Genomic DNA, 55,485 nt, shown 5'->3' on the forward strand with positions numbered 1-55,485 from the left:
TGGCCTTCTCCCGCTCCGCCGGAGCGACAGTGCTGACCTGCGTCGTCAACATGAGCGGCGCCCCGGTCCTGATCGACGGGTACGGTCAGCCGCTCGTCGCCAGCGACGAGCTCACCGAACAGGGCTCCGGCCGGCTGCTGCCAATTGACGCGGCAGCCTGGTTGGAACGGCGCTGAACGGGTAACCCGTTCTCGACCTGGTCGTTCGTCGTGCCCCGCGCCGGCGGGCGACTGGGCTACCGGCCCCTTGTGGTGGGGGGTGAGGTGCCACCGGCGCCGCGCGGAGTCCGCTCCGCGTGGCGCCGGTGTCCGTGCACGTCAACCCAGGTCGTCGTCACTTCGCGGTGAGCAACGCGGCGATCCGGGTGAAGCCGGCACGTACCTCGGCCTCGTCCGGCGCTTCGACGGGCTCACCGTGGCCGGCCTCGTCGGCTGCCGCGTCCAACTCCTCGTCGATCACGTCCTCGAAGTCGCCGTACAGGTCGGCCCCCTCCACCTGCCGGGCCTCGTCCTCGGCGGCGACCTGCGCGGCGGCGATCTCGCTGCGGATCTCGTCGGCGGACAGCGCCGGCAGCAGCGGCTCCACCACGGCCATCAACTGCTCCTCGGCCACCACCGCCTCGGCCAGGGCCAACGCGTGCGGTCGCTCGTACGGCCCGCAGACCACCGGCTCCCACTCGTCGATATCACCGAGCGGACCGAAGGTGATGATCCACGGCAGGCCGAGGAGTGGCGAGTCCGCCGGCAGGTCCAGTGTCATGAGTGCGCCCACCGGCTCATCATGGTCCGCGAACGCGAGCGGCGGCGCAGTTCTGCTCAGTTATCGCCCGTCCGACGGTCGATCGGCAGCCGGTCAGCCGGGGCGGACCGCGTCCAGGGCGGCGCGGACCAGAGCGAGCGCGGTAGCCGGTGGCACGCCGAGCCGGGCCGCCTCCGCCGCATAACCGGCCGCCGCCCGCTGCAACCGGTCGACGGCGTCGTCCCGCCCGGGGGCGACGAAGGTGCCGTTGCGGCCCCGGGTCTCCAACAGCCCGGCCGCCTCCAGCTCCCGGTAGGCGCGGGCCACCGTGTTCGCGGCCAACCGCAGGTCGGCCGCGAGCTGCCGGACGGTGGGCAGGCGGCTGCCCACCGGCAACCGGCCGTCGCCGATCAGCTCGGCGAGCTGCACGCGCACCTGCTCGTACGGGGGCACCGACGAGTCCGGGTCGACCGAGATCAGCACCTGCACGCCTTCCGTCATCAGCCCGCACCGCCCGGCGTACCGGGGTCGATGCCCTCGTCGACATCCTTCGGTGGGGCGGGGGTCTCCGCCAGGTCCACCACTCGGCCGGTGGTGCTGGTCGCCAGGAGCGCCGCGCCGAACAGCACCAACTGGTTGAGAAGGTAGAGGTACAGCAGCAGACCGACGGCGCCGGCCACCACGGTGTACGCCGGGTTCCGCTCGGTCCGCACCACGTAGTACCGGCCGACGGTGTTCAGCAGCGTGATGCCGACAGCGACGAGCAACACCACCGGGCGCAGCCGGGACCGGCTCATCCGCAGCCGGGGCACGGCGAGCAGCAACGCGGTGGCGAGCACGGTGTTGACCAGCACGCTGAGCACCGCGCTGATGGTGGTCAGGCCCACCGAGCCGGTGCTGCGCAGCAGGAAACGCAGCAGCGACTCCAACGCGTCCACCGCCGCGACCGAGACGCCGAGCAGCACGAAGACGCCGATCATCACGCCCAGGTCGACGAGCCGCCGCACCACCAGATTGCCCGGCTGCTGGTTGAGCTGGTACATCAGCCGCTGCGAGGACCGGATGGCCTCGACCCAACCGATCCCGGTGAAGACCAGGATGACCAGGCCGACCACACCGACGGTGCCGCTGGAGTTGGCGATCTGCTCGGCGTCCAGGAACGGCAGATTCTCCTTGAGGAAGTCGGCCGCCGCCGCGCTGACCTCGTCGTTGTCCTCCAGGATCGCGCCGAAGACGGAGAACGCGACCAGGGCGAGGGCGAACACGGCGAAGAAGCCGTAGTAGGCGATCGCGGCGGCCAACCGGCCGGCCAGCACCTCGCCGTACAGCACCCCGGCCCGCCACACATGATCGAAGAGCCCCGACCGGTGGCGCGCGGCGCTCACCCAGCGGTCGATGCCCGTCTCGATCCGGCCGATCACGTTCACGCGGTCATCCTCGCCGATCTCCCACCGCTGTAGGGGCAACCGGCTCCCGATGCTCGCCGGCCGGCGCGTCGCTGCTTCAGGTGCTGACGGCTCGAATGCCGGCCTTTCAGGTGCCGAGGCAGAAGTCCCGACGCGGCTGCCACCTGGCCTGCCCGCTGTGCGAGAAGAGGGTGAACCCGTCGACCTCGAACATCGCGGAGAAGTCGGCCAGATCCTCGTACACCCGGTCCAGGGCCTCCGGCGCCACGTCCTGAGCCACTGTGACGTGCGGATGGTACGGGAAGCGGAGTTCGCGGTGCAGGCCCGGCGCCGCGGCGATGGCCGCGGCCAGCAGCTCGCACTCGCTGATCCCGGCGGCCACCGCGACGAACACCACCTGGGTGACCGGACGGAACGTGCCGGTGCCCCGCAGGTGCAGGGTGAACGGCAGGTGTGCGGCGGCGACGGTGGCCAGGTGCCGCTCGACCGCCGGCAGGTTGGCCGTGCGGATCTCGGTGGGCCCGAGCAACGTCACGTGCGCGGGCACCGCCAGCGGATCACCGGCCTCGACCCGCCGCCGGGTGAGCAGGGCACCCCACGGCTCGGGGATGTCCACGGCGATGCCGATCTGGATGGTGTCGCCGGTCGGCGGCACCCCGCCACTGCGATCCACGCTTCGCGCCGCCCCTCCGAGCACCGAGCCGTCCACCTGTACCGCGGAGCTACTCGCCGCGCACGGGCGGGAAGAACCCGACCCGCTCGTACGCGGACCGCAGGGTCGTCGCGGCCACCGCGCGGGCCTTCTCCGCGCCGGCCGCGAGCAGCTTGTCCAACTGCGCCGGATCGTCGAGGTAGGCGCGGGTGCGCTCCTGGATCGGCCGGACGAAGTCCGTCACGACCTCGGCCAGCTCCTTCTTCAGATCGCCGTAGCCACGACCCGCGTAGGCGGCCACCAGCTCGTCGATGCTGCGGCCGCTGAGCGCCGAGTAGATGGTCAACAGGTTGGACACACCCGGCTTGGTCTCGGTGTCGAAGACGATTTCCCGACCGGTGTCGGTCACCGCCGAACGGATCTTCTTCGCGGACCGGGCCGGATCGTCGAGCAGGTCGATGATGCCGGCCGGCGAGGACGACGACTTCGACATCTTCGCGGTCGGGTCCTGCAAATCGGTGATCTTGGCAGTGTCCTTGACGATGTGCGGCGCGGGCACCGTGAAGGTCGCGCCGAACAGCGAGTTGAAGCGCTGGGCCAGATCCCGGGAGAGTTCCAGGTGCTGGCGCTGGTCCTCGCCGACCGGGACCGCGTTGGCCTGGTAGAGCAGGATGTCGGCGGCCTGGAGGACCGGATAGGTGAACAGCCCGACGCTGGCCCGCTCGTTGCCCTGCTTCTGCGACTTGTCCTTGAACTGGGTCATCCGGCTGGCCTCGCCGAAGCCGGTGATGCAGCCGAGCACCCAGGCCAACTGCGGGTGCTCGGGCACCTGCGACTGGACGAACAGGGTGCTGCGTTCCGGGTCGAGCCCGACCGCGAAGAGCTGGGCCGCGGCCACCCGGGTCCGCTGGCGCAGCAGCGCCGGATCGTGCCCCGCCGTGATGGCGTGCAGGTCCACCACGCAGTAGAACGCGTCGTGGGTGTCCTGGAGCGCCACCCAGTGCCGCACCGCGCCGAGATAGTTGCCGAGGTGGAACGAGTCGGCTGTCGGCTGGATGCCGGAGAAGACGCGGGGCCGGGCGGGAACGTCGGACATGGCGATAATTCTGTCAGCAAGCAACCCGGTCCGTCATGACGGGCCGGCGGGTCGGCTCCGGCCCGCCGGTGCCGGGGTGCTGACCTCGCGTGGTTCGCCAGCGTCGACCCGGCGCGTCGGCCCGACCGACACCCGGCGGTGCTGCCCCGTCACCGCCTCCCGAGCCGGCTCGGGGCCGCCTCCCGAGGCCGGCGCGGCGTCGTACTCAGGCCGCTTGCCGGCGCCCTGCTCTCGGCGCTGGGCGGCGGAGACGGCGAGTTGGGCCACCCGGCGGCCGTCCAACGTGAGCACCCGCAGCAGCCAGCCGGCCGGAAGCTCGGCCGGATCGGGTGCGCCGACCTCGGCGGGCTCACCCGGCACCGGCACCTCGTCGCCGGTCACCGGGAGCCGGCCCAGCGCGGCCATGACGAACCCGCCCACCGTCTCGTACGGTCCGGCGGGGAGGGCCACCCCGGTCCGCTCGGCGAAGTCAGCGAGGTTGAGGCGGCCGTCCACCACGGCGGGCAGGCCGGCACACTCCGGGTCCGCGGTGGCGTCGTCCTCGTCGTGGATCTCACCGAAGAACTCCTCGACGAGGTCCTCCAGCGTGACGATCCCGGCCGTGCCGCCGTACTCGTCGACCACCACAGCGAGGTGCTGGCCCTCCCGGCGCATCTCGGTCAGCGCGGCGAGCACCCGTTTGCTGCCCGGGAGCCGCTTCACCTCCCGGGCCAACTCGCCGACGGTGACGCACGGGTCGGCGTCCGGGCGCAGCAGGACGTCACGGAGGTGCACGAAGCCGACCACGTCGTCGTGCGTGCCGTCGGTGACCGGATAACGGGTGTGCGTTTCGGCGCGGACCAGTCGGGAGGCTTCGACGATGGTCATCCGTGCCGGGAGGAAGACCACCTCGGTGCGCGGCATCATCACCTCGCGGATCAGACTGGCACCGGCCACCAGGACCTCGTCGATGATCCGTCGCTCGTCCGGGTCGAGCACCGTGTTCGCCGCGACAAGGTCCCGCAGATCGGCCTCGGAGATGTGTTCCCGACCGGCCGTCGGACCGGTCCCGAGCAGATCGGTGACGAGTCTGGTGGCGCCATCCGCGGCGCGAACCAGCACCCGGGCTACGCCCCGGGCGAGCGGGCCAGGGTCGCGGCGGGGGTGTGCCCGCGCGTTTCGCCGGAGCCCGGTACGGGCCGCTTCCCGCATGACAGAGATGGTAGACACCGTGGGCCCGCCGCACCGGGGATCAGGCGGAGCGGCGGAGAGATGTTCGGCTCTGTTTAATCATGAGAGATTATGATGGAATGGGGTTGGCGGTGGCGACGGCGAGAGCGACGGCCACCGCCCTAGTGTGATCACCGAAGGGCCACGTCCCGGGCGGGCCAGGCAGGAGGCAACGACGTGAAACTGCTCGTCACCGGGGGCGCCGGCTTCATCGGGAGCGTGGTGACCCGGATGCTGCTCGACGCCGGTCACCAGGTGGTCATCCTGGACGACCTGCGTACCGGCCACCGCGAGGCCCTCGCGCCGGACGCCACCCACGTGGAGGCGTCCATCCACGACGCTGCCCAGGTCATCACCGCGGACGCCGGTTTCGACGGGGTGCTGCACTTCGCCGCCCTGATCGCCGCCGGCGAGTCGATGGTCAAGCCGGAGCTGTACTGGCATAACAACACCATCGGCACGCTCGCCCTGATCGACGCCGTCCGGGCCGCCGGGGTGCCCCGGATGGTCTTCTCCTCCACCGCCGCCGTCTACGGCAACCCCACCGAGCTGCCCATCACCGAAAGCGCGGTCAAGGCACCCACCAACACGTACGGCGCCACCAAGCTCGCCGTCGACATGGCACTCACCTCCGAGGCGATCGCGCACGGGCTGGCCGCCGTGTCGCTGCGCTACTTCAACGTGGCCGGCGCCCACCTCGACGGTGACATCACCCTCGGCGAGCGGCACGATCCGGAGACGCACCTGATCCCGATCGCACTGGACGTCGCCGCCGGCCGGCGGGACAAGCTCCAGCTCTTCGGTGACGACTACCCCACGGTGGACGGCACCTGCGTCCGCGACTACATCCACGTCGCCGACCTGGCCCGCGCGCATCTGCTGGCGCTGGACGCGGCCACCGGCGGTCAGCACCGGATCTACAACCTGGGCAACGGCAACGGCTTCACCAACCGCCAGGTCGTCGACGTGGTCCGCGAGGTCACCGGGCACCAACTGCCCGTCGAGGTCGCGCCGCGCCGCGAGGGCGACCCGGCCGAGTTGGTCGCATCCTCCGCACTGGCCCGCGACGAGCTGGGCTGGGTGCCGCAGAAGCCGACCCTGCACGACATGGTCGGGGATGCCTGGGCGTTCTACCGCACGCACATCCTGGGCCAGCCATGACCCACCCGAGCAGTGATGTCGCCGAGCGGGCCGCGGCCGGCTTCTCCGCGCAGTTCGGTGCCGAGGCGACCGGCCGCTGGGCCGCTCCTGGGCGGGTCAACCTGATCGGTGAGCACACCGACTACAACGAAGGTTTCGTGCTGCCCTTCGCCCTGCCGATGCGCACCGTCGTCGCCGCCGACCGACAGGACGGCGAGCACTGGACGGCCTGGTCCGAGCTCTCCGGCGAGTCGATCACCTTCGACGCGGACGACGTCGCCGAGCCGGGTCGCGTCTCCGGCTGGGGCGCGTACGTCGCGGGTGTGGTCTGGGCGCTACGCGAGGCCGGTCACCCGGTGCCCGGCGCCCGGCTGGCGATCGCCTCCGACGTGCCGCTGGGCGCCGGGCTCTCCTCCTCGGCCGCGCTGGAGTCGGCAGTGCTGGCCGCCCTGCTCGACCTCGGCGAGCTGGAGCTCGCCCCGGAACTGCAACCCCGGCTGGCGCAACGGGCGGAGAACGTCTACGTGGGCGCGCCCACCGGCATCATGGACCAGTCCGCGGCGATCCGCTGCCGCGCCGGCCACGCCCTCTTCCTGGACTGTCGGGACGAATCCGTCGAGCACATCCCGTTCGACCTCGACGCCGACGGGCTGGCTGTGCTGGTCATCGACAGCCGCGCGCCGCACCGCCACGCCGACGGGGAGTACGCGGCCCGCCGACGCTCCTGCGAGGCCGGGGCCAACGCGCTCGGTGTCACCGCGCTGCGGGACGTGAGCATCGACCAGCTCGACGCCGCACTGGCACGGCTCGACGACGAGGAGACCCGGCGACGGGTCCGGCACGTGGTGACCGAGGACCAGCGCGTACTGGACACGGTGGCGTTGCTCCGCGCCGCCCGGGTCCGCGACATCGGCCCGCTGCTGACCGCCTCCCACGTCTCGATGCGCGACGACTTCGAGATCACCGTCCCGGAGATCGACACCGCGGTCGAGGCAGCGTTGGCAGCCGGCGCGCTGGGTGCCCGGATGACCGGCGGCGGCTTCGGCGGCTGCGTGCTCGCGCTGATCGAGGCTGACAGTGCCGACGCGGTAGCCGCTGCCGTGTCCGACGCGTACGCGCAACGAGGTTTCACCGCCCCCGGCACCGTGACGGTCCTCCCCTCCCCCGGCGCCACCCGCCTGCCCTAACCCCCCACCGCCCCAGCCCCGCCCGGGGCCGGCGGGCGGAGGGAGGGGCGGCTTTGGAGATCGCTGGTTCATGGATGTAGTGGCCTCGCCCAATGGGCGAGGCCACTTCATCCTGGATCGAGCGCGATCTTGCGCGCGGGCACGGGCCGGCGCGGGTTGGGGTTAGCTCGCTTCGACGATCATGGCGGCGCCTACCGTGCGGTTGGTCGCCTCGTCGATGATGACGAAGCCGCCGGTGGTGCGGTTACGGCGGTACTCGTCGGCCAGCAGCGGCACCGTCGTGCGCAGTCGCACCCGACCGATCTCGTTGAGCCGCAGTTCGTCGGCGGACTCGTCGCGGTGCAGGGAGTTGATGTCCAGCCGGTAGTGCAGCCCGCGCACGATCGCCCGTGCCGACCGGGTGGTGTGCTTGATCGCGTACCGGCCGCCGACCCGTAGCGGGGCCGTCTCGTCCATCCAGCAGACCATCGCCTCGATGTCCTGGGCCACCGCCGGCGCGTTGTTCGGCCGGCAGATCAGGTCACCCCGCGAGATGTCGATCTCGTCGGCCAGTCGTACCGTCACCGACATCGGCGGGAACGCCTCCGCGACCGGCCCGTCGGCGGTCTCCACGGCGGCGATCCGGCTGGTGAAGCCGGAGGGCAACACCATCACCTCGTCGCCCGGCTTCAGCACGCCGGAGGCGACCTGGCCGGCGTAGCCGCGGTAGTCGGTGACAGTGGTGGACTGCGGACGGATCACGTACTGCACCGGGAACCGGACGTCGACCAGGTTGCGGTCGCTGGCGATGTGCACCCGCTCCAGGTGGTGCAGCAGCGACGGGCCCTCGTACCAGGGCATGTTGTCCGACCGGGTGACGATGTTGTCGCCGCGCAACGCGGAGACCGGCACCACTGTCAGGTCCGGTACGTCGAGCTTCGCCGCGAACGCGGTGAACTCGTCGGCGATCCGCTCGTAGACCTCCTGCGACCAGTCGACGAGGTCCATCTTGTTGACACAGAGGACCAGGTGCGGCACCCGCAGCAGCGAGCAGAGGAACGCGTGCCGGCGGGACTGCTCGACGAGGCCCTTGCGCGCGTCCACCAGGATCAACGCCAGGTCCGCCGTCGAAGCGCCGGTGACCATGTTGCGGGTGTACTGGATGTGGCCCGGGGTGTCGGCGATGATGAACTTGCGCCGGGGGGTGGCGAAGTACCGGTACGCCACGTCGATGGTGATGCCCTGCTCCCGCTCGGCACGCAGACCGTCGGTGAGTAACGCCAGGTTGGTGTATTCGTCACCGCGAGCCGCGCTGACCGCCTCCACGGCGGCCAGTTGGTCGGTGAAGAGCGACTTGGTGTCGTAGAGCAGCCGCCCGATCAGGGTCGACTTCCCGTCGTCCACGCTGCCGGCGGTGGCGAACCGCAGCAGGTCCATCGGCCGGGCCTCCGGCCCGGCGCCGGCACCAGCCCGCGCGTCCGCGCTCGCGGCGGCCACGATCTCGGTACTCATCAGAAGTAGCCCTCCCGCTTGCGGTCCTCCATGGCGGCCTCGCTGACCCGGTCGTCACCACGGGTGGCGCCACGCTCGGTGATCCGGGTGGCCGCCACCTCCTCGATGACCTTCTCCACGGTGTCCGCGTCGGAGCGAACCGCGGCGGTGCAGGAGGCGTCGCCGACGGTGCGGTAGCGCACCTGTGCCTTGAACCGCTCCTCACCCGCGCGGGGGCGGAAGAACTCGTTGACGGCGTAGAACATGCCGTCCCGTTCGATCACCTCGCGCTCGTGCGCGTAGTAGATCGACGGCAGCGGGATGCGTTCCCGGGCGATGCAGTGCCACACGTCCAGCTCGGTCCAGTTGGACAGCGGGAAGACCCGGATCGACTCGCCCGGATGGTGCCGGCCGTTGTACAGCGACCACAGCTCCGGCCGCTGGTTCTTCGGGTCCCACTGACCGAACTCGTCGCGGAAGCTGAACACCCGCTCCTTCGCCCGGGCCTTCTCCTCGTCCCGGCGGGCGCCACCGAACAGCGCGTCGAAGCGGTGCTTCTCCACCGCGTCCAGCAGCACCGGCGTCTGGATCCGGTTGCGCATGCCGTCACCGGACTCCCGGACCATGCCACTGGCCAGGGCCTCCGGCACGCTCGCCACCACGAGTTGCAACCCCAGCTCGGCGACCCGTTGGTCGCGGTATTCCAGGACCTCGGGGAAGTTGTGCCCGGTGTCGACGTGCATCACCGGGAAGGGGATGTTGGCGGGGGCGAACGCCTTCTGCGCGAGCCGCAGCATGACGATCGAGTCCTTGCCACCGGAGAAGAGCATCACCGGGCGTTCCATCTCGGCGACCACCTCGCGCATCACGAAGATGCTCTCCGCTTCCAAGGCGTCCAGGTGGGAGACCTGGTACGCCGCGGGGGTGGTCATGACACCGGCTCGATTCGCTCGCTCATCCGATTTCCAGACCTTTCCGGTCGGACATGTCAAGAAAGTGCGCTCAGGCTACCCGGAATGTTTCTGCAGCGCTGCAAGCAACCGGGTGGCGAGATCCTTGCGGCAGACCAGGAGGTCGGGCAGCCGCGGATCCGCCTCGTTGTATTTCAGCGCAGAACCGTCGATCCGGGAAGCGTGCAGTCCGGTGGCCGTCGCCACAGCGATCGGGGCCGCCGAGTCCCACTCGTACTGCCCACCTGCGTGGATGTACGCGTCCACCTCGCCGGTGACCACTGCGGCGATTTTCGCGCCGGCCGAGCCCATCGGCACCAGGTGCGCCCCGACGTCCTCGGCCAGATCGGTCAGGAAGACCGGCGGACGGCTCCGGCTCGCGGCCAGGCGGATCTTCCGCTCGCCGGCCGTCGCCGCCTCCACGGTCATCGGCGGGTACGCCGGCGGGTAGTCGGTGCCCAGCACCCGGTGCTGCGCCGGCAACCCCACCGCCCCGGCGACGAGCCCGTGCGGGCTCGGCGCGTTACGCGCCCAGAGCGCCACGTGGACCGCCCAGTCCGAGCGGCCCTCCTCGGAGAACTCCCGGGTGCCGTCCAACGGGTCGATGATCCACACCCGGTCCGCGTTCAGCCGGGACACCGCTCCGGTGTTGACCTCGGCGGCCCAGGCCAACCGCGACCCCTCGTCCTCCTCGGAGAGCACCGCGTCACCCGGACGCCACTTCGCCAACTCCGTGCGGATCAGGTCGTGCGACACCTTGTCCCCGGCCGACTTCAGCGCGCCGGCGTCGGCGAAACCCATCTCCGTGCGCAGGTCGAGCAGCGCCTGGCCGGCCCGGGACGCCAACCATCGGGCGAACGCGCCATCGATCATCGGAGGACTGCTCATCTGCCCGCTCCCGTCGCCTCGCCGCGCTGCCCGCACGGGCCGATCCGCCGCGACTCGCGTCGCCGGTCGCGGCACGCTGAAAGGCGCAGACTACCGGCCCGCCGTTTCCGATTCGGGTACGCCCCGCCCGGCTCAGCCGCCGTGGTAGAGGTTCTGGGTCGGCTCCACGCCCTTGACGATCACCGACTCCACCATGTCGGCGGCCCGGTCCACCAGGAAATCCAACTCCTTGCGCTCGGCCGCGCCAAAATCCGACAGCACGTAATCCGCCGGATCCTGCCGCCCCGGCGGTCGGCCGACGCCGAACCGCACCCGGGCGTAGTCCTTGGTCCCCAACGACTTCGACATCGAGCGCAGGCCGTTGTGCCCGCCCTCGCCGCCGCCGAACTTGACCCGCACCTGACCGAAGTCGATGTCCAGCTCGTCATGCACCGCGATCACCTGCGCGGCCGGCACCTTGTAGAACTGTGCCAGGGCGGCGACCGGCCCGCCGGACAGGTTCATGTACGTCAGTGGCTTGACCAGCACCAGCTTCGGCCCACCGAACCCCAGCCGCGCCTCGGCCACCTCGGCCACCGCCCGCTTGTGCCGGCCGAAACGCGCACCCACCCGCCCGGCCAGCAGTTCCGCCACCATGAACCCGACGTTGTGCCGGTTGCCGGCGTACTCCCGGCCCGGGTTGCCCAGGCCGACCACCAGCCACGGCCCCGCCTCGTCTGTCACGACCCGACCCTTTCGACGCCCAACGCAGTGACTCCCGATATGCCGACAGGCGCCCCCGAACATCCGGGGACGCCTGTCGCACAGTACGAACCGATCAGGCCTCGGTGCGCGCCTCGGTCGTCTCGGCGCCCTCGGCCGGGGCCTCGTCCGCGCCCTCGGAACCCTCGGTGGTCTCGCCGACCTCGGCCTCGGCCTCGTCGGTGGCAACCTCGACGTCGGGCAGCGTCGCCTCGAGCTGCTCGGCGGTCGGGGCGGCGGTCACCGACGCGACGGTCAGCTCCGAGTCGGCGGCCAGCTCGACGCCGGCCGGCAGCGTGACATCGCCGGCGGTCACCTGGGTGCCCGCCTCCATGCCCTCGATCGACGCCTCGAGGTGGTCCGGAACCTTGGTGGCGTCCGCGGTCACCGACAGGGTGTCGTGGTCGTGGACGATCAGGGTGTCGCGGGCGGCCTCGCCGGTCAGCTGGACCGGGACCTCGACGGTGACCTTCTCGCCCCGGCGGACCAGGATCAGGTCGACGTGATCGAAGGTGTCACGGATCGGGTCACGCTGGATCGCCTTCGGCAGCGCCAGCACCTGGGTGCCGTCGGTGATGTCGATCGCGAAGAGCTGGTTGGCACCGCCCTTGCGGATCGCGGCGGCGAACTCCCGCGACGGCAGCGCGATGTGCTTTGGCTTCTCGCCGTGGCCGTACAGCACGGCGGGCACCTTGCCGGCCCGGCGGGTACGGCGGGCACCACCCTTGCCGAACTCGGTACGGGGCTCGGCGCTGATCTTTACCTCGGACACGGGGAAACTCCTGATGCTTTTCGCTGCGGCGGCTTGTCGTCTAACGGTGCTGGGCGAGGGGCTCGCTGGGGCTCATGCGTCATGAACGACTGCCCGGAGCACCGCGTCGATGACGGTGCCTCCGTGCGGCGCTTTTCAGCGGCCCGCCGGGCACCCTCGCCGTGGCAACCGCACCAGTCTACCCGAGCTGTTTCCAGGGTTTCCGGCAGTCCCCGATCACGGCTCAGGACCGGCGCGTCGGTGGCGCTCCCACCAACGTGCCGGCCCCGTTTCCACCAGTTTGCCCCAGCCCCGCCCCCACCGGCACGCCGAGTGGGGAAACAGGGCTCAGGCTCAGCTCAGGCCACCGAAGAGGGTCGTCACCGAGCCGTCGTCGAAGACCTCGCGGATCGCCCGCGCCAGCAGCGGCGCGATCGACAGCACGGTGAGCTTGTCCAGTTGCTTCTCCGGCGGGAGCGGCAGGGTGTTCGTCACCACGATCTCGCTGATCGAGCTGTTCTTCAGCCGCTCGGTGGCCGGGTCGGACAGCAGCGCGTGGGTGGACGCGACAACGATCTCCGCCGCGCCCGACTCCTTGAGGATGTCCGCGGCCTTGGCGATGGTGCCACCGGTGTCGATCATGTCGTCGACGATCAGGCAGACCCGGCCCTCCACCTCGCCGACGACCCGGTTCGCCACGACCTGGTTCGGCTTCATCGGGTCACGGGTCTTGTGGATGAACGCCAGCGGGCACCCGCCCAACCGGTCGGTCCACCGCTCGGCCACCCGCACCCGGCCCGAATCCGGTGCCACCACCGTCATCGGCCGGCCGGCGTACTTGTGCTCCACGTACTCGGCGAGGATGTCCATCGCGAAGAGGTGGTCCACCGGGCCGTCGAAGAAGCCCTGGATCTGCGCGGTGTGCAGGTCGACGGTGAGGATGCGGTTCGCGCCGGCGGTCTTCAGCAGGTCCGCCACCAGGCGGGCCGAGATCGGCTCCCGACCACGGTGCTTCTTGTCCTGGCGGGCGTACGGGTAGAACGGCAGCACCACGGTGATCCGCTTGGCCGACCCCCGCTTCAGCGCGTCCACCATGATCAGGGTCTCCATGACCCAGGTGTTCACCCCGTGCGTGACGGACTGCACCACGAAGGCGTCCGAACCACGTACCGAGTCCTTGAACCGTACGAAGATCTCGCCGTTGGCGAACTCGTACGCGTCGGCGGGCGTCGGCGCGACGCCGAGCACCTCGCCGATCTCCTTGGCCAACTCCGGAAAGCCACGTCCGGAAAAGAGCATCAGGCTTTTGCGGTTTTCGGCGACGATGCTGCCCATGGGCCCGTCTGCTCCCGTTATGTCGGCGGTACCCGACCCGGTGGTGGTGGGTCGGGGACTATTCGGTTGCAGTATCTCCCGCGCCGGATGCGCCGCCCACCGTCTCGGTCGCCCCGTGGATTGCCTCACTGTGGCTTGCGGCACCAGTCGTACCGGCCACACCCTTCGCGTCGCGGGCGCGCTGCGCCGCCTCCGCCGCGGCAGTGCCGGCGCGCCGCTTGACGACCCAGCCCTCGATGTTGCGTTGGCGCGCCCGGGCGACGCCCATCGCCCCGGCCGGCACGTCGTCGACGATCACCGAACCAGCCGCCGTGTACGCCCCGTCGCCCACCTCGACCGGTGCCACGAACATGTTGTCCGCACCGGTCCGCGCGTGGCTGCCGATCACCGTGCGGTGCTTGTTGACCCCGTCGTAGTTCACGAAGACGGACGCGGCGCCGATGTTGGTCTGCTCGCCGATCGTCGCGTCGCCGACGTACGTCAGGTGCGGCACCTTCGCGCCGGCACCGATCTGCGAGTTCTTCACCTCGACGAACGTGCCGATCTTTGCCTTCTCGGCCAGCTGGGCGGCCGGGCGCAGGTACGCGTACGGCCCGACGGTCGCGCCCGCGCCCACCTCGGCGCCGACGGCGTGGCTGCGGATCACCGACGCGGCGGGGCCGACGATCGTGTCGATCAGGGTGACGTCCGGCCCGATCAGCGCACCCGCGCCGATCACCGTGCCGCCGCGCAACTGGGTGTTCTGGTCGATCACCGCGTCCCGGTCCAGCGCGACCGTCACGTCGATCCAGGTGGTGGCGGGGTCGAGCAGGCTCACCCCGGTGCGCATCCACGCCTCGTTGATCCGGTCGCGTAGCAGCCGACGCAGCGTGGCCAGCTCCACCCGGTCGTTGCAGCCCAACGTCTCGACGTGGTCCACGGCGACGTGCACCGCCACCGGCTCGCCGGCGGAACGAAGCAGACCGAAGACGTCGGTCAGGTACTCCTCGCCCTGGTCGTTGTCGGTGGAGAGCTTGCCCAGCGCCTCGCGCAGCCGCACCGCGTCGAACGCGTAGATGCCGGCGTTGATCTCCCGGATCGCGCGCTGCGTCGTGTCGGCGTCGCGCTCCTCGACGATCTGTTCCAGGCGCCCGTCGGCGTCCCTGACGATCCGCCCGAGGCCGGTCGGGTCGGGCACCTCGGCGGCCAGCACCGTTGCCGCCGCGGCGGCCTCCTCGTGCGCGGTCACCAGCGCGCCCACCGTCTCCGGCCGCAGCAGGGGTACGTCACCGTTGATCACCACGACGGTGCCGGCACCTTCCGGTACGGCCTCCAGTGCGATCCGTACGGCATGCCCGGTGCCGAGCTGCTCGGCCTGGAGCACCGGAGTGGCGTCCGGGGCGATCTCGGACAGGTGCGCCCGCACCTGGTCGGCGCCGTGCCCCACCACGACGACGGTGCGGTCCGCGTCCAACGGGGCGGCGGCGCTCAGCACGTGACCGACAAGCGTCCGGCCGAGCAGGGGGTGCAGCACCTTGGGCAGTGTCGACTTCATCCGCTTGCCCTCACCGGCGGCAAGCACGACGACGGTACGGAGGTGGGGCTGGGGCACGACGTGGCTCCCGTCGGGACGGCGGACACTCTCGCGGCCATGCTAGCCGCGAGGCCCGGCACGTTCCCCTCTTACCCCCACCGGGCCCCAAAACGGACGCAGGTGGGCAGCTCGGCCGCCAGGGTTCGAACCTGAAATACGGGTACCAAAGACCCGGGTGTTGCCAATTACACCACGGCCGATCACCGACGCGAGCACGTCGCACGGGGGATGGACACCCCGCCGCTACACCTTAGCGCCCCGGCCGTCGGGCGCCAGCGCTCATCCCACCGCACGGCGAGCGGTCGATGCCGTGAACCGTCCACTGGTGGTCGACCCGCACTCCGGCCACCCCCTCCCCGGGATCGACCGGATCCCCGCCACCGGGCCGTCTGACCTGCGACTTCAAGCGGTTACGCGAAGGCGATTCCAAACTTCCCCGTGCGATCTACGATGCCGTAAGTTACGGTGACGTAGGCGTAACTTAGTGATCGTCTCCATCCCCCTGCGAGGTCGCATGTCCACTGCTGTACTCGATCCCAACACCGCCGCCCCCGGCCCCAAACCACTCACCGACGGCAGCCAGTCCCCCGGCATCCTGGCCGCCCTCTGGGCTTTCGTGGTGATCCCCTTCGTCGCTCTGCTGGTCGCCGTTCCGGTGGCGTGGGGCGGCTGGCTCGGCTGGACCGACGTGATCATCGGCCTCGTCTGGTACGTCGTCTCGGGGCTCGGCATCACCGTCGGCTTCCACCGCTACTTCACGCACGGCTCGTTCAAGGCCAAGCGGTGGCTGCGGGTGACTCTGGCGGTCGCGGGTTCGCTGGCGGTACAGGGCGAGATCATCCAGTGGGTCGCCGACCACCGGCGCCACCACGCGTTCTCCGACCTGGAGGGTGACCCGCACTCGCCGTGGCGCTTCGGCACCAGCTTCTGGGCGTTGACCCGGGGCCTGTTCCACGCACACGTGGGCTGGCTCTTCCGCCGGGAGCTGTCCAACCGAGGGCGTTTCGCACCGGACCTCATCGCCGACCGGGACATCAGCCGGGTCGACCGACTCTTCCCCGCGCTGGTGGCCATCTCGCTGCTCGGCCCGGCGCTGATCGGTGGCCTGGTGACCTGGTCCTGGCAGGGCGCGCTGACCGCGTTCTTCTGGGCCGGGCTGGTCCGCATCGGCCTCCTGCACCACGTCACCTGGGCGATCAACTCGGTGTGCCACGTCTACGGTGAGCGTCCGTTCGCCATGCGCCAGGGCGACCGCGCGTCGAACTTCTGGCCGCTGGCGATCCTGTCGTTCGGCGAGAGCTGGCACAACCTGCACCACGCCGACCCGACCAGCGCCCGGCACGGCGTGTTGCGCGGTCAGGTGGACATCTCCGCCCGGGTGATCTGGTTGTTCGAGAAGACCGGCGCGGCAACGCAGGTGCGCTGGCCAAAGCCCGAGCGCCTCGCCGCCAAGCTGGTGAAGCCGGTCGCACCCCGCTGAAACCGGGCGGTGCACGAGGATGCCGCCTGGCAGGATGGCCGGGTGACCGAGCCATGCGGGGGACCAGGCGGCTCGGCCGGCGGGGAGCCGAGCCCGATCCGGGTACGGTCGAACGGCGCGTCAGGGCGGTCGAACCGCCCGACAGTTAGGCGACGACGTGAACGGGCACAGCGGAGGAACCATTCCACGGCAGGGCGTCACCGAGCGCCAGCAAGGCGGCGACATGCCTGAGGTCAGCGACGACCCGGCGACGGCTGTCGGCGGCCGACGGGCGACGCCGACGGCCGCACCGAAAGCCAAAGCTCCCTCCCGGGTCCGCATGTCGGCGGCCCAACGCCGGGAGCAGTTGATCGCGACCGGCCGGCAACTCTTCGCAGAGCGCGGTTTCGACGCCACCTCCATCGAGGAGGTGGCGGCCCGCGCCAAGGTCTCCAAGCCGGTGGTGTACGAGCACTTCGGTGGCAAGGAAGGGCTCTACGCGGTGGTGGTGGACCGGGAGGTCCGCGCCCTGCTGGACCGGATCACCACGGCGTTGACCGCCGGGCATCCGCGGGAGCTCCTGGAACAGGCGGCGCTCGCTCTGCTGACCTACATCGAGGAGGAGACCAGCGGTTTCCGGGTGCTGGTCCGCGAGTCGCCGCTGATGTCCGGCACGGCCACCTTCAGCAGCGTCATGAACGACGTGGCGCACCAGGTCGAGCACATCCTGGGCGCCGAGTACAAGAGCCGCGGGTACGACCCGAAGCTCGCCGAGCTGTACTCGCAGGCGCTTGTCGGCATGGTGGCGTTGACCGGTCGCTGGTGGTTGGAGGTGCGTAAGCCGCGCAAGGAGACGGTGGCGGCGCACCTCGTCAACCTGGCCTGGAACGGGTTGTCGCACCTGGAGGCCAAGCCGACGCTGATCACCGCGCGGCGCAACTGACCCCGATCAGCGGCGGTGGACGTCGGCCACCGGGTGCTTGCGGTGCTCCAACTCCGCCTCGGCGGACTCCGGTGGGCCGACCTTGTCGTAGAGGCCGGTGCCGAGCAGGATCAGGCCGAACAGCATCGACACGATCACTGTCGACATCGAGAAGTTGAGAAAGTTCCCCCCGGTCTGCAGCACCGACATCATCAGAATGCTGGTCACCAGGAACACCACGCCCGCCGTGAGGTTCATGTAGTGGCCGAGGTTGGAGCGCCGCGAGGCCCCGATGATCAGAACGACCCCGAAGACCACCGAGGCCAGCGAGAAGGCCAGGTTGGTCCGGAGCCCGAGGGCCCAGGTGCTGTTACGGGCGAAGAGCGGGTCCCCGATCGTCTCGGCGACGCCCCACACGCCGAAGACCAGGATGTAGACGCCGATCAGCCCGGAGAGGACCCGGTAGAGCGGCCGTGCCGGATGGTTGACCGGAAAATGCGGCATACCCAGACCCCCTGAAATGACCGTTTCAGGGGAATTGTCGCCCAGGGCAGACCCAACTGTCCGAAGAACCCCGATGCCGGAAGGGTCCGCCGAAAGGCTGGACCGGGTCAGGTTTTCGCCGGAGCCCGAGCTGCGCAGGGATCAAGCCTGACCGCCCGGAGCAGCTCGGGCTCCAGCGAGAACCCACGGCCGCAACCAATGATCAGAGAACGAGACGAGCCTTGTGGAACGCCTCCGCCTCATCATCCGTGCCGACCTTGCCGTACATGCCGACCATGAGCAGCACCAGGGCTGCCGTCATCACCACGACCACGGTGGTGATGCTGAAGTTGAAGAAGTTGGCGTCGGTCCGGATGAACGCGAGACCGGCCAGGCTGACCACCATGAGGCCGTACGCCAGCCACTGGTTGATCGCCACGTCGATGTTGCGGCCGAGCGCGGTGCCGACCAGCACGACGACCCCGACCAGCACGCTGAACAGCGAGAAGCCGAGGTTGGTGCCCTGACCGAGGACCCGGGTGTCGTCCTGGGCGAGGATCTCGTTGCCGGTGCTGGCGATGATGCCGAGCACCCCGAAGACGACCAGGTACAGACCGGTCAGCCCGCCGATCGCCCGGTAGATCGGCCGCGCGGGGTGGTTGACGGGGGTGTGTGCCATGTCTGTGTCTCCAACGCCGTGGGGTAGGTGTCGCCGACGATTGTCTCGCATGTGGTGGTGTGACGCCGCACACGGGGGCCGGGCCGGCGCGCCCGGCCGGTCAGCTCTCGGGCAGGTCCTCGGCGAGGGTCATCCAGCTCTCCTCGATCCGCTCCCGTTCGGCGCGCAGATCCTTCAGCTGGGTGTCCAACTCGGCGACCCGGGCGTAGTCGGTGGCGTCCGCCGCGAGCTGATCGAGCAGCGTGGTCTCGCGCTGGTCGAGCTTGCTGAGCTGCCGCTCCAGCCGGGTCAGTTCCTTGCGGGCCTGACGGACCTCGGCGGCGGTCATGCCGCCTCCCGAGGGCGCACCGGGCGCGGAGGTCGAGGTCACGCCCGCCCGGGGAGAGCCGGCCCGCTCGGCGGTCCGCGCGAGGTACTCGTCCACACCGCCCGGCAGGTGCACCAGTCGACCGTCGCCGAACATCCCGTACGCCGTGTCGGTGACCCGCTCGATCAGGTAGCGGTCGTGGCTGGCCACGATGATCGTGCCGGGCCACGAGTCGAGCAGGTCCTCCAGCGAGGCGAGGGTGTCCGTGTCCAGGTCGTTGGTGGGCTCGTCGAAGAGCAGCACGTTGGGCTCGCCGGCCAGCAGCCGCAGCATCTGCAACCGGCGGCGCTCCCCACCGGAGAGATCACTGACCGGGGTCCAGAGCCGGCGGTCGTCGAAGCCGAACACCTCGGCGAGCTGCGAAGCGGAGACCTCACGGTCGCCGAGCTGGACCCGGCGGGCGACATCCTCCACCGCCTCCAGCACCCGCAGGTGCCCGGGCAGCTCGGTGAGCTCCTGGGAAAGGAAAGCGGGCCGCACCGTGGAGCCGGTGCCGAGGCGACCGCCATCGGGGCGGGTGATGCCGGCGAGCATCCGCAGCAGCGTGGTCTTGCCGGCGCCGTTGGCACCGAGGATGGCGATCCGGTCGCCGGGGCCGACGAGCCAGGAGGTGTCGCGCAGGATCTCCTTCGGGCCGGCGTGCAGCTCGACGTTCTCCAGCTCGTACACCTGCTTGCCCAGGCGGGAAACCGCCATCCGCTGCAACGACATGGTGTCGCGCGCCGGCGGCACGTCGGCGATCAACGCGTTGGCGGCGTCGATGCGGAACTGCGGCTTGGAGGTCCGCGCAGGCGGGCCACGGCGCAGCCAGGCGATCTCCTTGCGGAGCAGGTTCTGCCGGCGGGCCTCGGTGGCGGCGGCGACCCGCTCGCGCTCCGCGCGGGCGAGGGTCCAGGCGGCGAAGCCGCCCTCGTAGGCGCGGACGGTCTGGTCGGCGACCTCCCAGGTGGTGGTGCAGACCGCGTCCAGGAACCACCGGTCGTGGGTGACCACGACGAGGGCGCCCTTGCGGCCGACCAGGTGCCGGGCCAGCCAGTCGACCCCGCCGACGTCAAGGTGGTTGGTGGGCTCGTCGAGGATGAGCAGGTCGGAGTCGCGCACGAGCAGCGCGGCGAGCGCCACCCGGCGGCGTTCGCCACCGGACATCGGGCCGACCGGCTGGTCGAGGCCGAGGTGCGGCATGCCGAGGCCGTCGAGGATGGCCCGCACCCCGGAGTCGCCGGCCCACTCGTGCTCGGCGCCCATGCCCTCGGCGAGCCAGGCGGTGCCGAGCACCACGTCCCGGACGGTCGCCTCGGGAGCGAGGGTGAGCTGCTGCGGCAGCCAGAGCACACGCAGGTCACGGCGGTGGGTCACCCGACCGTCGTCGGGGTCCTCCTGCTTGGTGAGCAGCCGCAGCAGGGTGGACTTCCCGGCGCCGTTGAGGCCGACCACGCCGATCCGGTCGGCGTCGTCCAGGCCGAGCGAGACGTCCGTGAGCAGCCGCCCGGCGGCGCCGTACCCCTTGGACACCCGGTCCAGATTGACGATGTTCGCCACGTTCCACCCTTCATGATCAAGGCGTCCCGGTGCCGGCGGGCACCTGGACGCCTGTCCCAAGGGTACGCGGAAGCCCCGAACGCCCGCGCCGCGCGCCGGCAGCTCCGGTGGAACGGGTCGTCAGCCGACGCGAGCGCCGGCTACCGGACCGTGCGCGACCCGCGCCTCCCGGCAGACGCCCGCGGTGGTCAGCTCGGCGGCGATCCGCTCCGCGTCGGCCGCGGTGGCGGCGAGAAACACGCAGGTCGGACCGGAGCCGGAGACGATGCCGGTGAGCGCGCCGGCCGCCTCGCCGGCCTTCAGAGTGTCGGCCAGCGCGGGGCGCATGGCCAGCGCGGCGTCCTGGAGGTCGTTGCCGAGCGTACGGGCGAGCACGCGGGGGTCACGCTGGCGCAGCGCGCCCAGCAGCGCGTCGGTGCTGCCCAGCGGAGTACCGGCGGCACCGGAGTCGCGGAGCCGATCCAGCTCCCGATATGCGGCCGGCGTGGAGAGGCCGACGTCGGCGATCGCCACCACCCAGTGCCAGGAGGTGGCGCGGGCCAGCACGGGGCTGACCGCCTCGCCCCGGCCGGTGCCCAGCGCGGTGCCACCGTAGATCAGGAACGGCACGTCCGAGCCGAGGTCGGCGGCGATGCCGGCCAGCTCGTCGCGGGACAGCCCGGTGCCCCAGAGCGCGTCGCAGGCCACCAGCGCGGCGGCCGCGTCGGCGCTGCCGCCGGCCAACCCACCGGCGAGCGGGATCTGCTTGCGCAGGTGCAGTCGGGCGTGCGGCAGCACCCCCGCGTACCCGGCGAGGGCGTGCGCGGCACGGATCACCAGGTTGGTGTCGTCCAGGGCCAGCTCGCCGGTGCCCTCACCCTCCATGGTCAGGGCGAGGGTGTCGCCCCGGCGGGCCGTCAGCTCGTCGTAGATCGAGATGGCGTGGTAGACGGTGTTCAGCTCGTGGTAGCCATCCCGGCGCAGCGGGCCCACCCCGAGGTGCAGGTTGATCTTCGCGGGCACCCGTACCCGCACCGGGCCGATGGCTCCGCGTCGCTCGTCGTCGTCCGGTCGCCAGGCCTCGGTCACGGGGTGATGTCCCGCACGGGCAGGCGGATGTCGAACGGCTTGGCCACGATCAGCTCCTCAGCTTCCTCGGCGGGCACGGCGTCAGCCTACTTCCCGGCCGGCGTACCGACCGGGGCCGACGCGGCGATGGCGGCGAACTGCTCGACGGTCAGTGACTCCCCACGGGCGCCGGGGTCGACGCCGGCGGCGGTGAGCGCCGCGGCGGCCCGATCCGCGCCACCGGCCCAGCCCGCCAACGCGGCGCGCAGGGTCTTGCGCCGCTGCGCGAACGCCGCGTCCACCACGGCGAAGACCCGCTCCCTCGGTACGTCGATGCGGGGCGGCTCGTGGCAGGTGAAGGCGACCAGGCCGGAGTCGACGTTGGGCACCGGCCAGAACACGTTCGGCGGCACCTTGCCGGCGCTCCGGGCCTGGGCGTACCAGGCGAGCTTCACCGACGGGATGCCGTACACCTTGGAGCCGGGACCGGCGACGAGCCGGTCGGCGACCTCCTTCTGCACCATCACCAGGCCGTGGCGCAGGGTGGGCAGCACGGCGAGCAGGTGCAGCACAACGGGCACGGCGACGTTGTAGGGCAGGTTCGCCACAAGCGCCGTCGGTGCCGGGTCGCCCAGTTCGGCGGCGGCGATGCGCAGCGCGTCCGCACGGTGCACGGTGAGCCGGGCGGCATCGCCCTCGGCGTGCCGGGCGACGGTCTCCGGCAGCGCCCCGGCGAGCACCGGGTCGATCTCCACGGCGTGCACGTGCCCGGCGACCGGCAGCAGCCCCAGGGTCAGAGAGCCGAGCCCGGGCCCCACCTCCAGGGCCACGTCGTCGGGGGTGAGGCCGGCGGCGGTCACGATCCGGCGCACCGTGTTCGGGTCGTGCACGAAGTTCTGGCCCAGCTTCTTGGTGGGCGCGACGCCCAACCGGGCGGCGAGTTCCCGGATCTCCGCCGGGCCGAGCAGGCTCACCACGGGCCGAAGGCCCGCTCGCCGGTGGCGGAGATGGCCGCGCACAGCTCGTCCAGGTCGCTGCCGGTGGTCGCGGCGAGCGCGCGGACGGTGAGCGGAATCAGGTACGACGCGTTCGGCCGGCCCCGGTACGGCATCGGGGTGAGGTACGGGGCGTCGGTCTCCACCAGCATCTGATCCAGGGGGGTGAGCGCGGCGGCCTCGCGTAGCGCCGTCGCGCTGCCGAAGGTGACGGTGCCGGCGAAGCTCAGCAGGTAGCCGCGGCGGACGCACTCTCCGGCGAAGTCGGCGTCGCCGGAGAAACAGTGCAGCACCACCCGGTCGGGAGCGCCCTCGTCGTCGAGGATGCGCAGCACGTCGGCGTGCGCGTCACGGTCGTGGATGACAAGCGTCTTGTCGTACCGCTTGGCGATGGCGATGTGCGCCCGGAAACTGTGCTCCTGCGCGGCGCGCCCCTCGTCGCCGGTCCGGAAGAAGTCCATTCCGGTCTCGCCGATCCCCCGGACCCGGTCGCGGGCAGCGAGTGACTCGATCTCCCGCAGCGCCTCGTCGAGGTCGCCGAGCCGGGGTGCCTCGTTGGGGTGCAGCGCCACGGTGGCCAGCACCGCGGGGTACTCGTCGGCGGTGTCCGCGCCCCAGCGGGACGACGCGACGTCCACGCCCACCTGGACCAGCCGGTCCACGCCGACCTTGGCGGCCAACGCGATGGCCACGGCGACCGGGTCGTCGGCCGGCCCGCCGCCGGGCACACCGGCCTCGCTGACCGTGATGTCCAGGTGGGTGTGGCTGTCCAGCACCGCCCGGGGCAACGACTCGGGGGCAGGCGGAAACTCTCCGGCCCGCCGGGCGGCACGCTCGCGGCGGGATTCAGTGGGCTCGCTCATCAGCGACAGCATCACACACCGGGCCTGTCCATCTGCCCGCCACCCGACGTTCACCCCGACTACGCCGCGCGACTCTACGGTCGCTCACGACCGGACGCGACAGCGTGCGGACCTCATCCCACCGAGCAGCGAGGCGACGGCATGAGCGTCACTCCCCAGGCCGGTGGCAGCGCCGGCGAACGGACCGGACTGAACGTGGCGTTCGGTGGCGGCGTGTACCCGGCGGAGGAGATCGCCCGGGGCGCCGCGTACGAGTTGTTCAGCGCCGACGAGGTGACCGGCTTCGAGTGGGCACCGCGCCCGGGTAGCGCCCTGCCGTGGCACCGGTTCGTGCACGTCACCGAGGTGACCGCTGTGCACGGGGTGACGGAGCCGGCCGACGAGCCGGAGACGCCGCTGCTGATACCCGCTCACCGCGAGCGGGGTTGGGCGTACCTGCACCAGCTCAGCCAGCAGCCGGCGGCAGCGGGCGACCCGATGCTGGTGGCCGCGCGCGCGTCGGCGGTGGTCCGGCGGGGCACCCGGATGATGAAGGTGCTCTCGGCCCAGCAGCTCGCCGGCTACGTACGGGGCTGGCTGCCGCACGGCTTCTGCTACCGCGAGCACGATGTGGCGCACCTGCGTACGCCGGCGACGACGACGGTGCTGCGTACGGACGGTGACGCTGGCCGGGACGGCACGGACGTGACGTACGCGCTGCGCTGGCGCGCGTCCGACCCGGGCGACTACGAGGTGCCGGTGGGCCCGGCACACCGTGGCCTGACCGCGCTGGCCGCCCGGGACCGGCTCGGCGCCCCGGTGCTCGGCACCGGCTTCGTGCCCAGCAACGGTCAGCTCATCCCGGAGTTCATCACCCGGGACTTCGCCGACCTGCCGATGCCGGCGAACGCCGCCCTCATCGCGTACCCGGCGGAGGGGCAGGAGGTGGTGCTCTACACCTACCAGGCCGAGCAGCGCGGGTGGCTGCGGATGGTGGGCCCGCAGTGGCGTCACCTGCTGGCCACGGTGCCGGGGCTCTCCCCGGACCAGGAGTACGTGCCGAACGCCGACGTCCCCCGCTCCACCCAACTGGTCGGCATGTACGGCGACAGCGAGTACGAGGCGGTAGCCGACCTGCCCGGTGGGTTCCGGGTGCTGGCGATGACCCGGGCGGCCCGTTACCCGGTCGACGCGGTGGCCCGCCGGCTCCGGTTCGCCCAGTGGCGGGGGGTGCCGTGCCTGGTGCTGCGGGAGGAGGCCGGCTGGCTGCGGGTGCGCCTGCGCTACCCGAACCCGGACACCGTGGTCACGACCGGCGCGCAGTGCCAGGAACGCGGCGTCTACGAGGCCTGGGCGCCGGGCGCCGAGGTGACCGACGACCAGGTGATGGACACCCGCTACATGATGTGACGGCGCGCGGCGGCGGGGCACCCGCCGCCGCGCGTCGTGCGGTCAGTCGGCGAGCCGGGCCAGTTCCTCGTCGACGATCGACGGGTCGAGCTTGCGGAACACCGGCTTCGGCGCGGCCAGCGGGCGGCCCGCCTCGATCGACACCGACTCCCAGCGCGCGCCGACGGTGTAGTCCCCGGTCAGCACCGGGTACGCCGGGCCGCCGTCCAGGTCGTCGACCTGCTCGATAACCGGCATCGGCGCGTGCACGCCGGTGCCCCCGAGCAGCTCGTGCACCTGCTGCGCGGAGTGCGGCAGGAACGGGGTGAGCAACGTGTTGGCATCGCTGATCACCTGAAGGGCGACGTGCAGGATGGTGCCCATCCGGGGCTTGTCCGCCTCGTCCTTGAGCTTCCAGGGCGCCTGCTCGGAGAGGTACCTGTTGGCCTCGGCGACCACCTTCATGGCCTCACCGATCGCCTGCTTCTGCCGGTGCCGGCCGATCAGGTCGCCGACGGTGGTGAACCCGGTCCGGGCGACGGCGAGCAGCGCCTCGTCGGCCTCGGTGAGCCCGGCCGGGTCGACCGGCGGGATCGTCCCGAAGTTCTTCGCGGCCATCGAGACGCACCGGTTGACCAGGTTGCCCCAACCGGCGACCAACTCGTCGTTGTTGCGGCGCAGGAACTCGGCCCAGGTGAAGTCGGTGTCGTTGCTCTCCGGGCCGGCGGCGGCGATGAAGTAGCGCAGCGCGTCGGCGTCGTAGCGCTCCAGGAAGTCGCGAACGTAGATGACCACCTTGCGGGACGAGGATAACTTGCGCCCCTCCATGGTCAGGTACTCGCTCGAAACCACCTCGGTGGGCAGGTTGAGCCGACCCAGCTCGCCCGGCTCACCGTCGCGGGAGCCCTCACCGGAGTAGCCGGAGAGCAGCGCCGGCCAGATCACCGAGTGGAAGACGATGTTGTCCTTGCCCATGAAGTAGTAGGACTGGGCGTCCTTGCCCGCGCCGTCGGCGGACCAGTACTTCCGCCACGCGTCCGGATCGCCGGAGCGACGGGCCCATTCGATCGAGGCGGACAGGTAGCCGATCACCGCGTCGAACCACACGTAGATCCGCTTGTCCGACCGATCGCGCCAGCCGTCGAGCGGGATCGGTACGCCCCACTCCAGGTCACGGGTGATCGCCCGGGGCTGGAGGTCGTCGAGCAGGTTGCGGGAGAACCGCAGCACGTTGGGCCGCCACCCCTCCCGGGTGTCCAGCCACTGCCGCAGCACCTCGGCCAGGGCCGGCAGGTCCAGGAAGAAGTGCTCGGTCTCGACGAACTTCGGAGTCTCTCCGTTGATCCGCGACTTCGGGTTGATCAGGTCGATCGGGTCGAGCTGGTTGCCGCAGTTGTCGCACTGGTCACCGCGGGCGCTGTCGTACCCGCAGATCGGGCAGGTGCCCTCGATGTAACGGTCGGGCAGGGTGCGCCCGGTGGACGGGGAGATCGCGCCCATGGTGGTCTTCGGCACGATGTAGCCGTTGCGGTACATCCCCTCGAACAACTCCTGCACCACCGCGTAGTGGTTGCGGGTGGTGGTGCGGGTGAACAGGTCGTACGAGAGACCGAGGCCGTGCAGGTCCTCGACGATCACCCTGTTGTACCGGTCGGCCAGCTCGCGCGGGGTCACCCCGTCGGCGTCGGCCTGCACCTGGATCGGGGTGCCGTGCTCGTCGGTGCCGGAGACCATGAGCACGTCGTGGCCGGCCATCCGCATGTACCGGGCGAAGACGTCGGAGGGAACGCCGAAACCGGAGACGTGGCCGATGTGGCGGGGGCCGTTGGCGTACGGCCAGGCCACTGCCGCGAGAACGTGACTCATGAGCAGTGAGCCTAGTGACCCGTCCGGGGCGTTCGCGAACCAATAGGGGGTGCCCGACCGGCGGACTGGGCCGACCACCTCGCCCGTTGGTCCGATTTGTCGTCGACACGCGGTTCACCTGCCCGTTTCACCTCCTGGTGCGGTGTGCAATGAACGTCGTGACGGGCAGAGGAGCGGCGCGGGACCACGAGGACGGTCCCACCGGGTCGGCGGTCGGCGACGACCCGGGGCCCGCCGCGTCCCGGGTCGCCGGGGTCGCGCCGCAGCCCCGGCTCGTGTCCAGCGCCGACCCGGGTGCGCTGCGGCCCACCCCGGCGGGGAGGTCCACCGCAGCGGCCCGCCCCGCGCCGGCGGCGCCGTCACCCACACCGACTCGTCCGACCCCGGGGGCACCCGTACCCAGCCCGGCCCGGCCCGGCTCGTCAGGCCCGCCGGCCGGCGCGGCGCCGGCCGGCGCGGAGCCCGTCGAGGTGGAGCCGACCACCGGCGCTCCGGTGGACGCGGTGCCGCGTCGGGTGCCGGTCCGGCAGCAGGGCCGCCGGCAGCGCGGCCATGGCTCCGACGGCGACCCGTCGGAGGACGACGGTGGCGCTTTCTGGGCGCCGATCGAGCAGGTGCACTGGGACGGCACCCCGATTCGCAAGGACGCGGCACCGGCGCGGTTCCGCGGCTTCCGGCTGGCGCGGCGTCGGGCACCTCACCGCACGCCACTGCCGCCGGACCCGCTGCCCGGGCTCGCCGCGCTGGTGGTGCTGAGCCTGGTCGCGGCCTTCTTCGCCTGGGTCAGTGCCGGTCCGTTCTGGCTCGCGGTCGGGCACGCCCGGACCGGCACGGTGGTGATCGACGGCTGCTCCGGCGACGGTCTCACCCTGCGCTGCCGGGGGATCTTCACGGCCGAGGACGGGCGGTTCATCACCCACGGCGTCCGGGTCAGTGGCGTGCCCGCCGAGGGGAGCACGGCCGGCACCGCGCTGCCGGCACGGGTGACCGGCCCGGACAGCGGTACCGCGTACGCGGACGTCGGCGTGGGCCGGCACCTGCGGTGGCTGCCCGGTCTGCTGGTGGTGCTGGCCTGCGCCGCCGGCATCGTCCGGTTGACCGGGTCCGCCCGGCTGCCCGGTCGCCGGCACCGCCGCTGGGCCGTGGCCGCCGCCGTCGCCGGCCCCACGCTGATCACCGTCGGCTTCCTGATCGCCGCGTGGTGACCCGGTCGTCCGGCGAGCCGGACCACCTCGATCAGCTGTGCACGATCGTGTAGACGTCCCGGCGACGCAGCGCGTACTCGGTGGCGACGTCGGTGATGGCGTCCCGGCGGGACCGGCCGGCGGCCTCCCGCTCGGCGACGGCGGCGCGAAGGGTGTCGTCGTCGGGGCGTTCGGCCGCAGTCACCGGGGCTCCGGCCACCACCAGGGTGATCTCTCCACGCGGGTCCCCCTCGGTGGCCCACCGGGCCAGCTCGCCGAGGGGACGGCGGAGCACCTCCTCGTAGGTCTTGGTGAGTTCGCGGCAGAGCGCGGCCGGCCGGTCCGCCCCGAACGTGTCGGCCAGGTCGGTGAGCGTTGCCCCGATCCGGTGCGGGGCCTCGAAGAAGACCAGGGTGCGCTCCTCGGCGGCGAGGGCGCGCAACCGGGACCGACGGCCACCGGGGGTGCGCGGCAGGAAGCCCTCGAAGCAGAACCTGTCGCAGGGCAGCCCGGAGACGGCCAGCGCGGTAGTGACCGCGCTGGGCCCGGGGGCGACGGTGACCGGCGCACCGACATCCAACGTGGCACGGACCAGCCGGTAGCCGGGGTCGGAGACGCTGGGCATCCCGCCGTCGGTGACCAGCGCCACCACGTACCCGCCGAGGATGACCTCGACCAGTTCGGGGGTGCGCCGCTCCTCGTTGCCCTCGAAGTAGGAGACGATTCGACCGCCGACGGTGAGGTCGAGATCGCGGGCCAGCCGGGTGAGCCGTCGGGTGTCCTCGGCGGCGACCACGTCGGCGCTGATCAGCACCTCCCGAAGTCGGGCCGAGGCGTCGGCGGGGTTGCCGAGCGGGGCACCGAGCAGAATCAGGCGCCCGACTTCGGACATTTCACCCACGAATTCGTCTCCTTCATTGCAGGGAATACCGGTATCAGGGACGACGGACGCCACCGGACACCTTGGCAGCCTACGATCGCCGGGTGACGAGTGCGTCGACAGCGCAGACCCCGAGCGCAGATCCGGACAAGATGATCCAGGCGACGGGCGAGCCCAGTGCCACCCAGGAGCCGACGGCACCGAACGCCGAGGGCGGCGGGGTGGTCGCCGTGGTCCGGCGACGGTTCGCCACCGTCGACACCCAGGTGGACAGGTTCTCCTGGCTGGCCACAGCAGTGGTGGTGGCCATCGCGGCGATCGTGCGCTTCGTCGGGCTGTCCAGCCCGAAGGGCAAGATCTTCGACGAGACGTACTACGCCAAGGACGCCTACGGCCTGATCTCCCGGGGCGTGGAGTGGAACTACAAGGACAACGTCCCGTCGTACGTGGTGCACCCCCCGCTGGGCAAGTGGTTGATCGGCGTCGGCGAGTGGGCCTTCGGCTACCAGGACGCGGATTCGAAGGTCTCCGTTCCCGGTCACCTGATGACCACCGCACCGGAGTTCGGCTGGCGATTCTCGGCGGCGGTGATCGGCACGCTGTCGGTGCTGCTGCTGGTCCGCATCGGTCGGCGGATGTTCCACTCGACGGTGCTCGGCTGCGCGGCCGGCCTGCTGCTCGCCCTGGACGGCTTCCACCTGGTGCTGTCCCGGGCGGCCCTGCTCGACATCTTCCTGCTGTTCTTCGTGCTGGCGGCGTTCGGCGCACTGGTGCTCGATCGGGACGCCCGCCGTCGACGCTGGGCACGGGCCCTGGACGACGGGCTCGATCCGAGCCAGCCGGGACGGGCCGGGCGCCCGCCGACCGGTTGGCGCACCTGGCCGTGGTGGCGGCTGGCGGCCGGGGTGCTGATCGGCTGCGCCTGCGCGGTGAAGTGGAGCGCCCTGTACTTCGTGCCGGCCTTCGCGCTGCTGGTGCTCTTCTGGGAGGTCGGCGTCCGCCGCTCGGCGGGCGTCCGCCGGCCCTGGCGGGACACGCTCGTCGACGAGCTGCCCTGGCTGGTGCTCGCCGGCGTGCTGATGGTCGGCACCTACCTCGCCACCTGGTCGGGCTGGCTGCTCACCGACGACGGTTACTACCGGCTCGCGTCGGCCTACCCGAGCGCACCGCTCAGCGACCGCCCGTTCATCGGCCCACTGATCAACCTCTTCGAATACCACCGCGCGGCGTACGGCTTCCACGCCCAGCTTGACGACGCGCACAAGTACCAGTCGTGGCCGTGGCAGTGGCTGCTGTTGGGCCGACCGGTGGCGTTCCACTACGCCGGTGACGGCGTCTGCGGCGCGGCGAGCTGCGCCTCGGAGATTCTGCTGCTCGGCACCCCGCTGCTCTGGTGGTCGTTCCTGCCGGCTCTGGTGGCGCTGGCCTGGCTGGGTGTGGCCCGTCGGGACTGGCGGGCCGGCGCGATCCTGCTCACCGTGGCCGCCGGGTTGCTGCCGTGGTTCTGGTTCGCTCTCGACGGCCGGACGATGTTCTCTTTCTACGCCGCGCCCGCGGTGCCGTTCCTGGTGCTGGCCGTGGTGTACGTGCTGGGCGCGCTGATCGCGCCCGCCGGGGGTGACGTGGGTGCGGTGACGCCCCTGGTGCCCGGTGACCCGAGTTACGAGCGCCGACTGGTGGGCAGCATCGCGGCGGGGGCGTACGTGCTGCTGGTGGCGCTGTGCTTCGCGTACTTCTATCCGATTTTCGTCGGTATGGTGATTCCGTACTCGGACTGGCTGTCCCGGATGTGGCTCGACGGTCGGTGGATATAAGCATCGACAGGCGACGCGCCGCACCGCGCGACGGAAGAAGGGCCCGCACGCCGAAGCGTGCGGGCCCTTCTTGACAAAGACGCGCGCCCCGATCGCCTGCCACGGGGGAAGCGGGCGATTGGGGCGCGCATGAAGAGCTTAACCACCGCGCACCACCGGCACAACGGGTCGACTTGGGTCAGATTTCCGACGGAGGCTGGCCGAGCCGACCCCTTCCCTCTCACAGTTGACCGAGGGTGACCCGGCATGGACCCTGAGCGCGGGTGCTGCCGATCAGAGGCGAACCCGACGTGGGCGGCGTCGCCGATTCCGCGCGCCCGCACCCAAACGATCATCCAAAGTGGATCTCACTACACTGCGGGTCGTGATCAACTTCAGACGATCGACGGCGGTCCTTCTCGGACTGTTGGCGACCACCGCGCTGACCGGCCCGGCACACGCCGACGAGGAGCCGGCGCCCGAGCCGCCCCGGGTCGAGCTGGTGCTCGACGTCAGCGGGTCGATGCGCGCCGCCGACATCGACGGGCGCACCCGGATCTCGGTCGCCCAGCAGGCATTCAACGAGGTGGTTGACGCGCTGCCCGAGGAGACACAGCTCGGCATCCGGGTGCTCGGCGCGACCTACCGCGGCAAGGACAAGAAGGTCGGTTGCCAGGACACCCAGCAGATCGTGCCGGTCGGGCCGGTGAACAGGTCCGCCGCCAAGGCGGCGGTGGCGACACTTCGGCCGACCGGGTTCACTCCGGTCGGGCTTGCGCTGCGCTCCGCCGCGCAGGACCTGGGCGCCGGGGCCACCACCCGGCGGATTGTGCTGATCACCGACGGCGAGGACACCTGCGCTCCGCCGGACCCGTGCGAGGTGGCCCGGGAACTGGCCGCCCAGGGCACCAGCCTGGTCGTCGACACCCTCGGCCTGGCCCCCGACGACAAGGTTCGCCGGCAACTGCTCTGCATCGCCAGCGCCACCGGCGGGACCTACACCGCCGCGCAGAGCGCCGAGGAGCTGACCGGCCGGATCAAACAGCTCGTCGAGCGGGCCGGAGACACGCACACCCGGGCCCCGACAGTTGTCGGCGGCACGAGCGCGTGCGACTCGGCGCCACTGCTCGCCCCCGGCGTCTACGCCGACCGGGAGGCGTTCTCCGAGCATCGCTACTACCGGGTGCCGATCCGCCCCGGGCAGGAGCTGCGAGCTTCGGTGAGCATGGCGCTGGACCGGGCCGTCAACCGGGACTACGGGGTGCTGCTGCGGGCCACCGCGGCCGACGGTCGGGAACTCGTCCGCGGAGCGGACGCCGGCAGCGGGAGGGCCGACGTGCTCTCCGCCGGGCTGCGCTGGTCGGCCACCGCCGACCACGAGGATGCCACCGAGACCGAGCAGAGCGCCGCGCCGGTCATCGAACCCACCACCGTCTGCCTGGTGGTCAGCAATTCGTTCGCCCCGCGTCCCGGCACCGCGGCCACCCCGGGCATGCCGGTGGAGTTGACCATCGACGTGGTCGCCGCCGCACCCGCACCGGACGGACCGGACCTCGGCCGGGGCTGGGTGCTGCTCGCACTGCTCACCATCGCCGGTCTGCTCACCGGTCTGCTCGCCGGTCTGCTCACCCGCTGGTGGGTCGCCACCTGGAGGGAGAACTGATGCGTACCGCACTGTTCCGGTCGATGGCGGCGCTGCTCGCCGCCGGCACGGCCGCTCTGCTCCCCACTGCGGCCGCCGCCGCACCAACCCCCTCCCCGGGTGCCACGCCGGTGAACCGTGCCGGCACGTCGTTCCTCACCGCCACCCCGATCACCGCCGGACAACCGGTACGGGTGGATGCCTCGATCGGCGATCACCTCTACTGGTCGTTCCCGGCGACCGCCGGGCAGGTGCACGAGATCAGCGCCACCGTCACCTTCCCGAAGGGACGCAGCGGCGCCTCCACCTGGACGGTGGACGTCTTCGACGGGCTGCGCCGACGCCAGGCGTGCACGGCGGGGGCCCAGACCCCGACAGTGGACGCTAAGGCGTCGAACGTGGTGCTGGGTTGCACGCTGCGCGAGGTGCGGCCGTGGGCGGAGCCCTGGTCGGCCGACCCACTGCCCGGCACGTACGTCGTCCGACTCTCGGTGATCGAGCTGCCGGAGCCGGATCTGGGTGCGCCGATCGACGTCGACCTGCTGGTGGGCACCATCGCCGACCGGGGCGCCTCGGCTGACGACGGCGAGTTGGCCGCCCCGCTGGTGCCGAACACCAAGGCCGGCACGGTGCTCAACGCCGTACCGCCGGTGGACGCGGAGGCCGACGACGAGAGCGGCTCGCTGACGGACTGGTTGCCGGATCTCGGCTCGCGTTGGGTCTGGACCGGCATCGGCGGCGCGCTCGCCGCGGTGGCCGGCGTGTTCGGATTCGCGCTGACCCGACGCCCTCGACGTCGCTGAGACGCCCCCTCTGGTGGCCCCGCCCAGCGGCGGGGCCACCAGAGGCTCACTGCCGCCGGGAGCCGCGCGGCAACCAGCCGATGAACCTGTCCTGGAGCGACATCACCGGGGCCGCGCGCAGATCCTCGGTGGCGGCGGCGAGGCAGGAGCCCAGATAGACGCTGAGCATGGCGCGGTCACCCCCGTACTCCGCCAGCAGCCGGGTGCGCTTCGTCGCGCACGGCCACTCGTCACCGCAGGAGCCGCAGCTCCAGCAGGGGGTCTTCGGGGCGTGTTCGTCGGCCCGCACCCCCGGCCGTTCCAGACCATCGGTCATCGCACGTCCTTCCAGATGTCCACGGGACTGGCGGCTGCCGTGCCGGCCAGCATTGATGGTGGTCCCCCCGGAGCCATCAGGGAGAGCGCTACGCGTCCCTCCGGTGTTACATCTTTGCGGTACCTTCGTCGGTCGTGGGAGTCGGAAATTTGACGGTTAACGTGATGCGTCATTCCTACCGACCAGTAGGTCACCGGAATGCGTGACCTGCTGCCATCGACGGTCGCCGTCGCCGTCGCCGGGCCGGAGGACTGGACGGGCGAGTTGCTCCCCGCTGAGCAGGCATGCCTCGGCGAGCGGGCGGTGCAGACCCGTCGGCGGGACTTTGCCGCGGGCAGGATTTGCGCCCGCAGGGCACTGCGCGACCTCGGCCTGCCGTCGACCGCCGTGCCGGCCGCCGCCGACCGCGCGCCGGTCTGGCCGGCCGGGATCGTCGGCAGCATCACCCACACCGCCGGCTACTGCGCCGCAGCGGCGGCGCACACCACCGACGTCCGGTCCGTCGGGATGGATGCCGAGCAGCACCGCGAGGTCAATCCGGGAGTACGCCGACTCGTGCTGCTGCCCGAGGAGGAGGCCATCTGCGCCCGGCTGCCCAGCGGCACCTACTGGCCGATCGTGCTGTTCAGCGCGAAGGAGACCGTCTACAAGGTGTGGCATCCGATCGTCCGCGGCTGGTTGGACTTCCACGACGCCCAACTCGACATCGATCCGGATGCCGGCACGTTCACCGCCCGGATCGCACCGGCCCGGGTGGACGCGGCGGGGGTCGACGACCCACCAGCATCGATCAGTGGCCGATTTGTGATCGCCGACGGGCTGGTCCGCACCGCCGCCGTGCTTCCGGCACGTTGACCTCACACGGTCACTCGTAGCGATGAATGGAATACCGATCCACATTGGCTATCGGTGACCAGTTGAACACCGTCCACGCTGGCCAGATGGGTTCTGCACCCGAGCGGTGGGAAGCCCTCCGGCGTGGCGATTGGACGCTCCGCCACCCACGGTAACGTCGAAGAGTTCCCGCACCGCACGTACCGAAGCGTCAAGGAGTACGGTGACCCACCCCCAGCCTCGCGCCACGCCGCACGACCCCCGACAGCCGAACCCGCAGCCGCCGACCCACTCGTTCGCGGCGACACCGCAGCCGCCGTTCTCGGGGGCTGCGTACCCGGCGGCCGGCGGGAACACTGGCGATGGCGGCGGATATCGGGCACCCGGCGGCTCCGGCTACCCGATCATCGCACCACCACCGGCGCAGACGGACCGCGCGAAGAAGTCCGTCGTGGTCGTCGCGGTCACCGCCGCCGTACTCACCCTGCTCACCTGCGCCGGCGGCATCGTGGCGGTCGTCATCGGCACCAAGGGCACCTCGACCACGGTGAGCGAGGCACAGGCCACCCCGCCGACGAACGCCGACACCCGCGGGATGTCGCCGGGCGACACCCTGGTCGTCAACCGCGAGGCCGGCACCGTCGAGATCACCGTGACGAAGTTCAGCAGCGCCACCAAACCCTGCAAGTCCCACGGACTGAAGCCCGGCGAGGGCATGTACGTGATCGCCGACGTGACGGTGGCTGTCACCAAGGGCACCGCGTCGACGAACCCGCTCTACTTCCAGTGGGTCGCCGCCGACGGCACCAAGACCACCGCGATCGGTGGAGCCTTCTCCGGCTGTGGCAAACCGATGCCGGCCGTCGACGACCTGACCGCCGGCACCAGAAGCACCGGCAGCGTGGTCTTCGACGTGCACGACACCTCCGGCGCGCTGGAGTACCACGACCAGTTCCAGACCGCCGGTTCCTGGAAGCCGTGACGCGCTGACACGACGTGGGGCCGACCCGTCCGGGCCGGCCCCACGCGGTGGGCGAGTCGAAGGGTCAGCAGCCCGTCCAGCGCACCGGGGTCACCCGGTCGGCGAGGACGTTGCGGAACCCGACGATGGTGCCCGAGTCGGAGATGGACCGCGCACCGACGACCACCCCGGTGCCGCCGCCCGGTAGGACCCGGGAGGTGGAGCCCCTGGCAACGCGGTCACCACCCACCACGACGCCCTTGGCGTTGACGTCGGCCAACGCCGGCATGTCCTGGTCGAGCAACGTGTGCGAGCCGCTCCGAAGGTCCCACCGCACCCTGGCCGAGGTGGTGCCGTTCAGCCAGGCCTGGCCGATCGCCCAACGACCCGCCGCCGCGCCGGCCGTGCTCCACTCGGCGCCGGGGAACGTGAGCGCGTCGATCCGGCCGTTCGGCCGGCGGACCCAGCTGTTCCAGTCTCCGAAGGGTCCGGCGCTACCGACGATGGTCCCGTTGTCGGTGATCCCACCCGCCTGCGCGTCGACCGGGGCGTCGAGCACCTCCACAGTGCCCGGACGGGCGGCCGGCCAGCGCAGCGCGACCAGTTGCCCGGGCACGATGTCCGAGCCGTAACCGACGATGTCGCCGGCATCGTTGATGGCGCTGACGAAGATGCCGGTGGACGGCAGCACCGGCAACTGCTCGAGCCTGCCGTCGCGGTACCTCCACGGCTGCCCGTAGCCGCTCTCCGCCGATCCGTTGCCGATCACGACGCCGTCCGCGTTGATGTCGACGGGGGTGTCCGTGCTCTTCGACTCCAGTTCGGTGACCCACTGCCCGTCCCAGAACAGCAGCAGGTACTGGTTGTCGGTCTCACCGACCCGCAGCGCGGTGCCCGCGACGTAGCGCCCCGTCGGGTCGACCGCGTTCGCGTCGGCCCGATAGGTGCCGGTCGGGTACGGCAGCGTGCTGATCTTGCAGGTGCGGGTGGTCGCCCCGCTGGGCGCGGCGGTCGCCGTAGCGGAGACAGCGACCCCGAGCGAGGTGGCCAGCAGACCGGTCGCGGTGGCTGCGAGCATCCGGCGTCGAGTGCTTCGGTTCATCCTTGCTCCCCTGTGAGGCCCGGGTACTCCCAGGCATCTGATTGATACCTGGCTCCACAGGTGAGCTGGCTGCACGGTTGCGCACTGTCAGCCAAGAGACAGCAGCGGAACCGCCGGAATCACCGCCCCCAGGCCTCGGTGGCGGTGACGACCGGGCGGCCGGTGCGTACCGACTCGTCGATGGCGAGGCTGATCAGGTGGTCCTGGCAGGCTTCGGCAAGCGGGTACGGAGCCGGGCCCTCCTCCCGCGCCCACGCCCCGGCACGGGCGACGATATCGGCCACCGCGATGTCGTCGTCGGACATCCCACTGCCGACGAACGGGTTGCGGTAGACCACGTCGCCGTCGAAGCTGATGTGCTTGAGGTCGAGCCCTTCCAGGTTGAGGTCGAGACCGGTCTGCCGCCGGGTCAGGAACGACTCCACCGGCGTGCTCGGGTCGGCCAGGCGGACCACCCGGTCGTCCACCAACTCACCGCGCGAACCCCGGACCACCAACCGCCGGGTGCGCAGCGGGTTCCACCACTGGTTGTCGGTGAAGTCGTACAACCCCATCCGCCCGCCGAAGTCGATGGTCGCGAGGGTGGTGGAGAGCTGCTGCGGGGTGTCGTCGCCGCTCCAGCCGGCCGGCGAGAGCGGGTTGGCCAGCGGCGCGACGAAGGCGCGCGCGCTCACCTCGGCGCTCTCGTGACCGACGCCGAGCAGACCCCGGATCAGGGAGACCGCGTGGTACAGGTGGGTCGAGGAGATCTGCACCGAGGTCGGCTCACCGAGCAGCCCGGCGCGGACCAACGCCAGCCGCGCCGCGTGCCCGGGCATCAGCAGGTACTGCTCGGCGACCTGCACCAGGCCCCTGCCTCCGACGTCGGCCCAGAGCGAGCGCAGACCCGCCAGGTCGGGGGCGGGCGGCGTCTCGGCGAGCACCGGTACGCCGGCCGCGACCAACTCCCGGGTCGCCTCGGACGTCACCGGCCACGGCACCGACACGATGACGAAATCCGGCCGCTCGTGGGCGAGCATCTTCGCTGCCGTGCGGAAGGTCGACACGCCCCAGTCGGCCGTCACGGCGGCTCCCCGTGATTCGGTACGCGTCACCACCCCGGTCACCCGGAAACTGTCGGGGAGCAGCCGGGCCAGGCGTAGGAAGAACTCACCTCGCCAGCCGCTGCCGATGATGCCGAACCGGGTCTGGGCCACCGAAGTCATCTGGGCTCCTCACGTAGAGGTCCGGATGCTAACCGTTGCACTTCGCTACGGTTGCCGCGCCAGCACGGCCTGATACCGGTGACGACCGAACGCTTCGCCTAGGTGGATCAACGCCGGGTCGTTCCGACCTGGCCGTGGGTCGGTCACGCACCCCGAAGATCGCAAAAGGCCGTCTCCGACTTGCGGAAACGGCCTTTGACCTGGGGTGGAGCTGAGGGGATTTGAACCCCAAACGCCGTGAGCCGGGTAGAGACCATACGCAATCGGTCAGATCTGGCCTCTGAACAGGGCTGGAGTCCTCAGCGCCTCTCGACGTTTTACACGGCTTTTCGGGCTCAGTTGTGCCGGATCTATGCCCGATGATCATGCACTGGGCATCGGAGGTTACTGGCCTTCGGGCTTGACGAACGTGCCTCGTTGCGGGACCACGAACAGCACGCCCTGATCAACCAGGACGGCGATCGAGCGTCGCACGGTCGCGCGGGCGACGCCGTACTCCTGCACCAGGTGCGCCTCTGACGGGATTGCCCGGTTGGGTTGCCAGTCTCCGCGCTGGACCCGGGCCGCGAGGATGCCGGCCAGTTGGCGGTAGGGCGGCAGCGGTGCGCCGTGGTCGATGTGCGCGTCCGGGTCGAACTCCATACGTCTGACGCTAGAAGTCTCCACACTTGCGGCATCAACCTTCTACGTAGCTAGACGTAGGTAGACCGGGGTTGGTACGGTGCGGCTAACCCGCTGTGCTGGCCGTAGAGATATCTCGCCCTGGTACGGCGGCATCCCTGCCCGGCTGGGCTCCTTCGACTCGGCCGGGCAGGGGCAACCTTCGAGCAGGGAGAGGCCTTCATGCCTGCCGAGAAGCAGGGCCGGGCGTGGGCCAAGCCGCAGCCCCGCTCACCCAAGCCTGGCGACGAGCTGTGGATCGACCGCGAAGCTTCGGTGCAGTTCCGGCGGCAGCGGTTCAGGTTCCGGGTGATCTCGGTATGCCCGAAGCCGACCTATCGGGGCTGGGCGTGGCTCACGGGTTACCAGCTCGACGCCCGGGGCAACGCCGTCGACAAGCGGGAGATCTTCGTCCAGCTAGCCGGCCTGCACCCCGCCGAGCGGTCGACGTAGCACCCCTGCACTGACTTCTGCCATCCCGTCACCGTCGTCCCACACGCCGTGGAGCGGGTCCGCCCATGTACAGCCGCGCTTCGGGTGTTTCCCGATGGCCGCCGCCTTGCCTGCCCCAAGCGAGCGCAAGATCCTCACGAGTTTCCGATCTTGACGTCGTCGTACGTATGTTCTAATCTGCACAACCATCGTCCGTGACACGCCGATGAAGGATGCTCAGCTTGACCGAGGTGAAGAAGTGCCGTAAAAATTCACACCGTGACTTCACTCCTGGTCCTGCCCGTGGCTGATGTGGTCGAGCTGCACGAGGCCGGCCTCGCCATCCTCCACCGTGCCATCCTCGACAAGGTCAGCCTCGCCGCCGGAGCTCTGGACGAGGTCAACGCCGCCGACGCTGGCGAGCATCCTGGCCACGTGCTGGCACCGGTGGTGCGTCGTGGGCTGGGCCCCCAGCTGCGAGCGGACTTGGCCGACACAGGGCTCACCTTGAAGGTCATCCAGTTTGATGCCGTCCGGCTGATCTTCTCTACTCACGGTGGCGACGTGGCGCGGGTGCGCAAGCGCAACCCGAACTGCCTCGTCCTGGGCAACATGCCTCAGCTGGAGATGTTCGCCGGTTTTCATCCGGGTGAGCTTGCGATCCTCTGGGACCCGGACGAGCAGCAGCAGCAGCTGCGAAGCATTGTGTTGGCGCGGGTGGATGCGGCGTCGTGGAACAAAAAGGAGTGGGTGATCTTTGAGGAGGCACCGCTTCCTCCGCCCGCCGCGAAGTCCTACGCGCCGCCTGCTGGGTCCTCCAACGACGACGACGACTTGGCCGATGTGGTCAATTCGGTGGACGACCGAACCGGGACGGAGGATGTTGATACCGCATGAAGGTTCGCATTTATGGCGAACGGCTAAGGGATGCGCGCGTAGTTCAATCTCTGCTTTCTAAGGACGTAGCCGACCGGGCGGGCATAGCTCCATCCCAGCTGACCCGCCTAGAACGCGCTGCCTTTACCGAAGTTAATGAAGAGACAGCGGAAAGGCTGGCAGAATGCCTGGCCTTCCCGCTCGACTTCTTTTCTTATGAAGCGGCGGCATACGTTAAGCCTGGGTCAACGCTCTTTCGCGCTCGAAGAACTATGCCGAAAAGGGAAGAAGAGCAGCTACATACCTGGCTACGACTCGCTGGCGAAATGCTTATGGCGACTGCCTCCAAAGTGAAAATCCCCTCCCTAACCTTGCCTGCTCGCATGGATTTCGAAGACGCTGACAGTGCCGCCCGAGCAACACGCCGACGATTCGGGCTGGACGAGGTCTCTCCGATTCCACACCTGATGCGTGTCATGGAACGCAATGGAATTCCAATCGTTGCGCTCCAGATAGAAGCGGATATCGCCAAGCACGATGCTGTCAGCTGTTGGGTTGGCCGAACTTGGGGCGACCCAGCCGAATGGCCGCTTGCCGTAGTTCGCGTAATGGAATCCTGGGAGCGAACCAGATTCTCGGTAGCGCACGAACTGGGCCACTTGGTGCTACATCGAAACGGGGCGCCCGAGGACAAGCAAGCAGAGCAGGAAGCGTTCGACTTTGCTCGAAGTTTCATGCTGCCATCGAATGTTCTTAAAGAGATGTGGCCACGGGCGGCGACGCTCAACAGCATCATGCCGATTAAGGCGCAATACGGCATGTCGCTGGCCAGCATCGTCGAACATGCGTGGCGGACAGGTCTCATAGACGAGGACAGGCGACTGAATTTCTACAAGCAGTTGTCGAACCGTAAGGATCCTCGAACTGGTCTGAGGTGGCGGGAACAAGAACCCGGTCATGAGGACCGAGATGTGGAACGCCCGCGGCTGGTAGCGCGCATGTCCGAAGCGGTCTTCGGAGACGGACTCCATCTCAGCGAAATGTCTGCCGGAACTGGCTATTGGCCTGCCATATACATTCGCCGCGTTTTGGCGAGCCAAATCTGGTCCGAGAAAAAATCCTCGACTCCGGCGCGCAGCAGAGCAGATAACGTATACAGGATAGGTGAGCGCCGCTAGCGCCCCAACTCAGAAAAGCAACATCTGTGTTCACAGGGTCAGGGTGTGAGGAATCGGTAAGAGCCTCCACCCTGACCCTTAGTTCTTCCCTTGAACATAAGCGAGAGCGGACCGCGTCAGCCATGACACTCATGCCCATCCCGTCTGCCGCCGACCCACACACCGTGGAGCGGGCCAGGGCCAGGGCGCCAAGGTGGAGCGCCCTACCGAACGAACGAGGATTCCCTGGTCAGGGGCCGGCCCTTCAGTCTGCGTCGGGTCAATACTCGGATAACTTCGCGCTCATCGGCAGGCATCGGCGCGGACATGACCACCGCACCACGGGTACGGGTCGACGCTCCAGACCCGCCACCCTCCACCGTCGCGGCGTGCCTCGAACTGCCACGGGCGCGGGGTGCCGGCCATCGACATGCCGTGATCGCCCCACCACACCACTTGAACGCGCGTCACCACCTGGGCGCGGCCGTCGCCCTGGTCCTCAACGTCGAACACGCCCGCGCTGACTTTCGATGGCAGTGGGTCGGTCCGAGTGATGTCACGCCGGAGATCGCGCCACTCGTCGAGCAGCTCGCCCCGATGCTGCGGTGCCAGCACCGCCCGTAGCCCGAGTTCTTCCCCCGACGATAGGGCCAGCATGAAGACGTTCACGGCGGCGTCGGGCGCTGCTTGTCCCCTGTCGGCTTCCGCTGTCTTCACGGCGAACCAACTCACCCCAGCGACAGCCGGACCGCCCACACACAGAGATAGCCCGATCGCCAAATAGATCACCCAACGGCGCGGCCGGCGGCGTCGCGGTTCCTCCCCCAAGATCACCCGTGGCACCATAGCCCAGCCTCCGAATGACGACCACGACGGCGCGGCGGCATCCCTGCCAGGGTGAGCGGTCACCGCGAGTCGGCAACCGGGTGACCACGCCTCTCGGTCTTCAAAGCTGAGCCACAGACGCAGCCGGAAACGCGCCCAGCAACCCGGAGCCCGACGCACCCATCGTGCCTACTGCCGCGCGGGCATTCGGCCGAGGGAGCGCCAGAACTGACGTGCTACTGGCGGCCACGCCGGCGGCCTGGCTTGCCGCGTAGCCGTGTCTACGGCTCTCCGACACCGCGCCGTGTGCGCCGGGGCGTGACCGGCCGCCAGGCCGCACGCGCGCCCCGGCGCGACACGGCGGCGGGCCGCAGGCCCGCCCTTGACCAAGTAAAGAAAGTCTGAACACGAGCTATGCTCCGGCATGGTGTCCCTCGACTATGGACGGGTCAGTCGTATGTCAACGCGAGAAGCTAGACCGTCTAGGCTGGATTAGCGGGACGGTTGGTGGATTTCGAAGGAGGGTTACCTTGGGTAAGGCGCGTCAGAAGAAACGGCGTGGAAATCTCCAAACACCTCGGTTTGAGATCACAGTTGTCCTTGGCGTAGGACACGGCGAAGCGTCACTCGATGCTGAGGTGGAGATTGCCAAGTCCGCGGTCCTTTATGCGGACCACGTGCGCATAGCTAGCCCGCGGCTCTTCGCCGTAATCGCAGCCATGGAACTTTCTACGGTTACGCCTCAGACTCTATCGAAGGCGCTCAAGAGAGCTGTTCGGCACGGTGGCGATACCCTTCGACCGGTTGCGGAAGACGCGCAAGCCATCTGGGAGGCGCTTGATGCGCTTCCTCCCCGCCACGCGCTTACCGCAGCTGAGCGCAAGGAAAAGACTGCTCTGCTGCGCAATTTCAACCAGGGTCTAGAGGGACTACGCACGACGGCACGCCGCAATCTCGATGAGTGCCTGGCGACACCCTTGATTCCAGCAATTAATGCCGGACTAATCTCCCTCGACCCGCTGGTGTCAGAGGAAGAGAGTTTTGACGATCTTCCCGATGACCTTCTGCTTCAAAGGTACGTCGATCGGGTAAAGAGTACGCTTGCAGACCAGCGAACATACCCACTTTTCGATGCAACAACGGCCCATCTGGCCGATCTCGGTGTGGAAGCCGGCGAGTTCAGCCGATCGAATCGGTTCAACCTCCGCGCCCTCAATGCTGCAAGTGGTACCGGGTTGGTCGAGAGGCTTCCATCTTTCGATGGGGCTGATATGTCGGAGATAGTCGACATACGAAAAGAGTTGGACGCACCACTTGCGCGGTTCCGACGTTCGGTAGAGGAGACTGCCTCCGATCTGCCAGAATCTCCGGCCGATCCGGACTTCGAACCATCGCTCGATCACTTGTGGCTGACGAAAGTGTCCCCAGCTATCGAGGAAATCCGAGAACGAGTACAGCAAGACGCATCATTGCGCAGGTTGTCAATGCGAGCGCTACCCGCTGCGGCAGGGCAGGTAGCGGCCGTTGGTGGACTCAGCGCAACCGGGCTTGCGATCGCGGCAGCCAGCCACCCCAACTACATCTGGGCCGCGCTGGCCGCCTCCGTTTCGGTTGGACCAACGATTGCAAGCGTCGCAAGTGAAAGATCTAGAGCGCTCAACCAGGCTCAGAACATGCCGTTCTATTTCTTGTATCGCTCTGGTGTGAGCCTCGAACGCCGAAGGCGCTGACGAATTCGAACTGCGTGTATCAGGTGTCAAGTCGCCTGATTAGCGCGAACGCAATCTCCCGCATATTGGTTACCACTAGATCCGCTCCGGCTGCTCGGAACCTCTCGACCTTATCCGGGCGGTTTGCGTACCCGATTACCCGCACCTCAGCGGCCCGTGCCCCGTCGATGTCCGCGAGCGAATCGCCAATCAACACGCACCGACCCGGCGGCTCGCCAATCGCGTGCGCAGCTTGCCTGATCGGTTCCGGGTTGGGCTTCATCCGCTCCGGGGCGGCGTAGGCTCGGCCAACAATCGGCGAGACATGGACGGCAAGTCGGTGCGCTGCGAGGTAGGCGCTCACGGCACCGGCAGAGTTGTTGCTGACTACCGCCACGGGGAAGCCGGCCTCCCGGGCAGCCACGATGACTTCGCGGCCGTATGGCGTCGGTTCGGCGGTCTCGACGGCCAGGCGCTCAGCCGCGCATAGCGCATCCTCTACTGCCTGTGTCGCCTTCTGGTCACCAGTGGTCCCGATGCGGCGTAGCACCTCAAGCGGGTCCGGTTCGCTGGTGAGATCCGGCGGGACCGCCATGCCGCACCGGCGTAACACCTCGACCAGTTCCGCGGCGACCCTTGGCGCTGGATAGCCCGCGAAGACGCTGCACACCGGCCCATCGAAGTCGAGCAGCACGGCACCGACTTCGTCGAGCAGCCGGCTAAGGTCGGCGTTCATGTGTCGTACCGGTAAGCGATGGTCGACCAGACCGAGTCGAACCACTGGCGGGATGCTTCCAAGAACTGCGTGCCGTGGGAGGTGTCATCGTCGGTCACGGCGTAGTGGAACAGCGGCACGTCCTTGCCCATCAGGTCATAGATCGCCATTGGCTCACCCTTGATCGAGACGGTTCGCTCAACGACCGGATAGAAGCCGTAGAAGACCTCTTCGCCGTTGAGGATGTAGAGCTTGAACAGCGGTGCGGCACGGTGCATCCGCACCTCGACGGTGGTCGACCGAATGAGGCCGAGGTCGCCTAGCTCGGTGACCTGGTCGATGATGCCGTCTGCGGCTCGTCGGGTGATGCGCTCCGCACGTTCGCGTACGGCCGCGTCATCGGCCTGCGTCTCGGCTCGGGCGGGCAGTGCCATCGGAACGGTCATGTCGGAGATCAGGATGCGCACGGCGATGGTCTCCGGTGCGAGCTGTCCGACCCGCACCTTGTCGAGCGCTTCGGCGAGCGCGTCGCGCAGCGTCTCGCCAGAGAACCCTGCGAAGTCGATCGCGACATGTGATCGCTCGAATGCAGCCTCGATGTGCGGGCGTAGCTCTACGGGCCGCTGTGTTTGTGCCCGGACGAACGCGCCGCTTCCCTGTCGAGACACGATCAACCGCTCTGCTCGGAGCAAGTCCAGGGCGCGCTTGACGGTTTCGCGGGCCACGCCGTAGCGGGTTGCTAGCTCGGGCTGTGACGGCAGCTTGTCGCCTGGGGCAAGCCGGCGCGTGAGGATGGCGGCGCGCAGCTTGTTGGCGATCTGCTGCGAAGCCTGTCTTGGGTCGTCAGGGTCTAGCTGACCGAGGAAGTCCAGGTTGTCACTCACGCGCCCACGGTACCGCTGACTAGCCAAGTAAGGGAAGTTTCAGTCGGCCTCTTGTCTTGGCTAGCCAAGAAGGGGTACCTTCGATCCATCGACCTGGCTAGTCAGGCCAGTCAGGTAGATAGACGTTGGACATAGATGGTCCTGGTAGGCGTCCACACGACACGGGCAGCGAACAAGACGAGGGAGATCAAGAGATGCGGAACATCCCGGTGAACATGGGTGGCTTCAAACTGCGGGTGGTGGAGGAGCCGTCGATAAAGATGGACCAGGAGGGGCGGGTGCTCACCGCTTACGGGACCGATGACCCGCTGTACGTGGTGGGGGTGTTCGCCAAGCCGCTGGCGACCGATGACGGCTACCGGGGCAAGGGCGAGGAACTGAAGGTCACCCTGTCGGTCAACCCGCAGGGGATCGAGGAGGGTGACCTGGTGGAGCTGATCGGGGCCACGGTGTCGCACTGGGAGCGCGATGGTCGTAGTGGCTTGACGTGGAAGGCGCAGAGCCTCAAGGCGGCCTGAGGTAGACACTTCGGCCCCGCCCCTTTCTGGTGGGTGACCCGTTCGAGTCGGGTCGGGGCACTTTGTCAAGGCAATGCGGCTTGCGTGTGGGCTGAATCCTTGGCTGCTCGTTCTTTGAAAATTACACAGTGGATACAACCTTGTCTAAAACAGGTTCAATGCCTCTATTCGTACAACGATTTTGGAAGGGAGGTTGCGGTGTCGGATTTCGAGTTGATTCTTATCGGGTTGCTGTTGCTGTCGGTTTGCCTGAACGTCGGTCTTATTCGTCGTGAGGGGCGTCGGTTGCGGCGTGTGTGGCGTCTGTCCGGTCGGGAGTAGTTGCCGGTCGGTGGTTTCTATCCGTCCCTTGGATTGTGTTTCCGGGGACGGGTGGTGCCCACCGATGGTGGTGCGGGAGATCGGAAGGAGAGGCATGGATTTTGTGCCGGAGATCGTGAAGTCGTTGACCGGCAGGTCTCGTTATGAGGCGCTGATGGGCAACGTGCAGGGCCTGTCGATGCTGATGGACGGCGCGAAGAGCCTGATCAAGGGGTGCGAGCCACCCCCGGGGACGCTGTACCAGTTCGCGGCCCGGGTCGAGGACCTGGAAGACGCGCACAAGCAGGCGGTGGAGGCTCTGCGGGCGTTCCACACGCGGGTGAAGACGTTTGAGGCGGATCTAGTCGCCAAGCCGTGGAAGGTGGGCTGATGTCGTACCAGATTAGCGACACCTATGACGGGATCGATAAGGCGATGCGGCTGATGCGTTCTTCGATGAAGGGAATGCCGGAGCGGTATCGGTACATGCGGCACTACGACGATCTTCGTCGGGCGGTCGCGGTGTTACTGGTGCTGCTCGAAGAGGCCGCGCCGTGGATGGAGGAGACGCGGGAAGCGAAGGAGTCAACGAGTCGCGCGAAGAAGTTGTTCGCGGCGGTGCGCTGACAGTAATTGTTTCAACGGGAAGGCCCGGGTTGGTTATCCGATCCGGGCCTTTTCTTTACCCAAAACAGGTTTGACCGAATCGCATTTCAACTGGTGAAGGTAGGTGCGGGAGATGGGTAAGCGTACTCAGGGGTGGGAATGGAAGGTCGCGGGTTGGGCTGCGCGGCATCCAGGCTTCGTGGCTGCTCCGGCGGCGGTCGCTACCACGATGGCGCAGCTCGGGCCGGTGACCACGGGTGGTGTGGCGGCGGGTGTGCTCGCGGCGGGTGCCGGCTGGTACCGGGGTCACCCGGACTCCTGGGCGGCGGTGGCGGCTCCGCAGTTGCGGGCGTTGCGCCGGCGGTGGCTGTCGCGGGCGTACCTCGGTCCGTGGTGGAGCCGGATCACCGAGGAGTGCGGCCTGGTCACCGTGAATCGGCGGACCGGGGTTGTCAACGTGCCTCGGATCGTCCGTATCCGTAGTCACTCGCCGTCGACGGAGACGGTGTACGTGCGTCTCCTCCTTGGGCAGACGGTGAAGCTGTGGGAGGAAGCGGCCGAAGCCCTGGCGGTCGGGCTGAATGCCGAACGGGTGGGCGTCGAGCGGGTTCGCTCTCAGGTGATCGCGCTGGTTGTGCAGCGCTCGGAGCCGTTCACTGAGGTGATCGTTCCGCCGGAGATTGCGGCTGACGCCGACGCGGTGAGTCTGGCGAACGTGTACCTGGGCGAGACCGAGCACGGCACCGACTGGTCTGCGCCGCTGATCGGGCAACACTGGCTCGTCGGCGGGGCCACCGGGTCGGGCAAGAACTCGGTCACCTGGATGGCGCTGCGAGCGTGCGCGCCGCTGATCCGTGACGGCCTGGTGCGGGTGCACGTGGTCAACCCCAAGGGCACCGAATTGAACGCCCTGCGGCCGGTGTCCTACCGCTACGCCGAGACCGACCGCGACATCGTTGAGGTGGTCGCCGGGTTCTGGGAGACCATGCAGGCCCGCAAGAAGACCTTGGCGGAGCAGGGCCGGCGCACGTTCGAGCTGTCGCGCGAAACGCCCCTAGATCTGCTGCTCATCGATGAGCTGGGGGCGGTGACCGGGTACGGCGACCGGTCTCTCACCAAGGGCGTTCAGGCGGTGTTGCCGCTGATCCTGTCGCAGGCTCGCGCCCTGGGCGGCAGCGTCATCGGCGCTCTGCAAGAGCCCACCAAGGACGTGATCCCTCAGCGAGACCTGTTCTCCCTGCGGGTGTGCCTGCGGGCCACGTCGGCCGGACACGTCGACATGGTGCTTGGTGACGACATGCGACGCCGGGGCGCTCTCGCCGACGAGATCCCGAACGTCGCGGACTCGGCCGGTATCGGGTTCGTGGTCAGGCAGCGTTCGCGGACCCCGATGCGGGTGCGGGCGGCCTACTGCGACGACTCCGACATTGCCGAGCTGGTGCGCGTCGCGGGCTGGCCCCACACCGAACTCACCACGACGGCGCGGTGACGACGGTGAACAACCACGACACCACCGAGCGACCGGCGAAGCAGCCTCGCCCAGTCCGCAAGCTGAGCAAGCGCCTTGACGTCGCCCGTCAGCTCCACGACCTGGAACAGGACTCCGCGCTAGACATCGTGGAGATTGAGCGGCTGCGGGTGAGCGTGACCCGTTCACTGTGGCTGTTCCTGGCCATCGGTTCGGTGTTCACCACGACTGGCGTTCAGGACTTCCTCGCCGGTCACCTCACCCCGGCCGACCCGGTGTGGTGGGGCTGCTGGGGTGTCGAGCCGTGCCTGGTCGGCATCCTCATCACCGTTCTGCGCTGGGAAGCCGCGATGATCGCCCGAGAGATCGAGATCGACTCCAAGGCGGTTGACTGGCTCAAACGGTTCCTGCTGGGCTCCACGCTCGTCATGAACGTCGTGCCAGCGATCTTGCCTCGTGAAGGCGGCATCAGCGCGGGAATGCTGGCCGCGCACTTCATGGTGCCGATCCTCGTGTTCTTCCTGGCCGAGGTCATGCCGATCGTGCAGGCACGCTGCTCCCAAGCACGACGGGCCATCACCCTGCCCACCAGCACCCCCGCCGGCCCCGCCTCGGCTCCGGCTCCGGCTCCGGCTCCGGCTCCGGCTCCGGCTCCGGTAACCGTGCCGGCCGTCGTCGCGGAACCCATCACCCCGGCACCGGTCCCGATCGCGGTACCCGCTGCGGCGCCGGTTCCCGCCTCGATCCCGCATCGCCGGACGGACTCGACCAATGACGCCATCGGGGAGCCTGCGGCCCTGGACGGCTTGGGCATTCCGACCGGGATGCAAGCCCAGATCCGGCGACTCGTTGCCGACCTGGACCGACCGGTCACCGCCGTCGACATCCAACAGGCCACCCGGCTACCGGCGTCGATCGCGTCGAAGGTCGCTGACCGGTTCACCCCGGCCACGGCCAATGGCTACACGCACTAATTCACCACCTACGCGCACTGATTCCCCTCACTCTGACCTGCCGTGCTCCACCCGTTGGGGCACGGCAGGCCCGTCTCCGAAAGGAGAAGGCTCGTGGCACTACCAACCCCCGTGTACGACGCCGAAGCGGCGTTGACCCGATGGATGCGCTCGCCGGCCTACAAGCAATGGCGGGCCGGCGTCGAGAGCGTCAAAGGCTGCCTGCAACCGGTCCGGCTGGTCGGCAAGTTCGAGGTCCGGCACATGGGCAGCGGTGACCTGATCGCCTCCCGGCAAGGACGGGTATGGGCCTCCTGCGGCACCCGCCGCGCGGCCGTCTGCCCCTCCTGCGCCGACCGGTACGCCGCCGACGCCTGGCACCTCATTCACGCGGGCATGTCCGGCGGCAAAGGCGTACCCACCACCGTGGCCCGGTCCGCGCGCCTGTTCGTCACCCTCACCGCTCCATCGTTCGGCCCGGTGCACAACCGGCCCGGCAAGCGGCCGTGTTCTTGTGGACGCTGGCACCCCGAAGGCCATCCGCTGCTGGGTAGCCCGCTCGACCCGGCCACCTACGACTACGCCGGGGCCGTGCTGTGGCAAGCGCACAGCGGCCAACTCTGGCACCGCTTCACCATCGCCCTACGCCGCGCCGTCGCCGCCGCTGGTGGCCTCACCGTCCGCGCGTCCGGCGCACACCTACGGATCTCCTACGCCAAGGTCGCCGAATACCAGCGGCGCGGCCTGGTGCTCTTCCACGCGGTCATCCGCGCCGATGGCCCGTCCGGGCCGGACTCCTCGCCTCCAACGTGGCTCACCCCTGATGTTCTGGCTGACGCGGTGCGTTCCGCGGCTTCCTCCGTCGAGCTGGACACCGTCCGACCCGACGCAACCGCGCTGCTCCTCGGCTGGGGCGCACAGGTCGACGTCAAGGACATCACCGCAACCGACATCGACATCAACGACGGAGACGACGACGGGGACCAGGCCGTGGCCGACACCCGCCTGGCCGGCTACATCGCCAAGTACGCCACCAAGGGCACCGGCGCTACGGAGACCGGCGATCGTCGCATCCGTTCACAGATGCACATCGACCGGCTCCAGGTCTCCGCGCACCACCGGGCGATGATCCAAACCGCCTGGGACCTCGGCGGACTCGACCAATACGCCGACCTGAAACTGCGCCACTGGGCGCACATGCTCGGTTTCCGAGGCCACTTCCTCACCAAATCGCGCATCTACTCCACGACCTTCAAAAACCTCCGCGCCGAACGCCGAACCCACCAAATCCACACGGCGCTCACCGAAGCCGGCCTGCCCGAAGACACCGATGTCCTGGTCGTCAACAACTGGCAGATCCTCGGCATCGGCTACGACACCCCCGAACAACTCGAACTCGCCACCGCGATCGGAGACCGAATTCGAGCCGCACGACAGCAAGCCAGAAAGGAACCCCGATGACCACCCCCACCACCATCGAACGCCTATGGACCGTCACCGACGTGTCGGCGTTCCTCGGCATCCCCGTCGGCACCCTCTACCAATGGCGTCACCGCCGAACCGGCCCCCGCGCATCCCGCGTCGGCCGACACCTCCGCTACGACCCCGCCGACGTGCGGGCCTGGTTCAACAACAAGGCGGCCTGACATGCCCATCGATGACCTCTGGTACCTCACCAAACGCGGACCAGACAAAAAGCGGCTCCCCTCCAAGCGGCACGGCAGGGGCAAGCGATGGCGAGTGCGCTACGCCGACGCCGCAGGCGAGCCCCGCGAAAAGCTGTTTGAACGCAAGGTCGACGCGGAAGCCTTCGATGTGGCGGCGCGGGCCGGACTCGCCGAAGAGACCAAGGCCGACCAGGCTGAGCGTCAGGTGACCTTCCGTGAGTATGGGGAGCGGTGGCGACTCTCGCGTCAGATCGGGCAAGCCCTCGACTACCAGCGCCACACGGAATCGCGTCTGCGGCATCACCTCTACCCGCACGTCGGCAAGCGGCAGATGCGGGCGATCACGGTCACGGACGTCCTGGAGTGGGTGGCGCTACTGCTGCGAAACAACGTGGCGCAGTCCTCGGTGAAGACGTACTTCGACCTGTTCAACGCCGTCATGAACGCGGCCGTCGCGGACCGGGTGATCCCTGACAACCCCTGCAAGGCGGTGCGGCTGTCGGCGATCCTGCGAGGTTTTTCGCGGGCTCCGAAGTGGGTGCCGACCGATGAGGACATGCTCGCCCTGGTCGACGCCGTGCCCGACCGCTACCAGGCGGCCATCTGGTGTGGCGCGGGTGAAGGGCTGCGCCTCGGTGAAGTCCTGGGCCTGGAGGACGGCGTGCGATGCGTCGACCGGCCTCGCCAGGAACTGCACGTGGTTCAGCAGCTCCGCTTTCACAAGAACGAGTACGGCGGGTTCTACCTCGCCCCGCCAAAAGCGGGTTCGGTCGGTGACATTGACCTGGACGACCATGTGGCGCTGGTGCTCGCGGAGCACGTCCGCAAGTACCCGCCGGTGGCGGTGGAACTGCCCGACATCACTGCGGGGACTCCCGACCCGGGAAAGCAGGCGAAGCGTCGGGCGGTCCCGCTGCTGTTCACCGACGAGCAAGGCAGGCCGATTCATGATCAGCGCTGGTCAGACCTGTGGCGGGGCTGGCGCAAGGCGGCGGGATGGCCTGACGAAGGCACGTTCCACTCTCTGCGGCACTACTACGCGACTCGGCTGATCACCTCGGGTGCCGATCCGACCGACGTGCAGAACGCCCTACGGCACTCCAGCCTGCGCATCACGTTGGAGACGTACGTGCACTGGTGGCCGAAGAAGAACCGTCGCCGCAACATCGTCAGCACGGCGCTTCGGGAGGCTGCGGGGAACCGCTCGGGGTCGGCGCTTCCGGGCTAAGTTGTGCCGGATCTGTGCCAAATGATCAACGGCCAGCGTTTCCGCTGGCCGTTGATGGTATGGGTGGAGCTGAGGGGATTTGAACCCCTGACCCCCTCGATGCGAACGAGGTGCGCTACCAGTCTGCGCCACAGCCCCCCGCCGGCGAACCGGCTTCGGTCCCACCCGGCTTACACCGGGCGGGCCGGCAGCAAGGCTAACAGGTCGTCGGCCTCCACCGCGAATCCGCCCCCTGCCCGGCGCTCCGGCCCGTCCGAAGATCGACTCGGGTTCCTGGAAACCGGGGCATCCCGGACGCCGCAACCCCCCGACTTCCAGGAACCCGAGTCGATCAAGCCGGCCAGGCACGGCCGGGACCGAGGCACCGACGGGACGAGGCCCGACGGGACCGAGGCCCGACGGGACCGGGTCAGGCGCCTCGGCCGGCCTCGTAGGGGCGGCCACGCAGGCCGCCCGACCGCCGGTACGAGACCGATCCACCGTTGACCGCCGCCGGCAGGTCTCCCGGCCGGTCCAGGCCCATGGCGGCTCGGCGTACCCCTTCGCGCTGGGCGGCGAGGCGGCGCTGCGCCTCCCGGCGGGCCGCGGCCCTGCGGGCCTGCTCCCGGCGCACCTCGGCCTGCCGGGCGGCCAACCAGGCGGCCTCCCGGGCTCGGGCGCGGCGGCGGCGACGCCCGGCCAGGGCCTGACCCCGTAGGTGCACGACGTAGAGGGCCAGGAGCAGGAAGGTGACCCCGAAGCCGACCCAGAAGCCGGGGCTGACGAACAGCACACCGATCAGCTCGACGACGTTGAGGAGCAGGAGGGCCGCGAGCACACGGCGACGCCGGTAGACGGCGGGGGTGTGCTGTCGGCGCTGCGGCGGGCGGCGACGGGACCGCTTCGGCGCGGGGGGCACGGCGCGCAGTCGACCGGAGCGGCGGACGGCCGGCGGTGCGGAGACCGGCGCGCCCAACACGCCGGTAGTCGCGTCTTCACTGAGGGTGACGACCAGTGAGCGCGGAGGGTGGACGGGTTGCCGTCCCGGCACAGTGCGGCGCCGTCGGCGGCGCTGGAGCACCCGCGCCGTCGACTGCGCCCGCTCCGCCACCAGCCGCTCGGTGGCGTCGTACCGGCGAACCAACGCCGGGGCCAGGGCGAGCAGGCCGGCGGCGGCGAGGACGGCGAGGAGCACCGAGGTCGGCACCCTCACCCCTCCCGTCACCGAATTCGAAGCAACCGCCACCCGACCGCAGGATCTTCCATCGATCACGCCTGGGCGCGTGGATCGTCCGGCCGGGGAGCGCTTGCCGTAGCTTGCAGTTACTTGAGGTTACGGCGCACCGACCGGGTTGCCACCGCGCCGCGCCGATCCCGTCCGTGGGACGAGTGGGCGGATGTCGGGAAATCCTCCTACCGCGCGTTGGCGCGAACGCGGTGCCAGCGGGCCAGCAGGCCACCCTCGGTGGCGATCTCCTCACTCGTCATCGCGTACCCGATGTGGTCCCGCCAGGCGCCGTCGATGTGCATGTAGCGCACGTGGTACGACTCCTCGCGGAAGCCCAACTTCTCCACCACCCGCCGCGACGGCCGGTTCTCCGGACGGATGTTCACCTCCACCCGGTGCAGCCCGCCCGGGCCGAACGCGTGGTCCACGGCGAGCGCCAGCGCAGTCGGGATCACACCCTGGCCGGCGGCCCGGGCGTCCACCCAGTAGCCGACGTAGCCGGAGCAGAGCGCCCGCCGCACGATGCTGCCCACGTTGATGTGCCCGACCAGCCGGTGCCGGTCGGCCTCACGCAGGCAGACCGCGAACGGCATGCCCTCACCCTCGCGGGCCGAGCGCCGCTGGTCACGGTGCACCCAGCGGAACGCGGCCGGCGAGTTCATCTCATCCCAGCCGCCGGGCAGTGACGACTCCCAGGGTGCCAGCCAGGCCCGGTTGGCCCGCCGCACCTCCGACCACGCCGCCGCGTCGGAGCGCCGGTACGGCCGCAGCAGCACTGGGCCGTCGGCCAGTTCCACCGGCCAGCCCGGTGCCCGCGCGGGTCCGAAGAGACTCACCTGGACAGTCTCCCGCGCGGGACCGTGTCGCGCACAAGTGGCCTCACCGCGTTCACCGCACAGATCCGACGATCACCCCGACGCGGGCCGCGAGCGGGCCGGCCGGGACGCGTCACCGGCGGCGGTCCAGCAGCAGGACGTCCACGGTGGAACCGGCCGCGGCCGTGGTGACCCGCTCGCCGAGCACCAGCAGCCCGTTGGCCTCGGCCAACCCGGAGAGGGTGAACGGTCCGCCGCTGAGCGGCTGGACCGTGTACCCGCCGCCGCGTCGCTCCGCGACGTGCGCCGGCCGGAACTCGCGGAGCCCGGTCGGCGACGACACGGTCTCCAGCAGGTGTGCCCGCACACTGGGTCGGAACACCGGTTCGGCGCCGGCGAGCAGTTGGATGGCGGGGCGGGCCAGCACCTCGAAGCCGATCAACGCGGCACCCGGGTCGCCGGGCAGGCAGACCACCGGCACCTCCTCGGCGCCGACAGTGCCGAACCCGAGCGCGGTGCCGGGGTAGAGCGCCACGTCGGTGAAGGTGACCGGCCCGGCGCGACCGCCCTCACGGCGGGAGAGGATCCGACGCACCATGTCTCCGGGGCCGGTGCCGGTGCCCCCGGTCGTGATGATCAGGTCGGCACGCAGCGTCTGGTCCTCCAGCAGCCCGCGCAGCCCCTCCGGGTCGTCGTCGCAGATTCCCACCCGGTACGCCAGCGCGCCCACCTCGGCCGCCGCGGCGGTCAACGCGTGCGAGTTGGCGTCCACCACCTGACCGGGCTGACTGCCCCGGCCGACGTCGACGAGTTCGTCACCGGTGGCCACGATGACCACCCGTGGACTGGGCCGGACCACCACGTGCCCGATGCCGGTCGCCGCGAAGACGGCGACCAGGGCCGGGGACACGTAGGTGCCGGCCCGAGCGAGGAGGGTGCCGGCGGGCAGTTCCTCACCCGCTCGGCGTACCCCGTACCCCCGTTTGGGGGTGCGGAAGATCTCCACCGCGGCCATGCCCTGGTCGGTCCACTCCACCGGGACCACGACGTCGGCGGCGACCGGCAGCGGAGCCCCGGCGGCCACCGAGAAGCACGAGCCGGGGGTGAGCCGGACCGGCCGCCAGCTCGCGGCGCCGAGATCGCCGACCACGTTGAGCCGGATGGTGCGACCGCCTGGCGTGCCGGAGGGGGCCGGGACGTAGCTCGGCCCCCTCCCCCCTCCGGAGATGTCCTCCCAGCGCGCGGCGTAGCCGTCCACGGCCGCCTGGTCGAAGGCCGGAAAGGCGTGCGGCGCGACGACGTCCTCGGCGAGGACGTTGCCGTGCGCCTGGGTGAGGTCGAGGTCGAGTGGCGGCAGCGCGCGCAACCTGCGCAGCACGCTGCCCAGGTAGTCGGCGAGCGGCGTCAACTCGTTCGCGGCCGCCTCGGCGTCGGCCGTCGCTGTCATGTACCAGATCCGCCTGCCGCGTCGGCCTTGACGAAGTCGGCCAGCCAGGACCGGAACTCGGCGCCCAGGTCCTCGCGCTCAGCGGCGATCTGCACCACCGTCTGGAGGTATCCCAGCGGCATGCCGGTGTCGTAGCGGGTGCCCCGGTAGACGATCGCGTGCACCGGGGTGCCCTCGGTACGCAGCAGCTCCATCGCGTCGGTCAGCTGGATCTCGCCGCCGCTGCCCGGCTTGGTCCGCCGGATCGCGTCGAAGATCTTGCCCGGCAACACGTAGCGGCCCAGCACCGCCAGGTTGCTCGGGGCGTCCTCCGGCTGCGGCTTCTCCACCATCCCGGTCACCTTGACGACCTCGCCGATGTCGGTCAGCTCCGACTCGGCCGGTTCGACGGAGGCGATCCCGTACCGCTTGGTCTCGGACGGGTCGACCTCGAAGAAGGCGAGCACCACACCACCGGTGCGGGCCTGCAACTCCAGCATCGCCGGCAGCAGCGGCTCCGACGGCTTGACGAACTCGTCGCCGAGCAGCACCGCGAAGGCGGCGTCGCCGACGTGCGACTCGGCGTACCCGATGG

General features: G+C 69.8%; 56 protein-coding genes and 2 tRNA genes (2 of these 58 running past the window's edge). 24 read left to right on the forward strand and 34 right to left on the reverse strand.

Annotated elements, in window-relative coordinates:
• Window positions 1-176, forward strand: the 3' end of a protein-coding gene (locus tag ACIBEF_RS13095) for a glycoside hydrolase family 13 protein (protein WP_396793600.1). 1,459 nt of this gene lie to the left of the window's left edge; the window shows 176 of its 1,635 coding nt (coding positions 1,460-1,635); the start codon falls outside the window, past its left edge; it ends in the stop codon at window positions 174-176.
• A 157-nt stretch (window positions 177-333) separates the two neighbouring features.
• Here the strand turns inward: ACIBEF_RS13095 and ACIBEF_RS13100 are convergent, their stop codons facing one another.
• The 6 genes from ACIBEF_RS13100 to ACIBEF_RS13125 form a co-directional block, all read right to left on the reverse strand.
• Window positions 334-771: a hypothetical protein gene (locus ACIBEF_RS13100; protein ID WP_357199953.1), complete on the reverse strand. Its 438-nt coding sequence runs from the start codon at window positions 769-771 to the stop codon at window positions 334-336.
• Between the two features lie 81 nt (window positions 772-852).
• Complete coding sequence (locus ACIBEF_RS13105) at window positions 853-1,239, reverse strand: GntR family transcriptional regulator (protein ID WP_124856404.1); 387 nt, start codon at window positions 1,237-1,239, stop codon at window positions 853-855.
• Window positions 1,239-2,165, reverse strand: coding sequence for a YhjD/YihY/BrkB family envelope integrity protein (locus ACIBEF_RS13110; protein WP_366605236.1), 927 nt, complete (start codon window positions 2,163-2,165; stop codon window positions 1,239-1,241). Before ACIBEF_RS13110 ends, ACIBEF_RS13105 begins: the two co-directional genes overlap by 1 nt.
• Before the next feature lie 106 nt (window positions 2,166-2,271).
• Complete coding sequence (locus ACIBEF_RS13115) at window positions 2,272-2,853, reverse strand: 2'-5' RNA ligase family protein (protein WP_396793601.1); 582 nt, start codon at window positions 2,851-2,853, stop codon at window positions 2,272-2,274.
• Window positions 2,854-2,866: 13 nt separating this feature from the next.
• Window positions 2,867-3,892 (reverse strand): tryptophan--tRNA ligase, encoded by a 1,026-nt coding sequence (trpS, locus tag ACIBEF_RS13120; protein WP_387351022.1) that lies wholly within the window; start codon window positions 3,890-3,892, stop codon window positions 2,867-2,869.
• Window positions 3,893-3,925: 33 nt separating this feature from the next.
• Window positions 3,926-5,083, reverse strand: a complete 1,158-nt coding sequence (locus ACIBEF_RS13125; RefSeq protein ID WP_396793602.1) for a hemolysin family protein — start codon at window positions 5,081-5,083, stop codon at window positions 3,926-3,928.
• A gap of 195 nt (window positions 5,084-5,278) precedes the next feature.
• On the opposite strand from ACIBEF_RS13125, the gene galE reads away from it, so the two are divergent.
• Window positions 5,279-6,262, forward strand: coding sequence for a UDP-glucose 4-epimerase GalE (gene galE / locus ACIBEF_RS13130; protein WP_396793603.1), 984 nt, complete (start codon window positions 5,279-5,281; stop codon window positions 6,260-6,262).
• Window positions 6,259-7,428, forward strand: coding sequence for a galactokinase (galK, locus tag ACIBEF_RS13135; RefSeq protein WP_396793604.1), 1,170 nt, complete (start codon window positions 6,259-6,261; stop codon window positions 7,426-7,428). Before galE ends, galK begins: the two co-directional genes overlap by 4 nt.
• 162 nt (window positions 7,429-7,590) lie before the next feature.
• On the opposite strand, the gene ACIBEF_RS13140 is transcribed toward galK, so the two are convergent.
• From ACIBEF_RS13140 to ACIBEF_RS13175, 8 genes are all read right to left on the reverse strand, one after another.
• Window positions 7,591-8,844, reverse strand: a complete 1,254-nt coding sequence (locus ACIBEF_RS13140; protein WP_355010213.1) for a GTP-binding protein — start codon at window positions 8,842-8,844, stop codon at window positions 7,591-7,593.
• Between the two features lie 74 nt (window positions 8,845-8,918).
• Window positions 8,919-9,830, reverse strand: coding sequence for a sulfate adenylyltransferase subunit CysD (cysD, locus tag ACIBEF_RS13145; RefSeq protein WP_396793605.1), 912 nt, complete (start codon window positions 9,828-9,830; stop codon window positions 8,919-8,921).
• A 75-nt stretch (window positions 9,831-9,905) separates the two neighbouring features.
• The gene (locus ACIBEF_RS13150; RefSeq protein WP_357227769.1) at window positions 9,906-10,736 is read right to left on the reverse strand and encodes a 3'(2'),5'-bisphosphate nucleotidase CysQ; all 831 of its coding nucleotides are present in this window, start codon (window positions 10,734-10,736) and stop codon (window positions 9,906-9,908) included.
• 132 nt (window positions 10,737-10,868) lie between these two features.
• On the reverse strand, window positions 10,869-11,459 hold the full coding sequence (pth, locus tag ACIBEF_RS13155) for an aminoacyl-tRNA hydrolase (protein WP_396793606.1): 591 nt from the start codon (window positions 11,457-11,459) through the stop codon (window positions 10,869-10,871).
• A gap of 94 nt (window positions 11,460-11,553) precedes the next feature.
• On the reverse strand, window positions 11,554-12,249 hold the full coding sequence (locus ACIBEF_RS13160) for a 50S ribosomal protein L25/general stress protein Ctc (protein WP_396793607.1): 696 nt from the start codon (window positions 12,247-12,249) through the stop codon (window positions 11,554-11,556).
• Between the two features lie 333 nt (window positions 12,250-12,582).
• Window positions 12,583-13,563 carry a ribose-phosphate diphosphokinase gene (locus ACIBEF_RS13165; protein ID WP_030329105.1) on the reverse strand — a complete coding sequence of 327 codons (981 nt, stop codon included), beginning with the start codon at window positions 13,561-13,563 and terminating at the stop codon, window positions 12,583-12,585.
• A 58-nt stretch (window positions 13,564-13,621) separates the two neighbouring features.
• Window positions 13,622-15,154 carry a bifunctional UDP-N-acetylglucosamine diphosphorylase/glucosamine-1-phosphate N-acetyltransferase GlmU gene (gene glmU / locus ACIBEF_RS13170; RefSeq protein ID WP_396793608.1) on the reverse strand — a complete coding sequence of 511 codons (1,533 nt, stop codon included), beginning with the start codon at window positions 15,152-15,154 and terminating at the stop codon, window positions 13,622-13,624.
• A 110-nt stretch (window positions 15,155-15,264) separates the two neighbouring features.
• Window positions 15,265-15,336: transfer RNA gene (locus ACIBEF_RS13175), tRNA-Gln, on the reverse strand.
• 314 nt (window positions 15,337-15,650) lie between these two features.
• Between ACIBEF_RS13175 and ACIBEF_RS13180 the strand changes: the two genes are divergently transcribed.
• Together ACIBEF_RS13180 and ACIBEF_RS13185 are read left to right on the forward strand one after the other, a co-directional pair.
• A complete protein-coding gene (locus ACIBEF_RS13180) occupies window positions 15,651-16,616 on the forward strand; it encodes an acyl-CoA desaturase (protein ID WP_396793609.1) in 966 nt (321 codons plus the stop codon).
• A gap of 223 nt (window positions 16,617-16,839) precedes the next feature.
• Window positions 16,840-17,538: a TetR family transcriptional regulator gene (locus ACIBEF_RS13185; RefSeq protein ID WP_396793610.1), complete on the forward strand. Its 699-nt coding sequence runs from the start codon at window positions 16,840-16,842 to the stop codon at window positions 17,536-17,538.
• Between the two features lie 6 nt (window positions 17,539-17,544).
• On the opposite strand, the gene ACIBEF_RS13190 is transcribed toward ACIBEF_RS13185, so the two are convergent.
• The 6 genes from ACIBEF_RS13190 to ACIBEF_RS13215 all read right to left on the reverse strand — a co-directional run bounded on the left by ACIBEF_RS13190 (window position 17,545) and on the right by ACIBEF_RS13215 (window position 23,502).
• A complete protein-coding gene (locus tag ACIBEF_RS13190) occupies window positions 17,545-18,021 on the reverse strand; it encodes a DUF4383 domain-containing protein (protein ID WP_396793611.1) in 477 nt (158 codons plus the stop codon).
• Window positions 18,022-18,223: 202 nt separating this feature from the next.
• The gene (locus tag ACIBEF_RS13195; RefSeq protein WP_396793612.1) at window positions 18,224-18,679 is read right to left on the reverse strand and encodes a DUF4383 domain-containing protein; all 456 of its coding nucleotides are present in this window, start codon (window positions 18,677-18,679) and stop codon (window positions 18,224-18,226) included.
• A gap of 100 nt (window positions 18,680-18,779) precedes the next feature.
• Entirely contained in the window at window positions 18,780-20,585 is a 1,806-nt protein-coding gene (locus tag ACIBEF_RS13200) for an ABC-F family ATP-binding cassette domain-containing protein (RefSeq protein ID WP_396793613.1), read from the reverse strand.
• A 120-nt stretch (window positions 20,586-20,705) separates the two neighbouring features.
• On the reverse strand, window positions 20,706-21,653 hold the full coding sequence (locus ACIBEF_RS13205; RefSeq protein WP_357208226.1) for a 4-(cytidine 5'-diphospho)-2-C-methyl-D-erythritol kinase: 948 nt from the start codon (window positions 21,651-21,653) through the stop codon (window positions 20,706-20,708).
• A gap of 86 nt (window positions 21,654-21,739) precedes the next feature.
• Window positions 21,740-22,609: a 16S rRNA (adenine(1518)-N(6)/adenine(1519)-N(6))-dimethyltransferase RsmA gene (gene rsmA, locus ACIBEF_RS13210; RefSeq protein WP_357261650.1), complete on the reverse strand. Its 870-nt coding sequence runs from the start codon at window positions 22,607-22,609 to the stop codon at window positions 21,740-21,742.
• Window positions 22,603-23,502 (reverse strand): TatD family hydrolase, encoded by a 900-nt coding sequence (locus ACIBEF_RS13215; RefSeq protein ID WP_396793614.1) that lies wholly within the window; start codon window positions 23,500-23,502, stop codon window positions 22,603-22,605. Before ACIBEF_RS13215 ends, rsmA begins: the two co-directional genes overlap by 7 nt.
• A 129-nt stretch (window positions 23,503-23,631) precedes the next feature.
• On the opposite strand from ACIBEF_RS13215, the gene ACIBEF_RS13220 reads away from it, so the two are divergent.
• Window positions 23,632-24,879 (forward strand): hypothetical protein, encoded by a 1,248-nt coding sequence (locus ACIBEF_RS13220; RefSeq protein ID WP_396793615.1) that lies wholly within the window; start codon window positions 23,632-23,634, stop codon window positions 24,877-24,879.
• 42 nt (window positions 24,880-24,921) lie between these two features.
• On the opposite strand, the gene metG is transcribed toward ACIBEF_RS13220, so the two are convergent.
• Window positions 24,922-26,724: a methionine--tRNA ligase gene (metG, locus tag ACIBEF_RS13225; RefSeq protein WP_396793616.1), complete on the reverse strand. Its 1,803-nt coding sequence runs from the start codon at window positions 26,722-26,724 to the stop codon at window positions 24,922-24,924.
• Between the two features lie 149 nt (window positions 26,725-26,873).
• Here metG and ACIBEF_RS13230 point away from each other — a divergent pair, with 149 nt between their 5' ends.
• Window positions 26,874-27,929 (forward strand): hypothetical protein, encoded by a 1,056-nt coding sequence (locus ACIBEF_RS13230; RefSeq protein ID WP_396793617.1) that lies wholly within the window; start codon window positions 26,874-26,876, stop codon window positions 27,927-27,929.
• A gap of 31 nt (window positions 27,930-27,960) precedes the next feature.
• On the opposite strand, the gene rsmI is transcribed toward ACIBEF_RS13230, so the two are convergent.
• Window positions 27,961-28,800, reverse strand: coding sequence for a 16S rRNA (cytidine(1402)-2'-O)-methyltransferase (gene rsmI, locus ACIBEF_RS13235; RefSeq protein WP_396793693.1), 840 nt, complete (start codon window positions 28,798-28,800; stop codon window positions 27,961-27,963).
• A gap of 140 nt (window positions 28,801-28,940) precedes the next feature.
• Between rsmI and ACIBEF_RS13240 the strand changes: the two genes are divergently transcribed.
• From ACIBEF_RS13240 to ACIBEF_RS13250, 3 genes are all read left to right on the forward strand, one after another.
• Window positions 28,941-30,602 carry a dolichyl-phosphate-mannose--protein mannosyltransferase gene (locus ACIBEF_RS13240; protein ID WP_396793694.1) on the forward strand — a complete coding sequence of 554 codons (1,662 nt, stop codon included), beginning with the start codon at window positions 28,941-28,943 and terminating at the stop codon, window positions 30,600-30,602.
• Window positions 30,603-30,966: 364 nt separating this feature from the next.
• Window positions 30,967-32,244 (forward strand): VWA domain-containing protein, encoded by a 1,278-nt coding sequence (locus ACIBEF_RS13245; protein WP_396793618.1) that lies wholly within the window; start codon window positions 30,967-30,969, stop codon window positions 32,242-32,244.
• On the forward strand, window positions 32,244-33,026 hold the full coding sequence (locus ACIBEF_RS13250) for a peptidase (RefSeq protein WP_355005137.1): 783 nt from the start codon (window positions 32,244-32,246) through the stop codon (window positions 33,024-33,026). Before ACIBEF_RS13245 ends, ACIBEF_RS13250 begins: the two co-directional genes overlap by 1 nt.
• 46 nt (window positions 33,027-33,072) lie before the next feature.
• Here the strand turns inward: ACIBEF_RS13250 and ACIBEF_RS13255 are convergent, their stop codons facing one another.
• Complete coding sequence (locus ACIBEF_RS13255) at window positions 33,073-33,342, reverse strand: hypothetical protein (protein ID WP_396793619.1); 270 nt, start codon at window positions 33,340-33,342, stop codon at window positions 33,073-33,075.
• A 198-nt stretch (window positions 33,343-33,540) separates the two neighbouring features.
• On the opposite strand from ACIBEF_RS13255, the gene ACIBEF_RS13260 reads away from it, so the two are divergent.
• Window positions 33,541-34,197, forward strand: coding sequence for a 4'-phosphopantetheinyl transferase (locus ACIBEF_RS13260; RefSeq protein WP_396793620.1), 657 nt, complete (start codon window positions 33,541-33,543; stop codon window positions 34,195-34,197).
• Window positions 34,198-34,399: 202 nt separating this feature from the next.
• Window positions 34,400-35,158, forward strand: a complete 759-nt coding sequence (locus ACIBEF_RS13265; protein WP_396793621.1) for a hypothetical protein — start codon at window positions 34,400-34,402, stop codon at window positions 35,156-35,158.
• Between the two features lie 64 nt (window positions 35,159-35,222).
• Here ACIBEF_RS13265 and ACIBEF_RS13270 read toward each other — a convergent pair whose 3' ends face one another.
• The 3 genes from ACIBEF_RS13270 to ACIBEF_RS13280 all read right to left on the reverse strand — a co-directional run bounded on the left by ACIBEF_RS13270 (window position 35,223) and on the right by ACIBEF_RS13280 (window position 38,086).
• On the reverse strand, window positions 35,223-36,239 hold the full coding sequence (locus tag ACIBEF_RS13270) for a hypothetical protein (RefSeq protein ID WP_396793622.1): 1,017 nt from the start codon (window positions 36,237-36,239) through the stop codon (window positions 35,223-35,225).
• A 119-nt stretch (window positions 36,240-36,358) separates the two neighbouring features.
• Window positions 36,359-37,444 carry a Gfo/Idh/MocA family protein gene (locus ACIBEF_RS13275; RefSeq protein ID WP_396793623.1) on the reverse strand — a complete coding sequence of 362 codons (1,086 nt, stop codon included), beginning with the start codon at window positions 37,442-37,444 and terminating at the stop codon, window positions 36,359-36,361.
• A 384-nt stretch (window positions 37,445-37,828) separates the two neighbouring features.
• Window positions 37,829-38,086, reverse strand: coding sequence for a GntR family transcriptional regulator (locus ACIBEF_RS13280; protein ID WP_396793624.1), 258 nt, complete (start codon window positions 38,084-38,086; stop codon window positions 37,829-37,831).
• 201 nt (window positions 38,087-38,287) lie between these two features.
• Between ACIBEF_RS13280 and ACIBEF_RS13285 the strand changes: the two genes are divergently transcribed.
• The 3 genes from ACIBEF_RS13285 to ACIBEF_RS13295 all read left to right on the forward strand — a co-directional run bounded on the left by ACIBEF_RS13285 (window position 38,288) and on the right by ACIBEF_RS13295 (window position 40,590).
• A complete protein-coding gene (locus ACIBEF_RS13285; RefSeq protein ID WP_396793625.1) occupies window positions 38,288-38,557 on the forward strand; it encodes a hypothetical protein in 270 nt (89 codons plus the stop codon).
• Between the two features lie 258 nt (window positions 38,558-38,815).
• Window positions 38,816-39,433: a hypothetical protein gene (locus ACIBEF_RS13290; RefSeq protein ID WP_396793626.1), complete on the forward strand. Its 618-nt coding sequence runs from the start codon at window positions 38,816-38,818 to the stop codon at window positions 39,431-39,433.
• Complete coding sequence (locus tag ACIBEF_RS13295; protein ID WP_396793627.1) at window positions 39,430-40,590, forward strand: XRE family transcriptional regulator; 1,161 nt, start codon at window positions 39,430-39,432, stop codon at window positions 40,588-40,590. Before ACIBEF_RS13290 ends, ACIBEF_RS13295 begins: the two co-directional genes overlap by 4 nt.
• Window positions 40,591-40,872: 282 nt before the next feature.
• Here ACIBEF_RS13295 and ACIBEF_RS13300 read toward each other — a convergent pair whose 3' ends face one another.
• On the reverse strand, window positions 40,873-41,286 hold the full coding sequence (locus tag ACIBEF_RS13300; RefSeq protein WP_396793628.1) for a hypothetical protein: 414 nt from the start codon (window positions 41,284-41,286) through the stop codon (window positions 40,873-40,875).
• A gap of 638 nt (window positions 41,287-41,924) precedes the next feature.
• Here ACIBEF_RS13300 and ACIBEF_RS13305 point away from each other — a divergent pair.
• The gene (locus ACIBEF_RS13305; RefSeq protein ID WP_396793629.1) at window positions 41,925-43,124 is read left to right on the forward strand and encodes a hypothetical protein; all 1,200 of its coding nucleotides are present in this window, start codon (window positions 41,925-41,927) and stop codon (window positions 43,122-43,124) included.
• Window positions 43,125-43,143: 19 nt separating this feature from the next.
• Here the strand turns inward: ACIBEF_RS13305 and ACIBEF_RS13310 are convergent, their stop codons facing one another.
• Together ACIBEF_RS13310 and ACIBEF_RS13315 are read right to left on the reverse strand one after the other, a co-directional pair.
• Window positions 43,144-43,839 (reverse strand): HAD family hydrolase, encoded by a 696-nt coding sequence (locus ACIBEF_RS13310; protein WP_396793630.1) that lies wholly within the window; start codon window positions 43,837-43,839, stop codon window positions 43,144-43,146.
• Window positions 43,836-44,702 (reverse strand): GntR family transcriptional regulator, encoded by an 867-nt coding sequence (locus ACIBEF_RS13315; RefSeq protein WP_396793631.1) that lies wholly within the window; start codon window positions 44,700-44,702, stop codon window positions 43,836-43,838. Before ACIBEF_RS13315 ends, ACIBEF_RS13310 begins: the two co-directional genes overlap by 4 nt.
• Window positions 44,703-44,896: 194 nt before the next feature.
• On the opposite strand from ACIBEF_RS13315, the gene ACIBEF_RS13320 reads away from it, so the two are divergent.
• The 8 genes from ACIBEF_RS13320 to ACIBEF_RS13355 all read left to right on the forward strand — a co-directional run bounded on the left by ACIBEF_RS13320 (window position 44,897) and on the right by ACIBEF_RS13355 (window position 51,442).
• Window positions 44,897-45,220, forward strand: a complete 324-nt coding sequence (locus tag ACIBEF_RS13320) for a hypothetical protein (RefSeq protein ID WP_396793632.1) — start codon at window positions 44,897-44,899, stop codon at window positions 45,218-45,220.
• 415 nt (window positions 45,221-45,635) lie between these two features.
• On the forward strand, window positions 45,636-45,911 hold the full coding sequence (locus tag ACIBEF_RS13325) for a hypothetical protein (protein ID WP_396793695.1): 276 nt from the start codon (window positions 45,636-45,638) through the stop codon (window positions 45,909-45,911).
• A complete protein-coding gene (locus ACIBEF_RS13330; RefSeq protein ID WP_396793633.1) occupies window positions 45,911-46,147 on the forward strand; it encodes a hypothetical protein in 237 nt (78 codons plus the stop codon). Before ACIBEF_RS13325 ends, ACIBEF_RS13330 begins: the two co-directional genes overlap by 1 nt.
• A 382-nt stretch (window positions 46,148-46,529) precedes the next feature.
• A complete protein-coding gene (locus tag ACIBEF_RS13335; RefSeq protein WP_396793696.1) occupies window positions 46,530-47,615 on the forward strand; it encodes a cell division protein FtsK in 1,086 nt (361 codons plus the stop codon).
• A complete protein-coding gene (locus ACIBEF_RS13340) occupies window positions 47,579-48,568 on the forward strand; it encodes a hypothetical protein (protein ID WP_396793697.1) in 990 nt (329 codons plus the stop codon). Before ACIBEF_RS13335 ends, ACIBEF_RS13340 begins: the two co-directional genes overlap by 37 nt.
• Window positions 48,569-48,712: 144 nt before the next feature.
• Window positions 48,713-50,008 (forward strand): replication initiator, encoded by a 1,296-nt coding sequence (locus ACIBEF_RS13345; RefSeq protein ID WP_396793698.1) that lies wholly within the window; start codon window positions 48,713-48,715, stop codon window positions 50,006-50,008.
• The gene (locus tag ACIBEF_RS13350; RefSeq protein WP_396793634.1) at window positions 50,005-50,193 is read left to right on the forward strand and encodes a helix-turn-helix transcriptional regulator; all 189 of its coding nucleotides are present in this window, start codon (window positions 50,005-50,007) and stop codon (window positions 50,191-50,193) included. The genes ACIBEF_RS13345 and ACIBEF_RS13350 overlap by 4 nt, the downstream gene beginning before the upstream one ends.
• Window position 50,194: 1 nt before the next feature.
• Window positions 50,195-51,442: a tyrosine-type recombinase/integrase gene (locus tag ACIBEF_RS13355; RefSeq protein WP_396793635.1), complete on the forward strand. Its 1,248-nt coding sequence runs from the start codon at window positions 50,195-50,197 to the stop codon at window positions 51,440-51,442.
• A 64-nt stretch (window positions 51,443-51,506) separates the two neighbouring features.
• Here ACIBEF_RS13355 and ACIBEF_RS13360 read toward each other — a convergent pair.
• The 5 genes from ACIBEF_RS13360 to ACIBEF_RS13380 form a co-directional block, all read right to left on the reverse strand.
• Window positions 51,507-51,580: transfer RNA gene (locus ACIBEF_RS13360), tRNA-Ala, on the reverse strand.
• 271 nt (window positions 51,581-51,851) lie between these two features.
• Entirely contained in the window at window positions 51,852-52,634 is a 783-nt protein-coding gene (locus ACIBEF_RS13365) for a hypothetical protein (RefSeq protein WP_396793636.1), read from the reverse strand.
• 200 nt (window positions 52,635-52,834) lie between these two features.
• A complete protein-coding gene (locus ACIBEF_RS13370; protein ID WP_396793637.1) occupies window positions 52,835-53,485 on the reverse strand; it encodes a GNAT family N-acetyltransferase in 651 nt (216 codons plus the stop codon).
• 112 nt (window positions 53,486-53,597) lie between these two features.
• On the reverse strand, window positions 53,598-54,911 hold the full coding sequence (gene glp / locus ACIBEF_RS13375; protein WP_091394702.1) for a gephyrin-like molybdotransferase Glp: 1,314 nt from the start codon (window positions 54,909-54,911) through the stop codon (window positions 53,598-53,600).
• Window positions 54,908-55,485, reverse strand: the 3' portion of a protein-coding gene (locus tag ACIBEF_RS13380) for a UTP--glucose-1-phosphate uridylyltransferase (RefSeq protein WP_396793638.1). The gene runs 385 nt beyond the window's last position; the window shows 578 of its 963 coding nt (coding positions 386-963); its start codon lies off the right edge, out of view; it ends in the stop codon at window positions 54,908-54,910. Before ACIBEF_RS13380 ends, glp begins: the two co-directional genes overlap by 4 nt.

Source organism: Micromonospora sp. NPDC050795, assembly GCF_044456785.1.
In the GTDB taxonomy this organism is placed as follows: domain Bacteria; phylum Actinomycetota; class Actinomycetes; order Mycobacteriales; family Micromonosporaceae; genus Micromonospora.

Bases quoted from the DNA above. Each gene is read 5' to 3' on its own strand.
- ACIBEF_RS13180 (WP_396793609.1), top strand. From the start codon at position 15,651: ATGTCCACTGCTGTACTCGATCCCAACACCGCCGCCCCCGGCCCCAAA.
- ACIBEF_RS13185 (WP_396793610.1), top strand. From the start codon at position 16,840: ATGCCTGAGGTCAGCGACGACCCGGCGACGGCTGTCGGCGGCCGACGG.
- rsmI (WP_396793693.1), bottom strand. From the start codon at position 28,800: ATGTCCGAAGTCGGGCGCCTGATTCTGCTCGGTGCCCCGCTCGGCAAC.
- ACIBEF_RS13150 (WP_357227769.1), bottom strand. From the start codon at position 10,736: ATGAGCAGTCCTCCGATGATCGATGGCGCGTTCGCCCGATGGTTGGCG.
- ACIBEF_RS13140 (WP_355010213.1), bottom strand. From the start codon at position 8,844: ATGGACCTGCTGCGGTTCGCCACCGCCGGCAGCGTGGACGACGGGAAG.
- ACIBEF_RS13165 (WP_030329105.1), bottom strand. From the start codon at position 13,563: ATGGGCAGCATCGTCGCCGAAAACCGCAAAAGCCTGATGCTCTTTTCC.
- ACIBEF_RS13125 (WP_396793602.1), bottom strand. From the start codon at position 5,083: ATGCGGGAAGCGGCCCGTACCGGGCTCCGGCGAAACGCGCGGGCACAC.
- ACIBEF_RS13230 (WP_396793617.1), top strand. From the start codon at position 26,874: ATGAACGTCGTGACGGGCAGAGGAGCGGCGCGGGACCACGAGGACGGT.
- ACIBEF_RS13325 (WP_396793695.1), top strand. From the start codon at position 45,636: ATGGATTTTGTGCCGGAGATCGTGAAGTCGTTGACCGGCAGGTCTCGT.
- glp (WP_091394702.1), bottom strand. From the start codon at position 54,911: ATGACAGCGACGGCCGACGCCGAGGCGGCCGCGAACGAGTTGACGCCG.
- trpS (WP_387351022.1), bottom strand. From the start codon at position 3,892: ATGTCCGACGTTCCCGCCCGGCCCCGCGTCTTCTCCGGCATCCAGCCG.
- cysD (WP_396793605.1), bottom strand. From the start codon at position 9,830: ATGACCACCCCCGCGGCGTACCAGGTCTCCCACCTGGACGCCTTGGAA.
- ACIBEF_RS13345 (WP_396793698.1), top strand. From the start codon at position 48,713: ATGCGCTCGCCGGCCTACAAGCAATGGCGGGCCGGCGTCGAGAGCGTC.
- ACIBEF_RS13350 (WP_396793634.1), top strand. From the start codon at position 50,005: ATGACCACCCCCACCACCATCGAACGCCTATGGACCGTCACCGACGTG.
- ACIBEF_RS13220 (WP_396793615.1), top strand. From the start codon at position 23,632: ATGAGCGTCACTCCCCAGGCCGGTGGCAGCGCCGGCGAACGGACCGGA.
- ACIBEF_RS13330 (WP_396793633.1), top strand. From the start codon at position 45,911: ATGTCGTACCAGATTAGCGACACCTATGACGGGATCGATAAGGCGATG.
- ACIBEF_RS13260 (WP_396793620.1), top strand. From the start codon at position 33,541: ATGCGTGACCTGCTGCCATCGACGGTCGCCGTCGCCGTCGCCGGGCCG.
- ACIBEF_RS13215 (WP_396793614.1), bottom strand. From the start codon at position 23,502: ATGCTGTCGCTGATGAGCGAGCCCACTGAATCCCGCCGCGAGCGTGCC.
- ACIBEF_RS13190 (WP_396793611.1), bottom strand. From the start codon at position 18,021: ATGCCGCATTTTCCGGTCAACCATCCGGCACGGCCGCTCTACCGGGTC.
- ACIBEF_RS13355 (WP_396793635.1), top strand. From the start codon at position 50,195: ATGCCCATCGATGACCTCTGGTACCTCACCAAACGCGGACCAGACAAA.
- ACIBEF_RS13250 (WP_355005137.1), top strand. From the start codon at position 32,244: ATGCGTACCGCACTGTTCCGGTCGATGGCGGCGCTGCTCGCCGCCGGC.
- ACIBEF_RS13285 (WP_396793625.1), top strand. From the start codon at position 38,288: ATGCCTGCCGAGAAGCAGGGCCGGGCGTGGGCCAAGCCGCAGCCCCGC.
- ACIBEF_RS13240 (WP_396793694.1), top strand. From the start codon at position 28,941: ATGATCCAGGCGACGGGCGAGCCCAGTGCCACCCAGGAGCCGACGGCA.
- ACIBEF_RS13195 (WP_396793612.1), bottom strand. From the start codon at position 18,679: ATGGCACACACCCCCGTCAACCACCCCGCGCGGCCGATCTACCGGGCG.
- metG (WP_396793616.1), bottom strand. From the start codon at position 26,724: ATGAGTCACGTTCTCGCGGCAGTGGCCTGGCCGTACGCCAACGGCCCC.
- ACIBEF_RS13255 (WP_396793619.1), bottom strand. From the start codon at position 33,342: ATGACCGATGGTCTGGAACGGCCGGGGGTGCGGGCCGACGAACACGCC.
- galK (WP_396793604.1), top strand. From the start codon at position 6,259: ATGACCCACCCGAGCAGTGATGTCGCCGAGCGGGCCGCGGCCGGCTTC.
- ACIBEF_RS13295 (WP_396793627.1), top strand. From the start codon at position 39,430: ATGAAGGTTCGCATTTATGGCGAACGGCTAAGGGATGCGCGCGTAGTT.
- ACIBEF_RS13105 (WP_124856404.1), bottom strand. From the start codon at position 1,239: ATGACGGAAGGCGTGCAGGTGCTGATCTCGGTCGACCCGGACTCGTCG.
- ACIBEF_RS13275 (WP_396793623.1), bottom strand. From the start codon at position 37,444: ATGACTTCGGTGGCCCAGACCCGGTTCGGCATCATCGGCAGCGGCTGG.
- ACIBEF_RS13310 (WP_396793630.1), bottom strand. From the start codon at position 43,839: ATGAACGCCGACCTTAGCCGGCTGCTCGACGAAGTCGGTGCCGTGCTG.
- ACIBEF_RS13280 (WP_396793624.1), bottom strand. From the start codon at position 38,086: ATGGAGTTCGACCCGGACGCGCACATCGACCACGGCGCACCGCTGCCG.
- ACIBEF_RS13320 (WP_396793632.1), top strand. From the start codon at position 44,897: ATGCGGAACATCCCGGTGAACATGGGTGGCTTCAAACTGCGGGTGGTG.
- ACIBEF_RS13270 (WP_396793622.1), bottom strand. From the start codon at position 36,239: ATGAACCGAAGCACTCGACGCCGGATGCTCGCAGCCACCGCGACCGGT.